The organism is Actinomadura oligospora ATCC 43269 (genome assembly GCF_000518265.1).
In the GTDB taxonomy this organism is placed as follows: domain Bacteria; phylum Actinomycetota; class Actinomycetes; order Streptosporangiales; family Streptosporangiaceae; genus Spirillospora; species Spirillospora oligospora.
In genome coordinates, this window is record NZ_JADG01000004.1 from 115344 (window position 1) to 171700 (window position 56357).

The window sequence follows — 56357 nt, forward strand, 5'->3', positions numbered from 1 at the left end:
ACGACGGATGGCGTCTTCATGGTCATTCGGCCCCTCAGGTGTCGAGATGGTTTCTCAGGGCGTCCAGCGGACCGTCCCAGTTGCGGGCGAGCGCGGCCAGGTACTGCTGCGCCACCTGCATGGGCGCGGAACGCAGCCGGTACCGGACGCGCCTGCGCTCGCCCGGCTCGGCCGTCACCAGGCCCGCGTCGGTGAGCAGGCCGAGGTGTTTCGCGACGGCCTGCCGGGTGATGGGCAGCCGTCCGGCCAGGTCGGTCGCCGTCGCCGGGCCGCCCGCCGCCAGCTCCGCCAGGATCGCGCGGCGCGTCGGATCGGCCAGGGCCGCGAAGACCAGCTCGGCGACCGCCTCCGCGTCCTGGCGTCCACCGCCCGCTCCGGCCGTGTCGTCAGGCCGCATCGAGGTACTTGGCGATGTTGTCGAACTGCTCCTTCCAGCCGTCGACGTTGCCGCCGAACGCCTTGGCGTGCTCGCCCGCCGGGAGCTGCGCGAAGCCGGTCTCGACCACGGTCAGCCGCGTCCCGGCGACGGACGGCTCGAGGGTGAACTCGACGTAGGTGCGGCGCGGGTCGTCGTCCGGCAGGCCGTAGACCTGCCAGGTGAACCCGAACACCGACGGCTCCTCGACGCGCTCGATCCGCATGCGCTGCGCCATGCCACCGCCGAACTCCAGCCACGCCGCGCCGCCCGGCTCCAGCTCGATGCCCGCCGACTCGGCGAACCACGCGGCCAGCCCCTCGGCGGTGGTCAGCGCGGTCCACACCCTGGCGGGCGGGTGCGACAGGTCGACGGTCCGCTCGATCCGATCGGGAAATCCCATGATGGCCTCCTTGTTGCAACCTGTTGGTTGCAATCCTATGGCAACCGATCGGTTGCGTCAACGATGTCGTCCGCGGCTGCTAGCGTCCGGCGCGTCCGCCAAGATCACCCCGTTCCGGAGGCTCCCCCATGCGTGACGGTGCTCCCCTGCAGTTCCCCGACCTCGACCGTCTGAGGGCCTTCGACGAGACCCAGGGCGACTACTACGTCAACGGATTCGAGCTGGAGCGGGGCCTGTCCTACCGGGAGGCCGAGCTCCAGGACCGGATCGTCTCGTTCGCCCAGGCCAACGGCAGCGGCTCGCTGTTCGGGATCTGGCTCCGCGACGACCGCGACGACCTCGGCACGCTCCCGGTCGTCGCGTACGGCGACGAGGGCGGGATCCACATCGTGGCCCGCGACTTCCGCGAGTTCCTGCGCCTGCTGGCGTCCCTCCCCGCCGACTGCGAACCCGACATCGACTGGGCCTGCTTCGGCCTCCGCGAGTGCTGGGACGAGGACGACGAGGACGACGAGGACGACGAGGACCTCGTGATCGACCAGACGGCCTTCCTCACCTGGCTCGACAAGGAGTTCGGCATCACCCCCGCCGACGACTGGGAGGAGATCGTGGACGCCGCCCAGGCCGAACACGACGCCGAGTGGGCGGCCTGGATCCACCCGCTCATCCCGGACGCCGTCTACTCCCCGAACCACGACCTGAACCGGCTCGACCGGTTCCGCACCGGCCTCTACAAGGGCTTCGCCAACGGCTTCTGGCTGCACCGGGAGTTCAATGAGCGCGTCCGGCGGAACATGCCCCGGCTCAGGAACCCGGCGCGCACCGACACCATGGCCGTCTTCGGCACGAACGACAGCGACACCTTCTTCGCCCTGGACGCGGACGGACGCGTCCTCGCACTGGGCAAGGACACCGGCGTCCACCCCGTCGCCCGCGACCTGCGCACGTTCCTCCGGCTGCTCGCGGGCCTCACCGACACCGAGATCTGGTGCGACGAGACCCAGGTCGGCCTGCGCCCCTGCGAACCCGCCCCGGCCCGCGCCCAGTACGTCGAGTGGCTCGGGAACACCCTCGGCCTCCACCCCGCCGAGGACCCGGCGGCACTCCTCGCCGAAGCCCGCTCCTAACCCCACAAATCCCCTGTTAACCTGCCCGAATGGAGATCACGACGCTGGCCGAACGGCCGGAGCTGACCCAGGCGCTGCCGGAACTCAGCGGGGAGTGGCCGGGGTTCACCGGACACGACCCGGTCACGCAGACCCGCTGGGCGGACGTCCCCCGCGTGTTCCCCGAGTTCGTGATCGTCGCGACCGAGGACGACGAGCTGGTCGCCCGCGGTTTCAGCGTCCCGTTCCAGTCCCGCGGCCCGCTCCCCGGCACCGGCTGGGACCAGGTCATGATCTGGGCGTTCCGGGACCACGCCGCCGGGGTGAGGACCGACACGGTCAGCGCCATCGAGATCACCATCCGCGGCGACCACCGCGGCGCGGGCCTGTCGGGCACCCTGCTCGCCGCGATGCGCGTCAACGCCAAGGCGCGCGGGTTCGGCGAGCTGGTCGCCCCCGTCCGCCCGAACGCCAAGCACCTCGAACCGAAGACCCCCATGGCCGAGTACGCCCACCGCACCCGCGAGGACGGCCTCCCCCACGACCCCTGGCTCCGCGTCCACGTCCGCGCCGGAGGCGTCATCGACTCGATCGCCCCCGCCTCCATGACGATCGCGGGCTCCCTCGCCCAGTGGCGCGACTGGACCGGCCTCCCCTTCGACACCCCCGGCCCCGTCGAGGTCCCAGGCGCCCTCACCCCGGTCACCTGCTCCCTCGAACACGACAACGCCGTCTACGTGGAACCCAACGTCTGGATCCGCCACACCCTCTGAGAACGAGTCCCGTCAGGCGTCCCGGCGGTCGATGGCCAGGGTGGCCAGGCCGAAGAGGACGACCAGGTAGGCCAGGCATTCGAGCGCGGCCGCCGTGGGGCTCGGCAGGGAGGCGGAGGCGCCTCGCGTGCTGGTCAGGCCCTTGAGGATCTGGACCGGAGTCCAGCGTCCGGCGGCGTCGGCGGCGTCGCCGAGGGCCCCGGTGACCAGGTTGGCGCCGACGTAGAGTCCGAGCACGGCGGCCGTGGCGGCCGTCGCGCGCCGCAGGAGCGTGCCGACCGCCAGCCCGATGAGCGCGGTCACGGCCAGGAACGCCCCCGCGCCGAGGACGGCGCGCAGCGCGCCCGGGTCACCGAGACCGACGGCGAGGTGCTTCCCCGACAGGATCCGCTGCGCGGTGAGGAAGGTCGCGAGCGAGAGCACGAGCCCCGCCAGCAGCGCCGCGATGCCGACCACGGCCGCTTTGGCCGCGAGCACGGTGCGACGGCGCGGCACGGCGAGGAAGGTCGTGCCGATCAGCCCGCTGCCGTACTCGGACGTCACGCTCAGCGTCCCGAGCACCCCGACGGCCAGCACGACGACCAGGAAGCCGCCGCTGAAGCAGTAGCCCGCCGGGTCGTAGCGGGCCAGCCTGCCGGCGCTCATCGCCGACCGGTCGGGGTCGCTCGCGAACGGCAGCACCGCGAGCGCGAACGACGCCGCGCACGCCAGTGGGAGCGTGACCCGCATCGAGTCGACCGACCTGAGCTTCAACCACTCCGAAGCCATCGCCCCGCGCATCATCGCTCCACGCATCATCGCCCCACGGATCATCGCCGTCCTCCTTCGCTCGCCCGGTACTCCACCGCGTGTTCGGTCGCCTCGAAGTACGCCTGTTCGAGCGTCGCGCCGCGGACCGCGAGCTCGTGGACCGCCACGTCCGCCTCGGCGGCGAGGTCGCCGATCCGCCGCGGGGCCAGGCCGCGCACCGCCAGCGCGCCGTCCGCCTCGGACGACACGTCCCCCCCGGCCCGGGCCAGGACCGAGGCCAGCCGGGCGGGGTCGGCCGCGCGGACGAGGACGTCGGTGCGGGACGCCCGGCGCACGAACTCGGCCATGCCGGTGTCGGCGATCAGCCGTCCCCGGCCGATGACGACCAGGTGGTCGGCGGTCTGCTCCATCTCGGCCATCAGGTGGCTGCTGAGGAGCACGGCCCTGCCCTCGGCCGCCATGCCCCGCACCAGGGTCCGGATCCACTGGATCCCCTCCGGGTCCAGGCCGTTGATCGGCTCGTCCAGGACGAGGACCGGCGGGTCGCCGAGCAGGGCGGCGGCGATGCCGAGCCGCTGGCGCATGCCCAGGGAGAAGCCGCCCACGCGGCGGCGGGAGACCGTCGTGAGTCCGGTCAGTTCCAGGACGGCGTCGACCCGGGCGCTGGAGATCCCGGCGGCGAGCGCGATGGCCCGCAGGTGGTCTCGCGCGGTGCGGCCCGCATGGACCGCGCCGGGGTCCAGGAGCGCGCCCACTTCGTGTAGCGGATGCCGGAGCGCGGCGTAGGGGCGCCCGCCGACCAGGGCGTGGCCGCCGGTCGGCCGGGTGAGGCCGAGAATCATGCGCAGGGTGGTGGATTTGCCGGAACCGTTCGGGCCGAGGAATCCGGTCACCCGGCCGGGTCTGATCACCACCGACAACCGGTCCACCGCGGTCGTCGGCCCGTAGCGTTTGGTGAGCTCGTGGGTTTCGATCACGCGGTCCAGGCTGCCGCCGCCCGCGCGCCCGCGCGTCTGGCCGTGGAGGTGTCCCGTCGCGGCCGAGTCCGCCCCCGGATGTATGACCGTGGTAGGACGCGCCGGACGCCGCCTCGCCCTAGCTTGGGGGGATGTATGACGAACGGCCGCCCCACCGGCTCGCCCCCGGCGGTCCGCGTCCACCGTTGGGCAGGCGGCTGCGCCCTTGGCACTGGGTTGCCATCGACTGCGCCGTCGCCGTCGTGCTCGGCGCGATCGCGATCAGGGCGATGCCCCATCTGTTCCGGGTCCCCGATCCGCATCACCTCGGGTTCCCGCGGCCGTCGCGGGCCGCGTTCGTCCTCGCCGTCCTCGCCGAGGTGACGGCCTGCGCCGGGCTCGCGCTGCGCCGTTCGCGTCCGTCCGTGGGGGCCGCCGCGCTCTGGTCCGGCTGGGTGCTGCTGCTGACGGCGGCCGGACGGTACTCGCTCGCCACCCCCGCCGCGACGGCCATGGTCGTGGTCGCCGTCCTGCTCGTCTACCAGATCTGCGCCGCGCGGCCGTTCCGGTGGGCCGCCGCCGCATGCGGGCTCACGGTCGGCTCGGCGCTGCTGACGGCTCCGCTCGGCTCGTCCGAACTCCAGCAGGGCGCGGTGATCTGCGTGTTCGCCGTGTCGGCGGCGGCGGTGACGGGGCGGCTCGTCCACCGCAACAGGTCGTACGCCGCCGAGCTTCGCGGCCACGAGGCCGCGTTGCTGCGCGGCGAGCTCGCGCAGCAGCGGCTGCGCGTCGCCCGGGAGGTGCACGACGTGATCGCGCACAGCATGAGCGTCGTGGGGGTCCAGGCGGGATACGGCCGGTTCGTGTTCGACCAGGACCCGGGGCTGGCCGCCGAGGCGCTGGAGAACATCCAGCGCGTCAGCCACGACTCGCTCCGGGAACTGCGCGGCCTGCTGGCGGTCCTGCGCACGACCGCCGAGGACGGCGTGGCGGCCCCCGCGCCGGGACTCGCCGACCTCGAGCCGCTGGTCGCACGGGTGGGTCAGGCGGGCGTCCGGGTCGACCTCACGGTCACCGGCGACACGGGCGACCTGCCGCCCGGCGTGGCCCTGGCCGTGTACCGCATCGTCCAGGAAGCGCTGACCAACGTCGTGAAGCACGCGGGATCGGCGACCGCGAACGCCGCCGTCACCCGCACCGCCGAGGGACTGACGATCGAGGTCCGCGACGACGGCCCGGGTCCCTCCGCCCACGACGGCGGAGGCCACGGCCTCGCCGGGATCGCCGAGCGCGCCGCCCTGTACGGAGGCCGCGTCACGGCGGGGCCCGCCGAGGGCGGCGGCTTCCTGGTCCAGGCCGTCCTGCCGTTCGCCGGGGACGCGGCGTGACCGTCCGGGTCGTGGTCGCCGACGACCAGACCCTGGTGCGTGCCGGATTCGCCGGAATCATCCGCGCCGCCGACGGGTTCACCGTCGTGGCCGAGGCCGCCGACGGCCGCGAGGCCGTGGAGGCCGCCCGCCTCCACCGGCCGGACGTGGTGCTCATGGACATCCGCATGCCCGTCATGGACGGCATCGCGGCCACCCGGGAGGTCACCTCCACCACGACGGCGAAGGTCCTGGTCCTCACCACCTTCGACGTCGACGCCTACGTCTACGAGGCGCTGCGCGCGGGGGCCGGTGGCTTCGTCCTCAAGGACGTCTCGCCGGCCGACCTGCTGGCCGGGATCCGGGCCGTCGTCCGCGGGGACGCGCTCCTCGCCCCGACCGTCACCCGCCGCCTCATCGACGCCTTCACCGCCCGCCCGCCCGTGCCGTCCCCGGACCGCCTGGGCATCACCGGCAGGGAGCTCGACGTCCTCACCCTCATCGCCGCGGGCCACACCAACTCCGAGATCGCGGCGCGCCTGCACATCACCGAGGGCACCACCAAGACCCACGTCAGCCGCCTGCTCGCCAAACTCCAGGCCCGCGACCGGGTCCACCTCGTCCTCATCGCCCACCGCCACGGCATCGCCCCGCCGCCATGACGACCCAGCCGCGACCGCGCCGACCACCAGGGCACCCTCGGCCTTCCGGGCCACGGAAAGGGCCAAACCCGGCCGGGCTCAGTCTCTCGTCTCCCGCCCCCGCGGCTTGACCAGACCCGAGTCGTACGCGGCGACGGCCGCCTGCAGACGGTCACGGACGCCGAGTTTGAGCAGCAGGCTCTGGACGTGGCTCTTCACGGTGGTCTCGGCGACGTGGAGCGACTGCGTGATCTCGGCGTTGGAGAGCCCGCGGGCCAGCAGCAGGAGCACGTCGATCTCCCGCGCGGAGAGCAGCTTCCGCAGGTCCTGACCGTCGGCCTGGTCGGGGCCGTCCGCCATGCGCTCCAGAAGCCGGCGGGTCACGGACGGCGCGAGGATCGCCTCGCCGGCGGCGATCACCCTGACGGCCTCGACGAGCTGGTCCGCGGTGGAGTCCTTCAGCAGGAATCCCGAGGCCCCCGCGCGCAGCGCCTGGGCCACGTAGTCGTCCAGGTGGAAGGTGGTCAGGACCAGGACGCGGCACGGCGCGGGACTCCGGGCGAGCAGGGCGCGGGTCGCGGCGACGCCGTCGAGGCGGGGCATGCGGATGTCCATCAGCACGACGTCGGGGCGCAGTCGGCGGGCCGCCTCCACGGCCTCCGCGCCGTCGGCCGCCTCGCCGACGACGTCGAAGCCGGGCTCGGTCTCGAGCGTCGCGCGCAGGCCGGCCCGGATCAGGGTCTGGTCGTCGGCGATCAGGATCCTGATGGTCACGGCGCCTCCCCGGCCACCCGCAGGGTGGCGTGGACCTCGAATCCGCCGTCCCGGCCGCGCCCCGCGCGCAGGGTGCCGTCGTACATCGCGGCGCGCTCGCGCATTCCGACGAGCCCGTGGGCGCCGGCGGACGGCTCGTTCCGCGGGCCGAGGCCGTCGTCGACGACGTGGAGGTGGAGCATCGGCCCGGCCCGGGTGATCGTGACCGACGCCGTGGCGGGACGGCCCGCGTGCTTGAGGGTGTTGGTGAGCGCCTCCTGGACGATGCGGTAGGCGGCCAGCCCGACGCCCGCGGGCAGCGTCGAGGGCTCCGCGTCCAGGCGGACCGGCACTCCGGCGGACTCGACCTTCGCGATCAGCTCGGCCAGGGACGCCAGGCCCGGTCGCGGCTCCAGCGGCTCGCCGTCCTCGGGGCGCAGCACGGCCAGGACGCGGCGCATCTCGGCCAGCGCCTCGCGGCTGACGGCGGAGATGGTCGCGAGGTGGTCCGGGACGACCTCGGGCCGGGTGCGGGCGCAGCGGCCCGCCGCCTCGGCCTGCACGGTGATGAGGCTGATCGAGTGTCCGATGACGTCGTGGAGCTCGCGGGCGATGCGCAGGCGCTCGTCGGCGATGGCGCGTTCGGCGCGCTCGCCCTCCTCGCGTTCCAGGCGGCGCGCCCGCTCCTCCAGCTGGGCGATGTAGGCGCGCCGGGTGCGGACGGCATAGCCGCAGACCCACGCCGAGACGACGCACAGGCCGAGGGAGAGGACGGCCCACAGGGCGCCCTCGGACGGGCGGACGCGGGTACCGGGTGAGAGGTTCGCGGCCATGAGCGCGACGGCGGCCACCAGCGAGGCGAGGAGGCCTCGACGGTCGGCTCCGTCCGCCACCGCAGTGCGAGCGAACGGAACAGCGGGAAACCGGCCCGCGCCTGGCCTCGCCGGGGCGCCGGAGCCGTGGACGGCCAGGTCGGCGGGGCCGTGGACGGCCAGGGCATAGGCCGCGGCCAGGGGCCCCGCGACGGCGGCCGGTGCCGGGAACCCTGTCGCGATCATGACCACGCCGAGGGCGGTGGTCCCCGCCAGAACGGCCAGTGGCGCTCGCCTGCGCGCCAGGATCAGCGCGGCCTGCGCCGGTGCCAGCAGCCACACCGAGTAGCCGGGCAGCCAGGACACCAGCCGGTTCGTCGTCCCGCAGACGACGACCGCCGAGCCCGCCGAGGCGAACAGCGCGTCGGCGGCTCTCTGCCTCCACCCCGGTCGCCTCATGTCGATCAGCATGCCCGACGTCACCCGTCCCGCGTCCGCAGCAGCGCCATCCCGGCGGCGGCCGTGACGACGACGTAGAGGGCGAGCACGCACCCGGCGGACACGGGCCGCAGCAGGAAGCCGACGTGCGAGTGCCACAGCGAGAAGCCGAGGTTGGACGGCAGGTACGGGACCGTGTGCCGCCATACGAAGCCCTTCGGGAGGTTGTTGACCAGCACGGGCAGGATCGTGAACAGGCACAGGAGGGCCGAGATGGCGACGGCGGTGCTGCGCGCCAGCGCGCCGAGGAACAGGCCGAGCAGCCCGGTCAGGGTCAGGTAGAGGGCGCCGCCGAGGACCGCGCCCGCCGCGCCGGAGTCGGCCGGGGACGCGTGGGGCGTCGCCCCGGACAAGCGGCTCTGACCGAGCAGGAACGCGGCCGAGACCGTGACCAGAGCCAGGCCGAAGCCCAGGAGGCCGACCAGGAGCGCCTTCGCCGCCAGCACCAGCGGGCGCTGCGGCGTCGCCACGAAGGTGCCCCGGATCTGCCCGGTGCCGTACTCAGTCGTCACCACGAGCGCGCCGAGCGCGCCGAAGAACAGGGGAGTGATCTGGAGGAACCCGAGCCCGGTGTCGACCGGACGGAAGTGGGCCTGCGCCTGGGCGCCCAGGGTGTGCCAGCGCGCCTGGAAGCCCGAGCAGACCAGGAACGCGAGCCCGACGCTGAACGCGAACCCGCTCAGGGCGGTCGCCCGCAGCGACCGCAGCGACCGCAGTTTGATCCACTCGCTCGCCAGCACCGCCCGTCCCCGGGACAGCGGCGTCACCGGCGCGTGCCGCGGTACCGGCGGACGCCGCGCTCGTGCCGCGGGCACCGGTGTGCCGGAGGTATCGGTGGGCATCACACGTCCCTCTTCCGGGTCAGCGTCAGGACGGCACCGGCCGACACGACGACGTCCAGGGCGAACAGCGAGAAGCCCTGCCAGGGGCCGAGGCTGTGCGGCGAGGGCGGCATCACGTGCCACACCTGGGAGCCGGCCTCGCCGGGCAGGTAGGGGAGGATCCCGTCCGCGAGGCCGCTCGGCAGCAGTCCCACCATCAGCGGCAGGACCAGCAGGACGCCGAACAGCGCCGCCAGCCCGAGCGGGGTGGAACGCGACAGCGCCCCCAGGGCCGTTCCGAACAACGCGATCAGGGTGAGGTACAGGCCACCGCCCAGGACGGCGCGCAGCACCCCCGGGTCCTCCAGCTCCGCATGGGGCACCGGCCCGGTGAGGAGGTGCTGCCCGAGAGCGAAGGCCCCGAACGACGAGGCCGTGGTCACGGCCCAGACGACCGCGCCGAGCACCAGTCCCTTGACGACGAGGACCTGGGCACGCTGCGGTGTCGCCGCGAGCGTCGTCCGGATCAGGCCGGTGCCGTACTCACCCGTCACCGCCAGCACCCCGAGCGCGCCGACGAACAGCTGCGCCGGCTCGATGCCGCGCAGGCTGGTGGAGGCGGGGTCGAAGGCCGCCCGCTCGGACGCGGACATCGAGGCCCAACCGGACCGGTATCCCGAGCAGAGGACGAGCGCCCCCAGCACGATGACCACGGCCGTGGCCCCGAGCACCGCCGGCGCGGACCGCACCGACCAGAGCTTGACCCATTCGCTGCGGGCCGTGGCGCGCAGCCGCGCCCGCGGGCCGTGCCGCCGCCCCTCGGCCGCCGTCCGGACCAGGTGCGCGTTCATGCGGGCACCGGGGCCCGGTAGACGACGCTGCCCTCGGTGAGCCGGAAGTACGCCTCCTCCAACGACGAGGTCACATCCCGCAGCTGGTGCAGCACGTGGCCCCGCGCGGCGGCGAGCTCGCCGATCGCCGCCGACTCGACTCCCACGACCAGCAGCGTCCCGTCCGGTCTCAGGGTGACCTCGCCGCCCAGCGTCCGCAGCTCGCCCGCGAGCCGGTGGTGGTCGACGGCCCGGACCTCGACCCGGTCCGTGGCGTCGCGGGCGATCAGCTCGTCCAGCGGCATGTCGGCCAGCAGCCGTCCCTCGCCGATCACCAGCAGGTGGTCGGCGGTCAGGGCCGTCTCGCTCATCAGGTGGCTGCTGACCAGCACGGTGCGCCCCTCGGCGGCGAGCGAACGCATCAGGGTCCTGATCCACAGGATGCCGTCCGGATCCAGGCCGTTGACCGGCTCGTCGAACAGCAGGATCCCGGGGTCGCCGAGCAACGCGCCCGCGATGCCCAGCCGCTGCGACATGCCGAGGGAGAACCCGCCGACCCGCTTGCGCGCCACGGCGGCGAGGCCGACCTGCTCCAGCACCACGTCGACGCGATCCCGGGGGATGCCGTTGGCGGCGGCCAGGCTGTGCAGATGGTTGTAGGCCGAGCGCCCCGGATGCACCGCGCGGGCGTCCAGCAACGCGCCGATCTCGTGGAGCGGCCACACCATCCCCCGGTATCGGCGGCCGTTGACGGTCACCGACCCGGAGGACGGCAGGTCCAGTCCGAGGATCATCCGCATCGTCGTCGACTTGCCCGCTCCGTTGGGTCCGAGGAACCCGGTGACCCGGCCGGGCTCGACGCGGAAGTCCAGTCCCGAGACGGCCGTCTGGCGGCCGTACCTCTTGGTCAGTCCCCGCGCCTCGATCACTGACGCCTCGCTTCGTCCGCGCGTGTTCTCATGCGAACGAAGCTATGGACGCGCCCGGTGAACCGGCCTCCGCCGCAGGAAGGAAAGCCCGACCGCGGCGCGCTCGCGCCTCCTCCTCAAGGAGGAAGGGGCCTCACGCGGGCAGGCCGTCGGCGGCCAGCGATCGAGGGCTTGGCCGATCCAGGTGTCGGACCGGGCCAGGGGGGGCGAGCTGAGACGAACGGTCCGCCGCAGGTGACTGCGGCGGACCGTTCTTGGACGCTCAGAGGCGGGTGGCTATGGCCTTGGCGTAGGTTTCGGCGGCTTCGGGGGTGGCGTCCAGGAAGAGGGAGGGCTCGGTGAGTTCGAGTTCCATCAGGACCGGGGTGCCGTCGGGGCCGGTGACCATGTCCACGCGGGCGTAGAGGAGGTCGGGGGCGCCGGGGACGGCGGCCAGGGCCTGGTCGGCGAGAGCGAGCTGGGCTTCGGTGGGGACGGCCGGGGTGATGGCGCCTCGGCCGTCCTCGCCGGTGACCAGGCCCTCGATGCCCGCGCCCGCGCGAAGGATGGGGGACTTGCGCGCGGCGTGGCTGAACTCGCCGCCGCAGTACAGCAGGGCGGTCTCGCCCTCGGTGTCCACGGCGGAGAGGAAGGGCTGGACCATGGCCGGGCTGCCGCGGAGGGCCTCGAGATGGGCGCGGGCCTGGTCGTCCTCGACGCCGCGCTTCCAGCGGGCGGTGTCGCGGGAACCACAGGAGACGGCGGGCTTGACGACGAACTCGTCCCAGTCGGGCAGGTCGGCCGGGTCCCAGAGGGTCGGGACGGTCGGGACGCCCGCCTCGGCGAGGTCACGCAGGTAGCGCTTGTCGGTGTTCCAGCGCAGGACGTGCGCCGGGTTCGCGACGCGGGGCAGGGCGTCCGCCCAGGCCAGGAACTCGGCCAGGCGGTCGACGTAGTCCCAGGTGGAGCGGATCACGGTGAGGTCGTAGGCGGACCAGTCGACCGACGGGTCGTCCCAGACGACCGAGTCGGCGGTGACGCCGAGGGGGGCGAGCGACGAGCGGAGCAGCTCGGCCTCGTAGCCGCCGTCGGGGATCGCGGCGAACGTGGCTAGGGCTACCTTCAACGGACGGGGTGTCCTTCCTGGCGCAGGGCGGCCTTCACGGCGGGGATCGTGAGCTCGCCGAAGTGGAAGACCGACGCGGCGAGGACCGCGTCGGCCCCGGCGGCGACGGCCGGGGCGAAGTCGCCCACGGCGCCCGCGCCGCCGGACGCGATGACCGGCACCGACACCTCGGCCCGGACGGCCCGGAGCATCTCCAGGTCGTAGCCGGTCTTGGTGCCGTCGGCGTCCATCGAGTTCAGAAGGATCTCACCCACGCCGAGGTCCTCGGCACGGCGGGACCACTCGACGGCGTCGATGCCGGTGCCGCGGCGTCCGCCGTGGGTGGTGACCTCGAAGCCGGACGCGGTGCCCTCGGCGCGCCGGGCGTCGACCGACAGGACGACGCACTGCGAGCCGAAGCGGTGCGCGGCCTCGCGCAGGAACTCGGGACGGGCGATCGCTGCGGTGTTGATCGACACCTTGTCGGCCCCGGCGCGCAGCAGCCTGTCGACGTCCTCGACGGTCCGGACGCCGCCGCCGACGGTGAGCGGGATGAACACCTGCTCGGCGGTGCGGCGCACCACGTCGTAGGTGGTGGAACGGTCCCCCGACGAGGCGGTGATGTCGAGGAAGGTCAGCTCGTCGGCGCCCTCGGCGTCGTAGCGTGCGGCCAGCTCGACCGGGTCCCCGGCGTCACGCAGGTTCTGGAAGTTGACGCCCTTGACCACACGTCCGGCGTCGACGTCCAGGCAGGGGATCACGCGTACGGCGACGGTCATGAGGCACCCCGGTAGGCGTCGATCTCGATCTCGACCAGCTGGCGCGGGTCGATGAGGCCCGCGACGACGAGCATGCTCGTGGCGGGACGGACCTCGCGGAAGAACTCGGCGTGGGCGCGGCCCACATCGCCCGAGAAGGCGGCGTCGGTGACGTACAGCCGGGTGCGGACGACGTGCTCGCGGCCGAGGCCGAGGCGTTCGAGCGACCACAGCGCGATCTCGATCGCCGTGCGGGTCTGCTGGTACGGGTCGCCGACGTGGACGACCTCGCCGTCGACGGTCGCGGTGCAGCCGGACACGAACGCGTGGTCCCCGGCGAGGACGGCCCGGGAGTAGCCGATCTTGTCCTCCCAGGGACCGCCCGAGGTGATGCGCTCGATCAACGCACGGCCTCCAGCGCCTCTTCGAGCGTGAACGCGCCCGCGTACAGCGCCTTCCCGACGATCGCGCCCTCGAGTCCGCCCCGACCAACCGCCCCCGACCGACCTCCCGGACCACCCTCGACCAGGCCGGACAGCGCGCGCAGGTCGTCCAGGGACGAGACGCCGCCCGACGCGATGACCGGCTTGTCGGTCCGCGTGCAGACCTCGCGGAGCAGGTCGGTGTTCGGGCCGCGCAGCGTGCCGTCCTTGGTGACGTCGGTGACGACGTAGCGGGGGCAGCCGTCGGCCTCCAGGCGCGCGAGGACGTCCCAGAGGTCGCCGCCCTCGCGGGTCCAGCCGCGCGCGGCGAGCGTGGTCCCGCGGACGTCCAGGCCGACCGCGATCTTGTCGCCGTGCTCGGCGATGATCTTGCGGCACCAGGCCGGGTCCTCCAGGGCGGCGGTGCCGATGTTGACCCGCGTGCAGCCGGTCGCGAGGGCCGCCGCCAGGGACGCGTCGTCGCGGATGCCGCCGGACAGCTCGACCTTCACGTCGAGCCGTCCGGTGACCTCGGCGAGCAGCTCGCGGTTGGAGCCGCGGCCGAACGCGGCGTCGAGGTCGACCAGATGGATCCACTCGGCGCCCGCCTCCTGCCAGGCGAGGGCGGCCTCCAGCGGCGCGCCGTAGGAGGTCTCGGTGCCCGCCTCGCCCTGCACCAGGCGCACGGCCTGGCCGTCGGCGACGTCAACGGCGGGAAGCAGCGTGAGTGACATGGGGTCCTAACCAGAAGAAGGGAACGAACGTCAGTCGACCGTGGCGAGCCAGTTCTCCAGGAGCCGGGCTCCCGCGTCGCCGGACTTCTCCGGATGGAACTGGGTGGCGCACAGCGGGCCGTTCTCAACGGCGGCGACGAAGCGGTCGCCGTGCTCGGCCCAGGTGACCAGCGGCGGCTTGATGTTGCCCATGGGGTCGGCCTGCAGCTCCCAGGTCCTCACGCCGTAGGAGTGCACGAAGTAGAAGCGCGTGTCCGCGTCGAGCCCGGCGAACAGCCGCGAGCCGGACGGGGCGTCCACGGTGTTCCAGCCCATGTGCGGCAGGACGGGCGCCGACAGCCGCTCGACCGTGCCGGGCCACTCGTCGCAGCCGTCGGTCGTGACGCCGTGCTCGACGCCCTTCGCGAACAGGATCTGCATGCCGACGCAGATGCCGAGCACCGGACGGCCGCCCGCGAGCCGCCGTCCGATGATCCGCTCGCCCCTGATCTTCAGCAGTCCCGCCATGCACGCCTCGAACGCGCCGACGCCGGGGACGACCAGGCCGTCCGCGGCGAGGGCGGCGTCGAAGTCGGAGGTCACGGTGACGTCCACGCCGTGCCGGGCGATCGCGCGCTCGGCCGAGCGCAGGTTCCCCGACCCGTAGTCGAGGACGACGATCGACTTGGCCATGCCTACAGGGCTCCCTTGGTGGACGGGATGCCGTGCACCTTCGGGTCGAACGCGACCGCGTCGCGCAGCGCCCGCGCGAGCGCCTTGAACTGCGCCTCGACGATGTGGTGGGCGTTGCGGCCGTAGGGGACGTGGACGTGCAGGCAGACGCCCGCGTTGGAGACGAACGACTCCAGGATGTGCCGGGTCATCGTCGTGTCGTACTCCGGCCCGATCATCGGGGCCATGCCCTCGGGCTCGCTGTGCACCAGGTACGGACGGCCCGCGATGTCCACGGTGACCTGGGCGAGCGCCTCGTCCAGCGGGACCGAGGCGTTGGCGAACCGGCGGATGCCCGCCTTGTCGCCGAGCGCCTCGCGGAACGCCTGCCCGAGCGCGATCGCGGTGTCCTCGATCGTGTGGTGGCTGTCGATGTACAGGTCGCCGGTGGTCTTGACGGTCAGGTCGAACGAGCCGTGCTTGCCGAGCTGGGCGAGCATGTGGTCGTAGAAGCCGACGCCGGTCGCGACGTCGACGACCCCCGTCCCGTCGAGGTCGATCTCGACGAGGACCTCGGTCTCCTTGGTCCCCCGCGAGACCCTGCCCGTGCGGCTCACTTGCTCTCCTTGGTCGCGGTCCTGAGTGCGTTCTTGAAGGCGTCCATCTCGGCCGGGGTGCCGACGCTGACCCGCAGCCACTCGGGCGGTCCGACCTCCCGGATCAGGACGCCGAGGTCGAGCATCCCCTGCCACACGCGGCGGCGGTCGGGGAACGTCCCGAACAGGACGAAGTTGGCGTCGGAGTCGGCGACGCGGAAGCCCTCCGCGCGCAGCCACTCCACGATCTCGTCGCGCTCGCGGCGCAGCGCGTCCACCGAGCCGAGCAGATCATCCGCGTGGGCGAGCGCGGTGCGCGCGACGGCCTGCGTGACGGCCGACAGGTGGTACGGCAGCCGGACGAGCAGCAGCGCGTCGATGACGGCCGGGTCGGCGGCGAGGTAGCCGAGGCGCGTCCCGGCCATCGCGAACGCCTTGGACATCGTCCGGGTGACGATCAGCCGCGGGTGGCCGTCCAGCAGGGTCAGCGCGGACGGCGTGCCCTCGCGGCGGAACTCGGCGTACGCCTCGTCCACCACGACCATGCCGGGGGCCGCCTCGAGGACGGCCTCGATCGCGGCGAGCGGCAGCGCGGTGCCGGTCGGGTTGTTCGGCGAGGTCAGGAACACCACGTCCGGCCGGTGCTCGCGGACGGCCCGGACGGCGGCCTCGTGCTCGAGCCCGAAGTCCTCGTCGCGGAAGGCGTTGACCCAGCGGGTGCCGGTGACCCCGGTGATGATCGGGTGCATCGAGTAGGACGGCTCGAACCCCAGCGCCGTCCGGCCGTGCCCGCCGAACGCCTGGAGGATCTGCTGGATGATCTCGTTGGAGCCGTTCGCCGCCCAGACCTGGCGTCCGGTCAGGCCCACCCCGGGCGTGTCGGAGTTCAGGAACGCGGCCAGGCCGTCGCGCAGGGCGACGGCGTCGCGGTCCGGGTAGCGGTTCAGGGAGCCCGCGACGTCCATGACGGCGTCGCCGAGCGCCTTCACGAGCGGCTCGGACGGCGGGTAGGGGTTCTCGTTGGTGTTCAGCGCGACCGGGACGTCCAGCTGGGGTGCCCCGTAGGGCTCCCGGCCCCGCAGGTCGTCGCGGATCGGGAGGTCGGAGAGGGAAGTCAAGAAGGGATCTCCCAGTCGAAGCGGGCCTTCATCGCGGCCCCGTGGGCGGGCAGGTCCTCGGCCTCGGCGAGCGTCACCACACGCGCGGTGGCGTCCGCGAGGGCGGTCCGGTCGTACTCCACGACATGGACGCCGCGCAGGAACGACTGGACCGACAGGCCGGACGAATGGCAGGCGCACCCACCGGTCGGCAGGACATGGTTGGAGCCCGCCAGGTAGTCCCCCAGCGACACGGGCGCGAACGCCCCTACGAAGATCGCGCCGGCGTTCCGGACCCGGGCGGCGACGGCGCCCGCGTCCGCGGTCTGGATCTCCAGGTGCTCGGCGGCGTACGCGTCGACGACCTTCAGGCCCGCCTCCACGTCGTCCACCAGGACGATCCCGGACTGGCGGCCCGCGAGGGCCTCGGTGATCCGCTCGGCGTGCCTGGTGCGGCCCACCTGGACGGCCAGCTCGGCCTCCACGGCGTCCGCGAGCTCGACCGAGTCGGTGACCAGGACGGCCGCGGCGAGCACGTCGTGCTCGGCCTGGCTGATCAGGTCGGCGGCGACGTGCACCGGGTCGGCGGTGCGGTCGGCGAGCACGGCGATCTCGGTCGGGCCGGCCTCGGAGTCGATCCCGATCACGCCCTTGAGCAGCCGCTTGGCCGCCGCGACCCAGATGTTGCCGGGCCCGGTGACCAGGTCGGCGCGGGGGCACTCCTCGGTGCCGTAGGCGAACATCGCGATCGCCTGGGCGCCGCCCGCCGCGTACACCTCGTCCACGCCGAGCAGCGCGCACGCCGCCAGGATCGTCGGGTGCGGCAGCCCGCCGAAGTCACGCTGCGCGGGCGAGGTGACCGCCAGCGAGCCGACCCCGGCCGCCTGCGCCGGGACGACGTTCATCACGACGCTGGACGGGTAGACGGCGCGTCCGCCCGGCACGTACAGGCCGACGCGTCCGACCGGGATCCACTTCTCGGTCACGGTGCCGCCGGGCACGACCTTCGTGGTCACGTCGGTGCGGCGCTGGTCGCGGTGGACCTTGCGGGTGCGGCGGATCGCCTCTTCCAGCGCGTCCCGCACGGCAGGGTCGAGCTCGTCGAGCGCCTTCTCGATCTCCTCGACCGGGACGCGGGTGGACTCCAGCGCGACGCCGTCGAACCGCTCGGTGTACCCACGCACGGCCGCGGCCCCATGATGGCGCACGTCCTCGCAGATGGGCCGCACCTTCTCAAGGGCGGCCTCGACGTCGAGTTCGGCGCGGGGCAGCACGGAGCGCAGGTCGCCGGGAAGCGAACCGCGCAGGTCGATACGGGAGATCACCAGTTCAGTCTACGGAGTGCGTCCAAACGACGAAGCACCGTCTCGCCTGCCGAGACGCGCGTCACGACGACTCGGGGGGCGTATGTGACGCACGCGACGTTCGTGAACCGTGGGCGGCAGGTGCGGCGTCGGCAGGGAGCGAGAACTGTCTCTCGCCGGACAGGCGCTCCGCGTGGAGGGCGGCGGCGGTCACGCGACCGCCGCGCCGGAATCGGATCACGGTGCCGAACGCGTTCGCAGCGCCGCACGTGATCATTCGCGGCCCCCGTGATCACCGTGCCGGGCGTGATCACGGCGCCGGACACGATCGCCGTGCCGGACACGGTCGCCGTGCCGGACACGGTCGCCGTGCCGGACACGATCACCGCGCCTCACGTAATCAGCGCGCCTCACGTAATCAGCGCGGCTCGCGTGATCACCGCGTCTCACGTGATCAACATGTCGGACGCGGTCGCGGTGGTCCGCTGACGCCCCGGTTCCCGCCCTCCCAGTGCGGGAGCCGGGGCGTAGCGCGTTCCAAAGGCGATTTCCGATCGTGGGCGCGTTCCGTTACGCCCGCCCTTCCCGGACGGTCACGCCCATCCGTCCCCGACGGTCATATCCGCCTTGCCTGATTGGTCAGGCGGAGAGCGTTCCGTCCAGGACGGTGACGGCTCCCCCGGTGAGGACGACCCGGTCGCCGCGCAGCTCGGTCCGGACGTACCCGCCACGCTCGGACGCCTGGTAGCCGGTCAGGTCGGAGCGTCCGAGGCGGGCGGCCCAGAACGGCGAGAGGGCGCAGTGCGCCGAGCCGGTCACCGGGTCCTCGCCGTCGCCGCGCAGCGTGCGGGCGCCGAAGAACCGCGACACGAAGTCGTGGTCCGCGCCCGGCTCGGCCGCCGCCGTGATGATCACGCCGCGCGCGTCGATCTCTCCGAGCCGGGCGTTGTCGGGCGTCAGGGTCCGGACGGTCTTGGCGTCGGCGACCTCGGCGAGGACGTCGTTGATCGACGTCCGGCCCGTCCAGGCCACCGGGACGCCGAGCGCGGCGGACAGGCCGTCCGGCTCGACGATCTCCTCGGGCGGGCAGGCCGGGAAGTCCATCGCCAGGCCGCCGCCGGGCGCGGGCGTCACGGTCAGGACGCCGCTGTGCAGCGTCCGGAACCGCAGCGGCCGGTCCGGCGCGGCCGTCCCCGTGCTGAACAGGGCGTGCGACGCGGCCAGCGTCGCGTGCCCGCACAGGGTCACCTCGACCAGCGGGGTGAACCAGCGCAGCTCGAAGTCGGCGTCCGGATCGGCGTCCGGGCCCGTGAGCGGCCGGACGAACGCGGTCTCGGAGTGCTTCAGCTCCGCCGCGACCCGCTGCATCCAGCCCGGGTCGGCGGGACCGTCCATCAGGCAGACCCCGGCGGGATTCCCGGCGAACGGGCGTTCGGTGAAGGCATCGACGACCAGCGCTCTCATGCCCTCGACGCTAACCGCGCGGCCGTCCCCGCAAAACAGCCAATCCACGGCAGTGGACTGCTCGGACGGTCCGTCAGGCGCGGCCGGTCAGGCGGAGGAGCTGCGCCAGGCGCGCGCGGATCGGGCCCCGCGCCGCCCGCCCGGTCACGTCCCCGGCGTCCGGATCGCCCGCGGCGGGGCGGACGACGTGATGGACGTCATGGCCGTGGGCGGTCCCGTCGCAGAAGTGGGCGTCCCAGCGGCGCGGGCAGGCGACGATCCAGCCGATCACGAAGCCCACGGACAGGCTCGCCACCCCCGTCATCATCATGTTGAGCCACATTCGTCGGTCGTTCTCCAGGTTTGTCCGGAGAGCGAACCCCCCGGGAGTAAGGCGACGCTAGTGGCACCCCTGGCCCCTGACCGGCGGCTTTACCGGAACCGGCCCGGTCCGCCCGCAAACCCGTGCCCCGTTCCGGCCACGCTGGAGTGCCTCGCACGCGGCTGCCCTCGCCGGGACCGGCGACGTAGGCTGGCGAAGAGGGCATCTGTCGCGCCCGGGCCCGGCGGGCACGAGTGGGGAGGACGCGATGACCGACCGGATCGCGCTGTTCCCACTGAGCGCCGTCCTCTTCCCCGGAGTCGTCCTGCCGCTCCACCTGTTCGAGGAGCGCTACCGGACCCTGCTGGCCGACCTGATGGACGGCCCGGAGCCCCGCCGGTTCGGGGTGGTGGCGCTGGAACACGGCCGCGAGACCGCCGGTTTCGGCGAGCCGGGCGTCCCCGGCGCCCCGGGGCCCCCGGAGGGCGGCCCGGACGGTTCCGACGCCCCGGACGGCATCGGTCCCCCGGCCGCGCCGCTGCGGCTGGCGGAGATCGGCTGCGTCGCCGAGCTGCACGAGGTCGTCCCGCTGCCCGAGGGGCGGTTCGACGTGGTCACGGTCGGCGGACGCCGGTTCCGGCTGAAGGAGCTGGACCGTTCCCGTCCCTACCTGTGCGGGGACGTGGAGTTCCTGCCGGAGGAGCCGGGGGCGGCGGGCGACGACCTGGTCCGGCGCGTCCGGCGGCTGTTCCACCTGTACCGGCACCGGCTCGCGGCGGCCGGCGCGGACGCGGCCGACCCGGCGGAGCTGCCGGACGACCCGGTCGCGCTGTCCTACCTGGTCGCGGCGGCGACCGTCCTCGACCCGGCGGACAAGCAGCGGCTGCTCGCCGCCGAGGACGCCGCGCACCGGCTGCGCGCCGAGCGCGACCTGCTGCTCCGCGAGACCCGGCTGCTGGACGCGCTGCCGACCGTCCCCGCCGGGCAGTTCCTGGACGCCTCCGTCCATCCCAACTGACCGTCCCACCCCAACCGACCGTCCGCTCCGGCACCGGCCGTTCCCCGCGCCTTGATCGTCTTTTGGGGCAGACTGGGCGGCATGGCGAAGGGGAAGAAGCAGCAGGGCGGCACCGGCACCCCGGCGACGGTGGCCGCGAGCAAGGCGGGGATCGAGTTCGAGCTGCACCCCTACGAGGTGGACCCGGACGCCGAGTCCTACGGCGAGGCCGCGGCCGAGGCCCTCGGCATCGCGCCCGACCGGATCTTCAAGACGCTCCTCGCCGAGGTGGACGGGAGGCTGACCGTCGGGGTCGTCCCGGTGTCGTCCACGCTGGACCTGAAGGCCCTCGCCTCCGCCGCCGGGGGCAAGAAGGCCCAGATGGCCGACCCGCACGACGCCGAGCGCGCCACCGGGTACGTCGTCGGCGGGATCAGCCCGCTCGGGCAGCGGAAGCGGCTGCCGACCGTGATCGACGCGTCGGTGTCAGCCCTCGCGACCGTCTACGTCTCGGCGGGACGGCGCGGACTCCAGATCGAGCTCGCCCCCGCCGACCTCGTGCGCCTGACCGGAGCCCGGCTCGCCGCCATCGCCCGCCGCTAGCCCACCGTCGCCGTCCCTGTCGCCGTCGCCGTCCCTGTCACTGTCGCCGTCCCTGTCGCTGTCCGTGTCCGGCCGTCCGCCGGCGTCCGGTTCGCCGGAGGCTCCGGCGGGGAGGCGCTTGACGATCACTTCGAGCACCGCGTACGCGGCGACCGCGGCCAGCGGCCAGAAGATCAGGATGCCCTTGGCGCGGACGTCGGCCGGGCCGTCGACCTGCGCGCCGTCCGCGCCGGTGCGCAGGACGTGCTGGTAGTGCGAGAGCCCGAATCGGTGCCCGACCCACCACGCGAGCAGGGACGCGGCCGTCCCGCCGATCGCGAGGCCGACCAGCAGCGGGACGTCGTTGCCGCGTCCGCCGAACCGGTAGGCGACCAGGCCGCACAGCAGCCCGGCCAGAATGCCGATCAGGGCGAACCGGGCGTCGGCGCCGATCGGCGCCTGGCTCTCGCCGTCGGCGAAGAAGGCCTCGCCGCGTACCACCACGAAGCCGACCGTGGGCGCCACCGCGTGCCACACCAGCCCGGCGACCGGGCCGAGCACCGCGACCAGCACGGTGGTGACCACCGAGGCCCGCACCGCCCTCAGGGCCCGCGCCTCTCCCAGGGACCGTCCCCGCACCTCGTACGCTCCTCACGGGCCGCGGACCGCGCCCGTAGCCGTCCGTCGCCGATCAACAGCGAAAGCCTAACCCCCTCCCCGGGCGGCCCAGGACCGCGCCCCCGCCGCCCCGCGCCCCACCCCGCCGCATATCAGGACATGTCGGAAACGGCTCAGGAACCGGCGCGCTCTTTCGCCGGATTCCCCCCTCCAGACCGCCGGTTTCTTGAGATAATGTTGCCCGACATGTCCGGATTCAGTCCCGCGTTCGAGCGCCTCGGCGCCGCCCTCTCCGCGGTCGTCCTGCAGCAGCAGGAGACGCTCGCGGAGTTCCTGCCGCGCGAGGACTGGAGCGCCGACCTGACCGCGCGCACCTACACCAGCGGCGGCGTCACCGTGCGCGTCGGGCTGCTCGGCAGCTACGCCACGCGCGAGCGCACCTGGTTGTGGGGCTGGGCCAACCCCCAGTTCGGCGAGGACCACCCCGCCGTCCGCCCCACCCTGCCGATCCGGGCCCTCGGCGAGCGCCTCGGCATCCCCGAGTTCACCACCCCCGAGGTCGACCTGTCCTGGTACGAGGGCCCCGCCGGGCACGGCGGCGAGCTGGTCGCCATGGCGGCGGGCGGCGTCCTCGGCGGAGGCGGCTACATCGGCGCCGGTTACGACGGCGGCTCGGCCTACCTGCACGTGGACGACCCCCAGGCCCCGCCCGCCGGGTGGGACCCGGTGCCCGTCCCCCGGCTGCTCACCAACGCGGCCGGGCTGTTCGCGCGCGACCCGCGCCTCACCCTCGCCCGGTTGCTCAGCCACCACCGGGTGCCCTACCGGGAGCGGGACGGCGTCACCGAGGTCGCGCTCCCCGGCGGCGGCACGGCCCGCGCCGTGTTCGACGACCGCGGACGCTTCGCCCGCTGGGAGGCCGACCTGGCCCCCGCGTCCCTGCCGGACGACCGGGGCGTCCCCGGCGTCCCGGGCGTCCCCGCCGTCCACTGAACCGCGTCACCCGGGGCCGCGACGCAGGGCATGATCACGCTCGGCTAGGTTTCGGGCATGCGATTCGGCATCCAACTCAACCCCGTCGCGAGCGGGCTGGACGACATCCGCGCGCTCGCCCGGCAGGCCGACGCGGCCGGCCTCGACCTGCTCGGCGTCCAGGACCACCCCTACGCCGCCGATCTCGCCGACACCTTCGCGCTGATCGCCACCGTCCTCGCCGAGACCGAGCGGATCCGCGTCTTCCCGGACGTGGCGTCCCTGCCGATGCGCGGGCCCGCCATGGTCGGCAAGCAGGCCGCGACCCTCGACCTGCTCAGCGGCGGACGGTTCGAGCTCGCCCTCGGCGCGGGCGCGTTCTGGCCCGCCATCGAGGCGATGGGCGGGCCGGTCCGCACCACCCGCGAGGCCCTGGCCGCGCTCACCGAGGCCATCGAGATCATCCGCGCGATGTGGCGGCCCGGCGAGACCGTCCGGGTCGAGGGCGAGCACTACACGGTCAAGGGCGTCCACGCCGGGCCCGCGCCCGCGCATCCGGTCGGCATCTGGCTCGGCAGCGTCGGCCCCCGCGCCCTCGCCCTCACCGGACGCGTCGCCGACGGCTGGGCCGCGCCCATCCCGCACTACCTCAACTACGAGAAGTGGCCCGAGGCGCAGCGGATCATCACCGACGCCGCGGTCGAGGCGGGCCGCGACCCGGCGTCCATCACCCGGATCTCGCAGCTGGTCGGGCACATCACCGACACCCCGACCGGACCGCCCGAGCTCACCGGCGAGACGCCCATCCACGCCGACGCCGCGACCTGGGCCCGCGTCCTCGCGGACCTCGCGACCGACGGCGGCTTCGACACCTTCGTCTACTGGCCGGAGCAGGCCGAAGAGCACCAGCTCCGCCTGTGGACCGACGAGGTCATCCCCGCGACCAGGGAACTCCTCGCCTGACCACCGAAAAGCCAGGGGGCCGGGACGGCGATCCGTCCCGGCCCCCTGGCGTGAGCGCGTCAGTACGTCAGCGCGTCAGCTCAGATCAGTGCGTCAGCTCAGGCAGGACGGCCCGAGCAGCTGCTTCAGGTCGCCCATCAGCGCCGGGGACGTCGCGACGCGCAGCCTGTCGTCCAGCCGGACGACCGTCGTGCGCGGACCGTTCTGGATGTGCAGGTGCACCTCGGAGTTGCCCGGGTGCGTCGTCAGGACCTCCTTGAGGCGGCTCACGACCGGCGGGATGCAGCGGCCGAGCGGCAGCGTCACCGACAGCGGCCCCACCGAGTCGGTCACGGTCAGGTCCGGCTGCGTGACCTCCATCGCGATGATCTTCGCGACGTCCTCGCGCCGGTCCAGCCGCCCCTTGACGACCAGGATCGCGTCCTCGGCCAGCAGCGTCGAGCACAGCTGGTAGGACGACGGGAAGCACATCACCTCGATCGCGCCGCCCAGGTCCTCCAGCTGGAACATCGCCCAGGAGTTGCCCGTCTTGGTGACCTTGCGCTGCAGGCCGCTGAGCAGTCCCGCGACGACCACGACCTGGCCGTCCGGGCGCTCGCCCTCGTTCAGCGACGCGATCGAGCAGTCGGCCTCGCGCTCCAGCACGTGCTCGATGCCGAGCAGCGGGTGGTCCGACACGTACAGGCCGAGCATCTCCCGCTCGAACGACAGGAGCGTGGTCTTGTCCCACTCCTCGTCCTCGGGGATCGCGACCGCGAACGCGTCCTCGCCCGACTCGTCCTCGAGGGCGCCGAACAGCGAGTCCTGCCCGATCGCCTCCTTGCGCTTGATGTCGATGACCGAGTCGATCGCCTGCTCGTGCACCATCAGCAGCGCCTTGCGCTGGTGCCCGAGGTCGGCGAACCCGCCCGCCTTGATCAGCGACTCGACGACCCGCTTGTTGCATGCCTGCGCGGGCACCTTGTTCAGGAAGTCGTTGAAGTCGGCGTAGGCGCCCTTCTCGGCACGCGCCGAGATGATGCCCTCGACGACGTTCACGCCGACGTTGCGGACCGCGCTCAGCCCGAACCGGATCTCCTTCTCCCCGATCGGGGTGAAGTCGGCCTCGGAGGTGTTCACGTCCGGCGGCAGCACCTTGATGCCCATGCGGCGGCACTCGTTCAGGTACAGCGCGCTCTTGTCCTTGTCGTCGCCGACCGAGGTCAGCAGCGCCGCCATGTACTCCGCCGCGTGGTTGGCCTTGAGGTAGGCCGTCCAGTAGGACACCAGGCCGTACGCCGCCGAGTGCGCCTTGTTGAACGCGTAGTCGGAGAACGGGACCAGGATGTCCCAGAGCGTCTTCACGGCCTCCTTGGAGAAGCCGTTGTCGATCATCCCCTGCTGGAAGCCCTCGAACTGGGCGTCCAGCTCGGCCTTCTTCTTCTTGCCCATGACGCGGCGGAGCAGGTCCGCCTTGCCGAGCGTGTAGCCCGCGACCTTCTGCGCGATCGACATGACCTGCTCCTGGTACACGATCAGGCCGTAGGTCGTGCCCAGGATGTCCTCGAGCGCCTCCGCCAGCTCGGGGTGGATCGGGGTGATCTCCTGCTGGCCGTTCTTGCGCAGCGCGTAGTTGGTGTGCGAGTTCGCGCCCATCGGGCCCGGACGGTACAGCGCGCCGACGGCGGAGATGTCCTCGAACTCGGTCGGCTTCATCAGCCGCAGCAGCGACCGCATGCCGCCGCCGTCCAGCTGGAACACGCCCAGGGTGTCGCCGCGTCCGAGCAGCTCGTAGGTCGGCTTGTCGGTCAGCGGGATCTTCAGCAGGTCGAGGTCGATGCCCTTGTTCTTCTTGATGTTGTCGACCGCGTCCTGGATGATCGTCAGGTTCCGCAGGCCGAGGAAGTCCATCTTCAGCAGGCCGAGCGTCTCGCAGGTCGGGTAGTCGAACTGCGTGATGATCGCGCCGTCGGCGTCGCGGCGCATCACCGGGACGTGGTCGATGATCGTCTCACCGCTCATGATCACGCCCGCGGCGTGCACGCCGGTCTGCCGGATCAGCCCCTCCAGACCCTGCGCCAGGTCGATGACCTGCTTGACGTCGGTCTCCTCCTCGTACAGCTTCCGCAGCTCGCCCGCCTCGCCGTAGCGCGGGTGCTTGTCGTCGAAGATGCCCGAGAGCGGGATGTCCTTGCCCATGACGGCGGGCGGGAACGCCTTGGAGATGCGGTCGCCGAGCGCGTACGGGAAGCCCAGGACGCGGCCCGCGTCCTTCACGGCGGCCTTCGCCTTGATGGTGCCGAAGGTGGCGATGTAGGCGACCTTGTCGGCGCCCCACTTCTCGGTGGTGTACCGGATGGCCTCGGCCCGCCGGTCTTCAGGGAAGTCGATGTCGATGTCGGGCATCGACGCGCGCTCGGGGTTCAGGAACCGCTCGAAGATCAGGCCGTGCGGGATCGGGTCGAGGTCGGTGATGCCCATCGCGTAGGCGACCAGCGACCCCGCCGCGCTGCCTCGGCCCGGCCCGACCAGGATGCCGTTGCGCTTGGACCACATGATGAAGTCGGCGACGACCAGGAAGTACGACGGGTACCCCTTGCCGATGATGACGCCCATCTCGTACTCGGCCTGCTCGGCGTAGCCCTCGGGCAGGCCGTCCGGGAACCGCTCCTCGAGGCCCTTCCAGACCTCCTTGCGGAACCAGGTGTCCTCGGTCTCCCCCTCCGGCACCGGGAACTTGGGGCTCAGGTCCCGGAACTCGAACATGCCCGCGGGGTCGACCTTCTCCGCGATGAGCAGCGTGTTGCGGCAGCCCTCCAGCCACGCGTCGGAGGTGTCGATCGAGCGCATCTCGTCCGCGGACTTGATGTAGTAGCCGCTCCCGTCGAACCGGAACCGGTCCGGGTCGGCGAGTTGCTTGCCCACCTGGACGCACAGGAGCGCGTCGTGCGCGGTCGCCTCGGACTCGTGGGTGTAGTGCGAGTCGTTGGTGACGACCGGCCTGATGTTCAGCCGCTTGCCGATCTCCAGCAGCCCCTCGCGGACGCGCCGCTCGATGTCGAGGCCGTGGTCCATCAGCTCCAGGAAGTAGTTCTCCTTGCCGAAGATGTCCTGGAAGTTGGCCGCCGCCTTCAGCGCCTCGTCGAACTGCCCGAGCCGCAGCCGCGTCTGGATCTTGCCCGACGGGCACCCCGTCGTGGCCATCAGCCCCTCGGAGTGCTCGGCGAGCAGCTCCTCGTCCATCCGCGCGTACTTGAAGACGAACCCCTCCATGTACGCGCGCGAGCTCAGCTTGAACAGGTTGTGCAGCCCCTGCTTGTTCCGCGCCCAGAGGGTCTTGTGGTTGATCAGGCCGCCACCGGACACGTCGTCCCGCTTCTGGGACGGGTCGCCCCAGGTGACCTTCTTCTTGTGGAACCGGGACTCGGGCGCGCAGTAGGCCTCGATGCCGAGGATCGGGGTGACCCCGACGCTGGTCGCCTGCTTCCAGAAGTCGTAGGCGCCGTGCATGTTGCCGTGGTCGGTCATCGCGATCGCGGGCATCTTCTGCCGGTCGACCTCGGCGAACATCTGCTTCAGACGCGCGGCGCCGTCCAGCATGGAGTACTCCGTATGGACATGCAGATGAACGAACGAGTCAGCCACGGCTGGTGCGCCTCCTGAGTTGTCGCATGCGACCGCGCGCGTGCGCTGCGGCACGCGTCGGCTCGAACCTGGCCCGGGGAAGATCGTCGCCTCAGGTGTCCCCTGAGACAACGTGGCCACAAGAGCCTAACCCCGCCCGCTCACCGCCGGAGCCTCGACACGCAGAGGTCCGGCTTGCCCGGAGTCGACCGATCGGCACGGGCCGCCGGAGACCGGTTCGGACGGGTTCGGAGGGGTCTGGTCAACTCGGATCGGCGCCCTGCGGTGGGGGCTCCTCGTCGCCGTCGACGACCTTGGAGACCGTTCTCGGAGGGCCGTCGGGAGGGCCGGGAGGGCCTTCGGGGGCCTCGGCCGGGGTCAGGCCCTCGGTGCCCCTCAGGGCAGGCCAGGCGCGGTAGATGACCGCGACGATGGGGACGGCCACGGCGGCGCCGGGCAGGCCGCCGAGGACACCGCCCGCGGTGATCGACAGGATGACCGCCAGGGGGTGGAGGCGGACCCAGCGGCCGACGACCATCGGCTGCAGCAGATGGGACTCCAGCTGGTGCTCGACCAGCAGGATGCCGAGGAAGATCAGCGCCGCGACGCCGCCCTTCGCGCCGAAGGTGACCGCGACGGCCAGGCCGCCGCCGACGAAGATGCCGACGATCGGGATGAAACTGCCCAGGAAGATCACGACGGCGAGCGGGGCCACCAGCGGGACGCCCATGACGGCCAGGACGATCGCGAGGACGACGGCGTGGATCGCGGCGACCAGGACCGTCCCATGGACGTACTGGGACAGCGTCTCCCAGGCGGCGCGTCCCGCGCGGTCGACGCGCTCGCGGTAGCGGCCGAGGCCGCTGATCGTCCAGCCCCAGATGTTCGGGCCGTCCTTGAGCAGGAAGAACGTGACGAACAGCAGGAAGACCATCGCCGCGAGGGCCTCGATCGTGGCGGTGCCCCAGTCGAGGGCGGTGCTGGCGAGCATGCCGCGCCGCGCCTCGACCCACTTGGTGCCCTCGTCGACCGCGTCGTTCAGCCGGGAGTGCTGGACGTGCAGCGGGCCGTTCTCCAGCCAGTGCTGGACGGACTTGGCGGTGTCCTGGACCTCCGAGACCAGCTTCGGGAACTCCTCGTTCGCCTGGATGCCGACGTAGGTGCCGATCCCGCCGAGGACGGCCAGGGCGAACAGCAGGGTCAGCCAGGTCGCCACGAGGGGCCCGAGGCCGAAGCGCTGCAGCCGGACGGTCAGCGGGCGCAGCAGGGCCGTCAGGAACAGCGCGATCGCGCAGGGCAGGAAGACGATCTTGAGGGTGCCGACGATCCAGGTGAGCCCGTAGACGACGATGCCGATCGCGATGAGCCGCCAGGCCCACGCCGCCGCCGAGCTGAGCAGCGGCGGCACGAACTGCGTCCCGCGTTCGCTCGTCGTCTGGTCGTTGGCCACTGCGCGCCCCGTCCGTGCGATGGTCCCGAAAGCCGTCAGGGCCAGGGTAGGCGTCTTCGGTGCGGGGCGGGGCGTCCGCACAGGCGGGCGACGGGGCGTCTCGGCTACTGAGACGCCCGTCCTGGAGATTGGCACGGGCGCGCGGCGTCCTCTAGCATCGGCGCCGTGACACGTCGTTATCGCAGGTTTACGCAGCCGGCTCCGGGTGAGCCGGTCGGCGCGATCTGAGCGACGACCACCGGAGCCGGCGGAAGGCGGAGCCCCTTGGGCTTCGCCTTCTCGCATGTGAGAGCACGCGGCCCCGGTGACGACGTCCAGGGGCCGCCCTGGACGAGAGGGACCCCGGATGGCCAAGGACCCGAGGAACGGCGACCGGACGACGACCGGCGAGCCGCGGTTCCGCCCGCCCGCCCCGTCGGAGGTCACCGACCTGCCCGCGGCGCGCGCCGCGATCGACACGATCGACGCCGCGCTCGCGGACCTGCTGGCGCGCCGGACGGAGATGGCGGGCGTGGTCCAGCGGCTCAAGCCGGTCGGCGGGTTCGCCGGGCGCGACCCCGAGCGCGAGCGGCAGATCGTCGCGGCGATGGCCGAACGCGCTCCCGCGCTCGGCCCGGAGCGCCTCTCCCGGATCATGAACGTGGTGATCGAGGCCGGGCTGGAGGTCGCCGAGGAGGCGCGCCGGGCGGCGCCCGAACGCTAGAAGACCGCGTCCTGGGCGGGGCCCTCCTCCGGGAGGGCCTCGGCGGGCAGGACGGCGGCGACGCGGCGGCGGTTGATCGCCCACCAGCCGGTGTAGAGGGCCAGCACGAGGAACGGGATCGCGACGACCGCCCACTTCTGGTCACGGTCGAAGAGCATCAGCGGCACGACGGCCCCGAGCAGGGCGAGGGTCGCCCAGTTGGTGTAGGGCGACCCCGGCATGCGGTAGCCGGGGCGCTCCACCTCGCCGCGCTCGGCCGCGCGGCGGAACCGGACCTGCGCGTACAGCAGCGTCGCCCAGGTCGTCAGGACGCCGAGGGACGCGATGGACGTGGCGATCTCGAACGCCTTGTGCGGCAGGAACAGGTTCAGGACGACCCCGGCGACGTACACGACGGAGGTGAGCATGATCCCGCCGTACGGGACGTGCCGGGCGCTCATCCGCCCGGTGAACGCGGGGGCCTCGCCGCGCCGCGCCAGCGACTTGAGGATCCGTCCGGTCGAGTACAGGCCGGAGTTGCACGACGAGAGGGCCGCGGTGAGGACGACGAGGTTCATGACGCCGCCCACCCCGGGGACGCCGAGGAGGGCGAACACGGTCACGAACGGGCTCTGGTCGCGCGGGTACATCGTCCACGGCAGGACCAGGACCAGCAGGAACACGGCGCCGACGTAGAACAGCGCGATCCTCCAGACCACGCCGTTGATGGCGCGCGGCATGACCTCGCGGGGATTGCGCGCCTCACCGGCGGAGATCCCGACCATCTCGATCGCGGCGTAGGCGAAGATCACGCCCTGCAGGCTGAGCAGGACGGCCCACATCCCCTGTGGGAGGAACCCGCCGAAATCGAACAGGTTGGGGAATTCGGCGTGGTGGGACGGTCCGATCCCGGTATGCGTGACGACCAGGGCGACCCCCACGACCAGGAACACCAGGATCGCGGCGACCTTCAGCATCGCGAACCAGAACTCCAGCTCGCCGAACAGCCGCACCGACACCAGGTTCACGGCCAGCAGCACCGCGAGCGCGATCAGCGCCGACAGCCACTGCGGGAACCCCGGGGCCCAGAAGTGGACGTAGATCCCGACGCCGGTGATCTCCGCGACGCCGGTCGCGGCCCAGCTCAGCCAGTACATCCAGCCGCTGGCATACCCGGCCCACTCGCCGATGAAGTCGCGCGCGTAGGCGACGAAGCTGCCGGTCGTCGGCCGGTGCAGGACGAGTTCGCCGAGGGCCCGCATCACGAAGAACGCGGCCACCCCGGCGAGCGCGTACGCCAGCACCAGCCCGGGGCCGGTGCTGTGCAGCCGCTGGGCGGTGCCGAGGAACAGCCCGACGCCGATCGCGCCGCCCATCGCGATCATCTGGACGTGCCGCGGTTGCAGCGACTGGTGGTAGCCCTCGTCCTCGTCCCCGCGCGGGATGCCGACCGGCGGACGGCCCGCGCGGGCCGCCGACAGCACCACGGCCGCCTCCTCGCGGGCGGCCTCGGCGAGCTCCCGGGCCATGTCCCGGGCCGCGTCGGCGGCCCGGTTGACGCTCCGCGCGGCCCGGTCGTCGTGTCCGTCCCCGCCCCGGGCGCCCTGCCGGCCTGTGTCGCCGCCGCCCCGGAGGCCTGTGTCGTCGCCGCTCTGGCGGCCTGTGCCGTCGCCGCCCCGTCGGCCTGTGTCGTCGTCCACGCGCTCCCCCGTCGTCCGTCCAGCAAGATCACCGGACTTGGAGGCAGTGGTACCCGCCCGGCGCGACGCGGACGGTCAAGCGACGATCAAGACTCGGCGGCGACGATCTCCAGGGCGCGGGCGAGGTCGTCGGGGTAGGGGCTCTCGAACTCGACCCACTCGCCGTGCGTGGGGTGCTCGAACCCCAGCCGGACCGCGTGCAGCCACTGCCGCTTCATCCCCAGCCGGGCGGCGAGCGTCGGGTCGGCCCCGTAGGCCATGTCCCCGATGATCGGGTGCCGGATCGCCGACATGTGCACGCGGATCTGGTGCGTGCGGCCGGTCTCCAGGTCGACGTCCAGCAGCGTCGCGGCGCGGAACGCCTCGACGGTGTCGTAGTGCGTCACCGACGGCTTGCCGCCCGCGACGACCGCGAACCGGCCGTCGTGCGAGGGGTGCCGGTCGATCGGGGCGTCCACGGTCCCGCGGAACGGGTCGGGGTGCCCCTGGACGAGCGCCTGGTACCGCTTGTCGATGCGGCGCTCCTTGAACGCCCGCTTGAGCCGCGAGTACGCCAGCTCGCTCTTGGCGACGACCATCGCGCCCGTGGTGTTGGCGTCCAGCCGGTGCACGATGCCCTGCCGCTCGGACGCGCCGGACGTGGCGATCGTGTGCCCCGCCCCCAGCAGCCCGCCGAGGACGGTCTGGCCCGTCCAGCCCACGGTCGGGTGCGCGGCGACGCCGATCGGCTTGTTCACCACGACGATGTCGTCGTCCTCGTAGAGGATGCCCATGCCCGGCACCGGCTCGGCCACCGGGACGGGCGCGGACGGCGGCGGCGGGAGCGTGACCTCCAGCCAGGATCCGCCGGTCACCCGGTCGGACTTGGCGACCTCCTTGCCGTCGAGGAGCACGTCCCCGGCGGCGATGATGTCGGCGGCGCGTCCGCGCGAGAGCCCGAACAGCCGGGCCAGGGCGGCGTCGACGCGCTCGCCCTCCAGGCCGTCCGGGACGGGGAGGCTGCGCACGTCGCTCACGCCACGTCCTCCTTGCCGTCGGTCTTCTTCTCAGCGGCGGTCTTCTCGTCGCCGTCACCGTCGGTGTCGTCGGCGTCCTTCTCGTCCTCGTCGCTGACGCGCGTGCCGTCCAGCTGGAGACCGCGGGCGGCCAGCACCACGGCCAGCACGCCGCCACAGCAGATCGCCGAGTCGGCCAGGTTGAACACCGGCCAGTGCGGCACCTCGATCCAGTCGACCACGTGCCCCTTGAACAGGCCGGGCGCGCGGAACACCCGGTCGACCAGGTTCCCGAGCGCGCCGCCGAGCATCAGCCCGAGGCACACCGCCCAGGGCAGGCTGCGCAGGTTCCGCGCCGTCCGGACGATCGCGACCACCACGCCGAGCGCGATCGCCGTGAACACGATGGTGTAGCCGGTCCCGATCGAGAACGCGGCCCCGCTGTTGCGCGTCTGCCGCAGCGTCAGCAGGCCGCCGAGCAGCCGCACGGTGTCCACGTCGGTCAGCTTCGCCACCACGAGGATCTTGGACACGACGTCCACGGCCAGCGCCGCCGCGGCGACCGCGACCAGGATGCCGATCCGGCGCGGCCGTCGCTGCCCGTCGTCCTCAGGAGGGGTGGGGCCGTCGCCCCGCTCGTCGCTCAGGGGGGCTCCTCGTGTCTCCGGCGATCCGGCCGGTGTACTGGCAGCGGTCATTCGGAAATCCTCTCAGGATTCTCTCCCGACCGGTCGGGAGAGGCGGCTCCTGGGGACCAGGACGCACACGGGACGGGCACCTCCGGCACCGAACGTGACCGTCCGCTCACGGAAGGTCCGTGGCGGCCGGCGTGCTCCGTGCCGGAATCGCCCGTGAGGCGGGCGCTCGAGTACCGCTTCCACCCGGCCGCCGGGCGGGCCTCACGGCTCGCGCGGACGTCCGGGTGCGTGCGCAGGGTATACAACCGAACGCCGACAGCCCGAACCGAAGCCGGCGCCCGCGCCGAAACAGGAGGCCCCCGGGCACGAGCCCGGGGACCTCCTCCCGCCGTGAGGCGGGCCGCTCAGCGGCGTTCCTCGCGCTGCTTGCAGGTCACGCACAGGGTCGCGCGGGGGTAGGCCTTCAGCCGGGCCTTGCCGATCGGCGTCCCGCACGACTCGCAGACCCCGTAGGTTCCGGCGTCCATGCGCTGGATGGCCCGCTCGTTCTGGGCGATCAGGTCGCGGGAGTGGTAGGTCAGGGAGAGCTCGTGCTCCCGCTCGTAGGTCTTGGCCCCGGCGTCGGCCTGGTCGTCGCCCGCCCCCTCGCCGCTCTCGTCGGCGATGTGCGAGGACAGCTCGACGATCTCCTCCTCCAGGACGGCGATGTTCTCCTGGAGGACGGCCCGGACCTCGGCGACCTCGGCCTCGGTCCACCGGTCCTCGTCCTTGCGGACGGGCAGCTCCGCGGCCTTGACCTTCACCCTGGCGGGCGCCTTGACCTTGACCTTCGCCGCCTTCGCCGGGGCCTTGGCCGGGGCCTTCACGGGGGCCTTGGAAGCCGCCTTCACCCGCGTCCTGGCCGTGCTCTTGGCCGCGCCCTTGGCCTTGACAGCAGGCTTGGCGGCAGGCTTGGGCGCAGGCTTCGCGGCGGGCTGGGCAGGGGTCTTGGCGGCCCTGGACGTGGTCCGGGACGCGGATTTGGAAGCGGGCTTGGCGGGAGTCTTCGCCGGGGGCTTGGCCTTGCCGGACGCGCTCCTCGGCGTGCGCTTGGCCGCCGCGCGCTTGGTGGTGCCCCTGGCGGCCGTCCGGGTGGGGTGGGCTCCGGCCGCGCCGGCGGCCTTCGCGGCGGTCTTCTCGACGGACGGTGCGGGCAGCATAGGTCCCCATTCCCCCTGGCTGCGGCGGTCCGGACGGGTCGTCCGGGGCCGAGTACAGCCCGCAATATGCCCGGTGCCCCCGAGCGGAGAAACCCCCGATTCGGCAGGCATGCCCAAGCTTTGCCACCGTGACGCACCTCACATTCAACGCCGGCTCGGCCCCGGGGGATCCGCGGACGGACCCGCGCACGGGGCCACGCGATATCGGGAAGAGTTCGGACGCCCCGTGCGTTACCCTCGATTCCAGCAGTCTTGTCGGCAGGCGTAGAAGGGGACACCTGCCGCCGCAGGCAGTCAGGAGCGACCCGGGGACGGTGCGAGCCCGGGGACGAGCGCGGCGGTCTGATCACCCCGGAGCCGCCGGAGGAACGGCCGCGTCCATCCGGACGGGCCCAGTAGAACCGGCAGCCGAGCGGCTCAACGAAGCGGACCGCGCCCTCGCGCGCGGTCAAGGAGGGTGGTACCGCGGGGCCTCGTGCCTCGTCCCTCCGGAAACGTCGTCCTACACGTCGATCCGGAGGTCCGCCGACCGTGAGCCGTCAGTTCCGGCCCCTGCCCGCGCAGGTCGATCTTCCCGCCCTGGAGCGGGACATGCTGCGCCGCTGGCAGGAGAACAAGATCTTCGAGCGGTCCCTGGAGCGCACCGCCGGCGGCCCCCGCTGGGTGTTCTACGAGGGCCCGCCCACCGCCAACGGCATGCCGGGCGTCCACCACGTGGAGGCCCGTGTCTTCAAGGACGTCTTCCCGCGCTTCCGGACGATGAAGGGCTACCACGTCCCGCGCAAGGCCGGCTGGGACTGCCACGGCCTGCCCGTCGAGGTCGCCGTCGAGAAGGAGCTCGGCCTCACCGGCAAGAAGGACATCGAGGAGTACGGCGTCGCGGCGTTCAACGACCGCTGCCGCGAGTCGGTCCTGCGCCACGTGGACGCCTTCGAGGAGATGACCGAGCGGATGGGCTACTGGGTCGACATGTCCCAGGCCTACCGCACGATGGACCCGTCCTACGTCGAGGCCGTCTGGTGGTCGCTGAAGCAGGTCTTCGACAAGGACCTGCTGTTCCGCGACTTCCGGATCACCCCGTACTGCCCGCGCTGCGGCACCGGCCTGTCCGACCACGAGCTGGGCCAGCCCGGCGGGTACGAGACGATCTCCAGCCCCTCGGTGTTCGTGCGGATGCCGGTCACCTCCGGCCCGCTCGCCGAGCTGGACGCCAAGCTCCTCATCTGGACGACCACCCCGTGGACGCTGGTGTCGAACACCGCCGTCGCCGTCCACCCGGACGTCACCTACGTCGCCGCCCGCCCGGCGGAGTCCGACGAGGTCCTGGTCGTGGCCGAGCCGCTGCTCGCGCAGGTGCTGGGCGAGGGCGCGGAGGTCCTGGCGTCCTTCCAGGGACGTGAGCTGGAGCGCACCCCGTACAAGCGGCCGTTCGACCTGGTCGAGATCCCGGACGCGCACTACGTGGTGCTCGGCGACTACGTCACCGTCGAGGACGGCACCGGACTCGTCCACCAGGCCCCCGCGTTCGGCGCGGACGACATGACCGTCTGCAAGAACTACGGCATGCCGATCGTCAACCCGATCGGCCCGGACGGCCGGTTCCTCGCCGACGTCCCCATGGTCGGCGGGACGTTCTTCAAGGACGCCGACGAGCGGCTCACCGAGGACCTGCGGATCCGCGGCCTGCTGTTCAAGGGCACCCACTTCGACCACAGCTACCCGCACTGCTGGCGCTGCCACACCGCGCTGCTCTACTACGCGCTCCCCGCCTGGTACATCCGCACCACCGCGGTCAAGGAGCGGCTGCTCGAGGAGAACGCGAAGACCAACTGGTTCCCCGAGAACGTCAAGGAGGGCCGGTACGGCGAGTGGCTGCGCAACAACGTCGACTGGTCGCTGTCCCGCAGCCGCTACTGGGGCACGCCGCTCCCGCTGTGGGTCTGCGAGGACGACGAGGACCACATCACCTGCGTCGGCTCCCTCAAGGAGCTCGGTGAGCTGGCCGGACGCGACCTGACCACGCTCGAGCCGCACCGCCCGTACGTGGACGACGTGACGTTCGCCTGCCCGTCCTGCGGCGGCACGGCCAAGCGCGTCCCGGACGTCATCGACGCCTGGTACGACTCGGGCTCCATGCCGTTCGCGCAGTTCGGCGCCCCGCACAAGAACCAGGACGTGTTCGCGCAGTCCTACCCCGCGCAGTTCATCTGCGAGGCGCAGGACCAGACCCGCGGCTGGTTCTACTCGCTGATGGCCGTCGGCACGCTCGTGTTCGACCAGTCGTCCTACGAGAACGTCCTGTGCCTCGGCCTGATCCTCGCCGAGGACGGCCGCAAGATGAGCAAGCACCTCGGCAACGTGCTCCAGCCGATCCCGCTGATGGACGACCACGGCGCGGACGCCCTGCGCTGGTTCATGGCGGCGGGCGGCCTGCCCTGGGCGTCCCGCCGCGTCGGCCACAACGCGCTGGAGGAGATCGTCCGCAAGGTGCTCCTCACCTACTGGAACACCGCGTCGTTCTTCGTCCTGTACGCCAACGCCGCCGGTGAGGGCGAGGGCAAGCGCGCCTGGACGCCGGACCGCGCCGCCGAGGCGCCCGCCCCGGCGGACCGTCCGCTGCTGGACCGGTGGGCGCTCGCCGAGCTGCACCGTACGGTCAAGGAGGTGGACGACGCGCTCGAGCAGTTCGACACCGCGCGCGCCGGACGCCGCCTCGCCGAGTTCGTCGACGACCTGTCCAACTGGTACGTCCGGCGGTCCCGGCGGCGCTTCTGGGCGGGACCGGAGACGGCCGAGGGCGCCTCGGCGTTCGCGACCCTCTACGAGTGCCTGGAGACCCTGACCCGCCTCATGGCCCCGCTCACGCCGTTCCTCACCGACCACGTGTGGGACGTCATCCGGCCCGAGGACGCCCCCGAGTCGGTGCACCTCACCGACTGGCCGACCGTCCGGGAGGACCTGCTCGACCCGGCCCTCACCGGGCACATGGCGCTCGTCCGGCGCCTGGTCGAGCTCGGCCGCGCGGCGCGCGTCGCGTCCGGCGTCCGGACCCGGCAGCCGCTCGGCCGCGCCCTCGCCGGGGCGTCCGGCTGGGCGGGCCTGCCGGACGAGCTGCGCGCGCAGATCGCCGACGAGCTGAACGTCCAGTCCGTCCAGGACCTGGCGTCCATCGGCGGCGACCTGGTCGACTACGAGGTCAAGCCGAACTTCCGCTCGCTCGGCGGCCGGTTCAAGAAGGACGCGCCGAAGGTCGCCAAGGCCGTCACGTCGGCCGACGCCGCCACGCTGGTCGGCGCGCTGCGCGGGCCGTCCGGCGCCGCCTCGGTGGACGCCGAGGGCGTCGGGACGGTCGAGCTGACCGCGGACGACGTCATCGTCACCGAGCGGCCGAAGTCCGGCTGGGCGGTCGAGTCCGGACAGGGCGAGACCGTCGCGCTCGACCTGACGATCACGCCGGAGCTGCGCCGCGCCGGGCTCGTCCGCGAGGTCGTCCGGCTCGTCCAGGACACCCGCAAGGCCATCGGCCTGGACGTCACCGACCGCATCGCCCTGTGGTGGGACGCCCCCGGCGGCGACATCGCCGAGGCGCTGCGCGAGCACACCGGCGTCCTGGCGGGCGAGGTGCTCGCGACCACGGTGACCGAGGGACGGCCCGACGAGGACCTCCCGGCGTTCAACGACGCCGAGCTCGGCCTCACCTACCGCCTGCGCCGCGCCTGACCGCCCCGACGTGGCGGTGCGGCCTCCCGCGCCGCCACGTCACCGCCGACGCCCCGATGCCGGGCGTCCCGCTCCCGGGACGCCCGGCATCGGCGTTACCGGACGGTTGCCGGGATGGGCTTAGACACGACGTATCGCGTTTGCCATGATGGCGGGGTGAACCATCCCGACTCCCCACCTCCCGCCGAGCCGGAGCGGACCCCGGACGCGGCGGAGAAGGCCCCGGACCGGGATCCCGCCGGGGATCCCGCCCCGCGCCCGGCCCCGGACGTCCAGCCAGGTCCGGGCGGCATGCGCGCCTCGGACGCCGACCGCGACAAGGTCGCCGACCGGCTCCGCGAGGCGCTCGCCGACGGCCGGATCACCGCGGAGGAGCACGCCGAGCGGATCGACGTCGTCTACAAGGCCAAGACCTACGCCGACCTCGAACCGGTGCTCGCCGACCTGCCCGGCGGAACCGGCGCGTCCGCCACGTCCGCCGCGTCCCCGGTCGGCGCGTCCGCGCAGCCCCCGGCCGCGCCGCCGCGCACCGAGCCCGGCACCGCCGTCGCGATCCTCTCCGAGGTCAAGCGCGGCGGACGCTGGCTGGTCGAGGCCGAGACCAACGCCAACGTCGTGCTCGGCAAGATCACGCTGGACCTGCGCCAGGCCGTCCTGTCCCAGCGCGAGGTGACGATCAACTGCGCCTGCGTCCTCGGCGAGGTCGAGATCATCGTCCCGCCCGGGGTGCGCGTCGCCAACTCCGCCTCCGCCGTCCTCGGCCAGACCGAGGTCCCCTTCGACGACCCCGAGGCCCCGGACGCGCCGACCGTGCGCATCACCGGCTTCGCCCTGCTCGGCCAGATCGAGGTGCGCCGCCGCGCCGTCGGCGAGGCCACCCTCTCCGAGCGCATCAAGCAGATCACCGAGGACCACGTGCACTCCCGCGTCCTCGGCCGCGAGGAGCGGCGCCACGCCGTCCGTGAGGCCCACGAGGAGCACCGCCGCCTCCGCGACGAACGCCGCGACCACCTCCGCGCCCTCCGCGACGAACGCCGTCACGGCCGCCACTGACCCGAGGCGGGACGGCCGCCCTCATCGGGGGGCGGCCGTTCCGCGCCACCACACGCCAGGACGGCCGCCGGCGAGGCACCAGGCTCGTGCAGGCCTCGGAAGTTGGGGGCGTATGACCAGGGGCGCTGTCAGGTTCCGGAGTCGACCACACGAGGTACCGAGGTCGCCTGCACCTCGGCGTAGGAGGGGGCGCTGAGGTCCGTCCGCCTGCCGTCGCGGATGTCGGTCGCCGCGGTGACGGCCGCCGCCAGGGCCCTGCGGTAGAGCAGCGAGCCGAGGCTGATCCTGCGCACGCCCAACGCGGCCAGCTCGGTGAGGCTCGGGCCCTCCTGCTTGAACAGGATGTTCAGCGGCACGACCAGGGTCGCCGTCAGCGCGGCGATCGCGTCCGGATCCGACAGTCCCGGCACGAACACCCCGTCCGCTCCGGCCTGTTCGTAGACGGCGAGGCGCGCCGCGGTCTCGTCCTGCTGACGAGCGAGCCAGTGGGTGTCGGTGCGGGCGTTCACGAACAATGAGGGCACGGCGGCCTTAATGGCGGCGATCTTCGCGGCGTGCAGCTCGGCGGAGTGGAGGGCGCCGTCCGGGCGTCCGTCCTCGAGGTTGATCCCGGCGGCCCCCGCATCGTGCAGCCTTCGGGCCAGCTCGGCCACCTCCTCGGGATCGTCGCTGAAGCCGCCTTCGGCGTCGACGGTGAACAGGAAGGCGCCCTGCCCGAGTCGGCGGGCCAGCGCCACGGTCGCCTCCGCGGTGGCGGCCGCCCCGTCCGGCAGGCCGAGGGCCGCGGCCACGCCCAGGCTGGTGGTGCCGATCGCGCTGAAGCCCTCTGCCGCCAGCGCCGCCGCTGAGGCGTGGTCCCAGGCGTTGGGAAGCAGCAGCGGGACGGCCTGGTGGTGCAGGTCGGCGAACGCGGTCGGCGTGCGCTGGAGAAGGCCCTCGGCCAGCGCGAGAGCGTGCGCCTTGCCGGGGCAGACCCGGGGCGGTGCACCGAAGGTGAGCGGCACGGGAGACGTGCTTTGTGCAGCCGCCAGGTCCATGACCACCACATCGCCCTCGGCGACGTCCCGTCCGGCGACGCGGGTGGCGCGGGCGGCGACGCGGCGCATGCTCCGCACCGGTGAAGTCTCCGCGAGCACGCGCGCCAGCGGCGCGTCGCCACCGGCCGCTGCCTCGACCAGCGCGGCGGTCGCCTCGCACGCCTGCACCAGCAGCCCGATGCGGTTGGCGGCGTCCTCCAGGGCGGCCTGGTCCGCGTTCTCCGGCGCCAGCAGCGCCACCAACTGCGCCACGGCCTCATCCGCCGCCGGATCCGCGCCCCCGAAGTAGACCCCGGCCACAAGGGTCACCGCCTCCGCGACCGCTTCGGGCTCCGGCATCCCCAGAGCCTCGGCGAGGGCGCGCACCACCCGTACCCGGGCCTCCCCCTCAGCACCGACCGTCACCGCCCGCCGCAGCGCGGACGGCTCCAGGCGGGTGAGTTCGGCCTCCACGAACGCCCTGCGGCGGCGATGCGCCTCACCGGAACTGAACCGGGCCACGGTGTCCCGCAGCCAGGCGACACTCGCCCCACTGGGACCCTCATCCGCCGCTGGCAGCTCCGGGACCAGCGCCGGGTCCGCAAGCGCCGCCCGCACGTCCGCATAACGCTCGAATTCGTGCACCGTGTGCGTCATGGACCAGACGCTAGGCGCGGAACGATTCGACACCGATCGAACCATCCCTGCAGCGCCATGACGGCGCAGACCGCCGCCCTGCGTGACGGACGCGCCCGCACGGCGACACGGCCCCGAACATCAGAACGGCCGCCCGTACGCGGGCGGCCGTTCCGGTCGTCTCGGGTTGAAAGGGATGCGGGTCAGTCGCGGGCGTGCTCGCGGTCGGGCTGGCACACCAGGCACGGCGTGCAGCCGCGCTCCTTGGCCTCGCTGCGCGGCAGGGACTCCAGGTCCTCGGCGTCGTCGCCGATGTCCTCGATCAGCGCGCAGTCGGGACGGTGGTACCGCTTGGTGCCGCTGAGGATGCGCACCTGCGGCTCCTCCTCGGCGGCGGCCTCGTCCTCGGACGACTCGGCGTCCTCGGTCTTGACCTCGGCCTTGTCCGCAGCCTCGTCGGCCTCGGGCTCCGGCTTCGCGTCCGCCGCGTCAGTCGCGACCTCGTCGGCCTCGTCCTCGGCGACCTCGGCCTTGCCGGACGGCTCGTCCTCGTCGGCGGACTCGCGCGGACGGGGCGGAGCGGCGGCCACCGCGACGGCCTCCTCCTCCGCCTCCCCGGGCTCGTCCTTCTCGGCCTCGGGCTCCTCGACCGGAGCCGCAGCCGCCTTCTCGGCGATCGTGGCGACCGGAGCGTCCTTCGCCTCCGGCTCGGACGTCACCTCCGTGCTGGCGGCCTCTGAGGGCTTCTCGGCGACTTCGTCCCGCTTCGTCTCGGTCTCGGGCTTCGTCGTCGGGAGGGGGATGTCCATCAGCGTGGGCCCGGCCGGCGGAGCCTCGTTCTCGGGCTCGGACGCCGGCTCGGCCACCGGGATGTCGGGAAGCGTGACATCGCCGCGACCGGACGGGGCGGGCGGGGCGCTCGCGGCCGGAGTCGGCCACGCGGACGGCACCGACGGGGAGTCGGCCACGGGAGGCGCGGCGGGCGCGGGCGGAGCGGGCGGCGCGGCAGGGGACGCGGCGGACGCCACGGGACCGCGGGGAGCGGAACCGGACGGCGCGTCACCCTGCTTGCCACCGGGCGCCCCGGCAGCGGGCCCTCCTGCGGTGGACGGAGCCCCGACGGAGACCGAGGCCCGCGCGGCGAGCGCGGTGTCGGGGAGGCAGGCGGTGCAGGGGCTGAAGCCCTCTTCGCGGGCCTCCGCGTAGGTCAGCTCCTCGGTGTCACGACCGGCGAGCTGGCGGCAGGTGTCCAGGTGGTAGCGCTTGCGGCCGCGCACGACGAAGACGATCGCGTCGTCCGGAACGTCCGCGTGCTGCGGCGGGATCGCGACCTCGTCGTCCGGGTCGCCTTCGCCGGCGTGCTGCGCGGCGCCGTGCGCCGCGGCCTGGCCGGCGGTCTTGCCCTTCTTGGCCTTCTTGCCCTTGCGATCGCGGCGGGGGGAGGCCGCGCCACCCCCGAAGATCTCCTTGCGGCGCAGGAACACCCCGACGAGCAGGCAGAGCGCCGACACCAGGCTGACCGCGATGGACGTGTAGATCACCGCGATGGCGTCCACTCCGAACACCTGCGCGCTGTCGCCGTTGCCCGCGACGATTCCCGCCACCAGCAGGGCGATCGCCACCACCACGAGTACGCCACTCAGGATGATCACAGGGTCTCTCTCTTCCCTACGGGCCGCGCCCCGGACCGCGGTAAGGCCCGGAGGACACCGCCGATGTGCCCGGATACGCCGACGCCGCCGGGATGGCCCACGGCCATCCGCGGCGCGGCGATCGACAAGACACTATCGCCTGCGGGACAGGCGTCAGCGCCTCTCGTGCGGCGGGTTGTCGCCGGTGTGGAAGGCCCCGGTCGCCGAGTGCTGCACCTGCTGGGTGTGCTGGGGGGCGTCGGGGGTGCCGAAGGGGGAGGTCCCGGTCGGGGAGGGGGCGCCGGAGGGCGCGCCGTTGCGCTGGTCGGAGGCGGGGGCGGCGATGGGCTGCGGACCGGTCTGCGCGGGGCCGACCGCGGGGTTCGGGAAGGCGCCCGCCTCGGCGGACCCGGCCTCCAGGTCGCGCAGCTGGCCCTCCAGGTACACCTTCAGGCGGCTGCGGTACTCGCGCTCGAACGCCCGCAGGTTGTCGACCTCGCGCTCGAGCTCCTCGCGCTGCTGCACGAGGGAGCCCATGACCTGGCGGTGCCGCTCCTGGGCGTCCCGGTCCAGGGCCTCGGCGCGGGAGCGGGCCTCGGAGACGATCTGGTCGGCCTGGCGGCGCGCCTTGCCGAGGATCTCCTCGGCCTCGCGGCGGGCGCGGCCGAGCGTCTCGTCGGCCTCCCGGCGAGCGTCGGCGATGGCCTGGTCCGCGGTCTGCTGCGCGAGCGCCAGCACGCGGGCCGCGGTGTCCATGTTGTCCTCGCCGGACGGCTGGCCCATGCCGAGGCCGCCGCCGAGCTGGCCGCCCAGCTGCTGGCCCATGCCGAGCTGCGCCGGCTCCGGCTCGGGCTGCTGCTGGATCGGCTCCGGCCGCGGCGGCTCGGGGATCTTGGTGACGTCCGGCTTGGGTTCGACGATGGGCGCGGCCATGGCGGGAACCTTGCCGCGCAGGCACTCGGCCAGCTTCGCGCGGAGCTCCTCGTTCTCCTGGATGAGGCGGTCGAGTTCCGCCTCGACCTCGTCGAGGAACGCGTCCACCTCCTCCTCGTCGTAACCCGGCCTGAGCCTGGTGGTACTGAACTGCTTGTTCCGCACGTCGGCGGGTGTCAGCGGCATGTTCGTCTCCTTGGCGCGCTTGGAGTCTGTCCGGTAAGGACGGTATCTGATCAGAGCATCTGCACGAAGATGATCAAGACCCAGACCACAAGGAAGAGGAATGTGAAGCTGAGGTCCAGTGCCACGTTACCCAGCCGTACGGGTGGGATGAAACGCCGGAGGAATTTCAGTGGCGGGTCGGTGACGGTGTAGACGGTCTCGGCTATGACCAGGACCACCCCCGTCGGCCGCCACTCCCGGGCGAACGACCGCAGGACTTCGAGGACCAACCTCCCTATGAGGAACAGGAGGAACAGGTACAGGACGTATTGCAGGATCAGTCCAACGATATGCACGGACGCTCTCTCGGTCTCGGCTGCTCAGCTCTGGTTGAAGAACCCTCGTTCCGCCATCCGGGCCTTGTCCTCCGCCGTCACCTCCACGTTGGCGGGTGACAGGAGGAACACCTTGTTCGTAACACGCTCGATGCTGCCGTGCAGGCCGAACACCAGACCTGCCGCGAAGTCGACCAGGCGCTTGGCGTCACTGTCGACCATCTCGGTCAGGTTCATGATGACCGGCGTGCCCTCACGGAAGTGCTCCCCGATGGTCCTGGCTTCGTTGTAGGTCCTCGGGTGCAGCGTAGTGATGCGCGCAAGATCGGCGGCGGCGGAGGACTCGTAGAGCGCCACGGACCGCCGGTCCGGGGCCGCCGGGACGAGATCGCGTTCACGGTCCGCCACGTCGTCGGCTCGGGTAGGCTGAACGCCCGCCTCGTCCTCGCGGTGGCCCCCGCGCCGACCCGGGATCTGGTCGGTCTCGTCGTCGTAGACCTCGTACTCGTCATAGTCGTCGTACTTGTCGTACTTGCTGAACTTCTCGTCGTAGCGGTCGTCCTCCACAAGGCCGAGGTAGACCGCCATCTTGCGCATCGCGCTGGCCATACGCCCCTCCGTCGTCCTGTGGCCGCGGCACCGGCGCCCCCTGCCGGGCCTGGCGCCGCCGTCGGACTCTTCCGCCTGCCTGTAGAAACCGCCGTCCTGACGGCCACCACTGGGGGGACATTACCTGACGATTGCGCTCCGGCCGCCGAGCAACGCCGTACCGACACGCACGTGTGTCGCGCCACACGCGACGGCGGCTTCCAGGTCGCCGCTCATCCCCGCCGACATGATCGTGGCACCCGGGTGTGACAGTCGCACCTCATTTGCGAGGCGCGCGAGCCGCTCGAACGCGGGCCGCGGTTCCTCGCCGAGGGGGGCGACGGCCATCACGCCGCCCAGCTCGAGGCCCTCGGCGGCGGCGATCTGGTCGGCCAGGGCGGGCACGTCCGCCTGGGCCGCGCCCCCGCGCCCCTCCTTCTCGTCCAGGCCGACCTGCACCAGGCAGCGCAGCGTGCGGCCCTCCGCGACGGCGGCCTGGGACAGCGCCCGGACGAGCCGGGCCCGGTCCACGGACTGGACGACGCCCGCGTAGGACGCCACCGACTTGACCTTGTTGGTCTGGAGCTGGCCGACGAAGTGCCAGGTCAGGGCCAGGTCGGCGCATTCGGCCGCCTTGGGGGCGGCCTCCTGGTCGCGGTTCTCGGCGACCTGGGCGAGGCCGAGTCCGGCCAGCAGCCGCACATCGGACGCCGGGAAGGTCTTGGTCACCGCGACGAGCGTCACGTCCTCGGTGTCCCGGCCCGCGGCGGCGCAGGCGGCGGCGATCCGCTCCCGCACCTCCGCGAGGTTGGCCGCCAGTTCCTCCCGGCGGCCCGTGGACTCGCTAGAGGTGTTCGGGGTCATCGGTCAGGTCGTCCTTCAGCCATACGAATCCGGCGAACCGGCCGGTCTGGCCGTCCCGCCGGTAAGAGAAGAGGTCGGGGGTCTCGATGGTGCAGCGGGGGTCGACGCTGACGCCGGTCACGCCGCGTCCGGCGAGCTGCTCGACGATTCCGGCGCGGATGTCGAGGCCGGGGGTCCCGGCGCCGGTCGTCGCGTACGCCGCGGGCACCCGGGCGGCGACCTCGGCGCGCATGGCCTCGGGCACCTCGTAGCAGGAGCCGCAGGCGGCGGGCCCGATCGCGCCGGTGATCCGCGCGGGCTCGGCGCCGTGCTCGCGCATCCGGTCGACCAGCGCGGGGACGACCCCGGCGAGGGTGCCGGGACGTCCGGAGTGCGCGGCGCCGACGACGCCCGCGACCGGGTCGGCCAGCAGCACCGGGGCGCAGTCGGCGACCAGGACGGCCAGGACGAGGCCGGGGACCGTGGTCACGACGCCGTCGACGGCGTCGTCGCCCAGGTCGTCGGGGGACTTGACGAACGCGACGTCGGCGCCGTGCACCTGCCGCATCCAGACGGTGCGTCCGGCGTCGACGCCGAGGACGGCGGCGGCGTGCTCGCGGTTGGCGCGCACGGCGGCCGGGTCGTCGCCGACCGCTCCGCCGAGGTTCAGACCCGCGAACGGCGCGGGGCTCACGCCGCCGGCGCGGTCGGTGAACGCCGCGCCGACACCGGCGCCGAGGGGGATTTCGTTGATCACTGAGGGGGTGGTCACTTCAGGAAGTCGGGCACGTCGAGGTCGTCCTCGTCCTCCTCGAACACGACCCGCCGGTTGCGGGACGGCGCCGGGGCGTTGCCGGACTCGCCGGCGTGCACCCGGGAGGGGGCGGGCTCGGGACGCGGCGCGGGGGTGCGTCCGCCCTGGTCGGCGGCGGACTCGCCACGTCGCTCGTCCCGGTCGGCGGGCCCGGGCGCGCCGGACCCGGCCGGGCCGGGCGCGGCCTGGACCGGGGCGGGCCGCTCCGGCACCGGCGTGGGGGCCGGTGCCGCGGCGGCCTGCGCGACCGTCGTGTGCGTCGGGGCGTGCGCGGGCGGCTGGTGCTGCGGGCCGGACGGCTGGTGCCGCTCGGGCCGGTCGAGCTGCGGCGCGCCCGGACCCTGCTGACCCGGCTGGGCGAGCCCGGTCGCGGGCTCGGGGTTGCGGCCGACACGGCTCGGGATCGGGTTGGCGGGCGGCTGCGGTGCGGGCGCGGGCGCCTGCTGGCCGGACGGGTTGGGGGTGTTCTGCCGGGCCGGAGGAACCCGCCGCGCGTCAGCCTCCGGAGCCGGCCTGGTAGGGCGGCCCTCGTCGAACCCCGCGGCGATCACGGTGACCCGGACCTCGTCGCCGAGCGCGTCGTCGATGACCGCGCCGAAGATGATGTTGGCGTCCGGCGCGGCGGCGTTGGACACCAGCTGCGCCGCCTCGTTGATCTCGAACAGGCCGAGGTCGGAGCCGCCGGAGATGGACAGCAGCACGCCGTGCGCGCCGTCGATGCTGGCCTCCAGCAGCGGGCTGGAGATCGCCATCTCGGCCGCGGCCACGCTGCGGTCGTCGCCGCGCGCCGAGCCGATGCCCATGAGCGCCGAGCCCGCGCCGGACATGACCGACTTGACGTCGGCGAAGTCCAGGTTGATCAGGCCTGGCGTGGTGATCAGGTCGGTGATGCCCTGAACACCGGAGAGGAGCACCTGGTCCGCGGCCTTGAACGCGTCCAGAACGCTGACCTGCCGGTCGCTGATCGACAGCAGCCGGTCGTTGGGGATGACGATGAGGGTGTCGACCTCGTCCCGGAGTGTCTCTATTCCGGCTTCCGCCTGCATCGCGCGGCGCTTGCCCTCGAACGAGAACGGCCGGGTGACCACGCCGATGGTGAGCGCGCCGAGGGAACGGGCGATGTTCGCCACGACGGGCGCGCCGCCGGTGCCGGTGCCGCCTCCCTCGCCCGCGGTGACGAAGACCATGTCGGCGCCCTTGAGCACCTCCTCGATCTCCTCGCGGTGGTCCTCGGCGGCCTTGCGGCCGACGTCGGGGTTGGCCCCCGCGCCGAGGCCCCGGGTGAGCTCGCGGCCCACGTCGAGCTTGACGTCGGCGTCACTCATCAGCAGCGCCTGGGCGTCCGTGTTGATCGCGATGAACTCGACGCCCTTGAGTCCCTCCTCGATCATCCGGTTGACGGCGTTGACGCCGCCGCCGCCGATGCCGACGACCTTGATGACCGCGAGGTAGTTCTGCGGTGCTGCCACGACGAGGGGCCTTTCCGCTCGCTTATCTAATCGAGTCGGGGGTGAGGCCGGACCGGGCTCCGAACCCGGTTCAACCCTCACCCTCAACTTGAGGCTTACAGTTATGTCAACCTGATGACTGATACGGACAGTAGGGCGGGCCAACGGCCAGGGTCAACTAACCTCCCGCCAACCGCCCCGGCGTGTCGCGTGCGCGGACTTGGCGAGACTTGCCCTGGTTGGTACGGCCCGCCTCCGGACCGCGCCCCCGGGCCCGGCCTCCGGGCCCGTCGCCCGGTCCGCGCCCGGGTCCGGTCCAAGCTTCCCCCATCGGGACGCCCGAAGCGCTCCGACACACGGGAACCGTGCGTTCCGGCGGCACGACCAGGCGTGACCGCGGACGCGGCCCGCGGACGGCGGACGAGCGTCCGGCACCGGCCCGCGGAGCCCCCGGTCCCCTGCCGCATCCCCCGGCCGGACGGCCTGATCGGCGGACGCCCGAAGTGATCATCACCACGCCGCTAGTGCGTCGTGACCACTTCGGGCGAGCTGACGTCGACCGTGTTCGCGGACCGTCCGGCGGGCGAGCGGCGCAGCGCCTCGATCAGGCGCAGCTTCTCCGCCGTCCGCTCGTCCGAGCCCCAGACGACCGTCAGGCCGTCCGCGAGGTGCAGCGTCACCGCCTCCGGCGAGCTCGCCGTCACCTCGGCCAGCTTCCGCCGCAACGCGGCCGGGAGCCGCTCGATCACGTGCAGCGCCGCCAGGCTGGACGGGTCGGACGGCCCCGGCGCGGCCACCGACAGCAGCGGCAGCCCGGCCGGACGCGCCGTCCCGTCGGTGACCGTGACCCCGGACGCGTCGAGCAGGTAGTACCGGCCGTCCCGGTCGACCATGGCGCGCGGCGTGCGCTCGGTCACGACGATCCGGACCGTCCCGGGCCACTGGCGCTCGACCTTCGCCGACGCCACCTCCCGCAGCCGCCGGACGCGGGCGCGGACCGCGCCGGTGTCGAGCCGGGCCATGGGCGAGCCGAGCGAGATCCCGGCCGCGCCCTCGATCCGGTCGCGCGGCGCGTAGTGGTTCCCGGCCACCTCCACATGTCGGACGACCAGCAGCTTCGAGCCGAGCAGCACCCATCCGGCCGCGCCGAGCACGCCCACGACCAGCAGGGTGACGAACGCGACCTTCCACCGGTTCGGGCGGCGCCGCGCGGGCGGACGCCGGACCGGCTGACGGCCCGAGGCGCGCGCCGACGCGGACGGCCCGGAATCCGGCCGTCCGCCCTCGTCGCGTGCGTCCCCTCGCGTGTGTCCTCCGCCGTGCACCGTGTGCCGCCTCGTCCCAGCCTCGGTCATGCCCTCCAGGATGACCGCCGGCCGCCCGGAAGCCACGCCTCCACGCCGCGCCGCTGCTCCCCCGGGCCGCCCGGCTCCCCAGGACCGCCCGCCCGTCGCCGTGGCCCGGTCAGGCGTCCGCCAGGCGCTCCAGGATCACCGGGCCGAGCCTGGTCACGTCGCCCGCGCCCAGCGTGATCACGAGGTCGCCCGGCCGGGCGAGCCCGGCCACGACGTCCGGGACCTCGTCGAACACCGGCGCGTACACCGTCTCGGTGCCGTCCGGCACGCGGTCGGCGATCAGCCGTCCGGTCACGCCGGGCTCCGGGTCCTCGCGCGCGCCGTAGACGTCCAGGACGACCGCGACGTCGGCCAGGCCCAGGGCCTCGCCGAACTCGGCGGCGAAGAACCGGGTGCGGCTGTACAGGTGCGGCTGGAAGACCGCGACGATGCGTCCCTCGCCGTCCCGGCCGTCCAGGTAGTCGCGGGTCGCCGACAGGTCGGCGACCAGCTCGGTCGGGTGGTGGGCGTAGCTGTCGAAGACCTCGGCGCCCGCCGCCTCGCCCTTGCGCTCCAGGCGCCGCATCGCGCCGCCGAAGCCGCTCAGCCCCTCGCGGACGGTCTTCAGGTCGAGGCCGAGCGCGTGCGCGACCGCGACGACGGCTGCGGCGTTGAGGGAGTTGTGCCGCCCGGGGACGGTGAGGACGACCTCGCCGAGTCCGTCCGCCTCGCCCTCGATCGTGAACCGCGACCCGAGGCCCCGCGGGGTGAAGCCGGTCACGCGCAGGTCGGCATCGTCGGCCTCGCCGTAGGTCAGGACGCGCAGCCCGCGCGCCCGCGCGAGGTCGGCGAGCTCGCGCGCGACCGGGTCGTCGGCCCCGGCGACGAACGCGCCGCCGTCCCCGACCCGTCCGACGAACTTCGCGAACAGCTCCTTGACCTGCTCGAACCCGCCGTAGTTGTCCAGGTGGTCGGCCTCGACGTTGGTCACGACCGCGATGTGCGGCGTGTACATGAGGAACGAGCCGTCGCTCTCATCGGCCTCGGCGACGAAGACCTCGCCGGTGCCCTCGTCCGCGCCGAGCCCGGTCGTGACCAGCTGCCCGCCGATGCAGTAGGACGGGTCGGCCCCGGCGTGCTGCAGGGCGACCGTCATCATCGACGTCGTGGTGGTCTTGCCGTGCGTCCCGGCGACGGCGACCGCGCGGCGGTCGGCCATCAGCGAGGCGAGCGCCGCGGACCGGTGCAGGACGCGCAGGCCCCGCGCGCGGGCGGCGGCGAGCTCGGGGTTGCCCTCCCGGATCGCCGACGAGATCACGACGGTCTCGGCGTCCCCCAGATGGGACGCGTCGTGCCCGACGAAGACCTTCGCGCCGAGCCCGGCGAGCTGGCCGAGCAGCTCGGAGTCCTTGGCGTCGCTGCCGGAGACGGTGATGCCGCGCTTCAGCATGATCCGGGCGATGCCCGACATGCCCGCGCCGCCGATCGCGATGAAGTGGACCCGGCCCAGCTCACCGGCCGGGACCACCGCGGACGGGTCGACCAGGCTCATTGGCCCTGCCCCTGCTGGTGCGCGGCGCGGACGACGTCGTAGACCATGCGGGCGAGCGCCACGTCGGCGTCCCGGCGGCCCATCCGGCCCGCGGCCTCGGACATGTTCGCCACCCGGGCCGGGTCGCGCAGGATCGGGATCAGGTGCCCGGCGATCCACTCGGGGCTGAGCTCGGCGTCGTCGATCAGCAGGCCGCCGCCGTTCTGGACGATCGGCTCGGCGTTCAGCCGCTGCTCGCCGTTGCCGATCGGCAGCGGCACGTAGACCGCGGGCAGCGCCACGGCCGACAGCTCGGCGCAGGTCATCGCGCCCGCGCGGCACATCGCCATGTCGGCGGCGGCGTAGGCGAGGTCCATCCGGTCGCAGTAGGGGATGGTCACGTACTGCGGGGCGCCGGCCGGGCCCGGGTCGGGCACCTCGGTGTTCTTCGGGCCGACGATGTGCAGCACCTGGATCCCGGCCGCGCGGAACGCGGGCGCGGCGGCGACCGCGTTGCGGTTCAGCGACCGGGCCCCCTGGGACCCGCCGAAGATCAGCAGGGTGGGCAGCTCGGGCAGCAGGCCGAAGTAGGAGCGGGCCTTGTCGCCCATCGCCATCCGGTCCAGGTTGGCGATGTCGCGGCGCAGCGGGATCCCGACGAACTTGGCGTTCGGCAGCGGCGAGTCGTGGTGGGAGACCGCGACGTGGTCGGTGAACCGCGAGCCGAGCTTGTTGGCCAGACCCGGCTTGGGGTTCGCCTCGTGCACGATGATCGGCACCTTGCGCTTGCGCGCGGCCAGGTAGCCGGGGGTGGCGACGTACCCGCCGAAGCCGACCAGCACGTCCGCGCGCATCTGGTCCAGGACGCCGGCGGCGGCGTTGATCGCGCCGCGCAGCCGTCCGGGGACCGACAGCAGCTGCGGGGTCAGCGTGCGGGGCAGCGGCACCGGGGGGATCAAGGCGAGCTCGTAGCCGCGCTGCGGGACCAGCCGGGTCTCCAGGCCGCGCTCAGTGCCGAGGCAGACGATCCCGGTGTTCGGGTCGTGGCGGCGCAGCGCGTCGGCGAGGGCCAGGGCGGGCTCGATGTGTCCGGCGGTGCCGCCGCCGGCCAGGACAACCCTCATGCTCGTTGACAACTCCTCAGCGTGTCCTCAGCGGGTTCGGTGCGCGGGTGCGGACGTCGTGCGGGCGGGACGACCCCCGCCCGCCCGGTCGCTCCGTCCGGGCGGGGGCGGGACCGTCCGGCGCTCGTCCGGGTCATGACCCCCGCGGTCCGAGTCCCAGCCAGCTTAGAGCCCGGGACAGCGGTCCGGGGCCGCGTGCGGCGAGCGCCTGCCTCGCGCCGGGCTCCCGCTTGGCGAACGCCAGCAGCATCCCGAGCGCGATCAGCGTGGGGATGAGGGCCGATCCGCCGTAGGAGACCAGCGGCAACGGGATGCCTGTGATGGGAAGCACACCGATGACCGCGCCGATGTTCACGATGGCCTGGACCACCAGCCAGGCCGTCGAGCCGGCCGCGGCGAGCCGGGTGAACGGGTCCTTGACGCGGCGCGCGATGCGCAGCCCGGCGTAGGCGAGCAGCCCGAACAGGCCGAGCACCACCAGCGTCCCGACCAGCCCGAACTCCTCGCCGATGATCGCGAAGATGAAGTCGGTCTCGGCGTGCGGCAGGAAGTCCCACTTGGCCCGTCCCTCCCCCAGCCCGGTGCCGGTCAGGCCGCCGGACGAGAGCGCGTACAGGCCCTGGGTGCCCTGGTAGTTGAAGGTGAGCTGGTTGCCGGACTGGTCCAGGAACCCGGTGAGGCGCTGCATCCGGTACGGCTCGACCACGATGAGGATCGACACCAGCAGGGCGACGAGCCCGGCGATGCCGACGAACAGCCGTCCGGGCGCGCCGACCACCCACAGCAGCGCCAGGAAGATCGTCAGGAGCACCAGCGTGGTGCCGAGGTCGTTGCCGAGCATGACCAGCAACACCAGCAGGCCCGCGCCGGGCAGCAGCGGCATCAGCAGCGGACGCCACTCGGTGAGCTGGCCGAGCTTCTCCTTGCGGGCCAGCAGGTCGGCGCCCCACAGGACCAGGCCGAGCTTGGCGGGCTCGGACGGCTGGATCTGGATCGGCCCGAGGCTGATCCAGCGGGTCGCGCCGCCCGCCGCGCGGCCGAGGCCCGGCACCAGCACCAGGGCGAGCGCCGCGACCGACAGCAGCAGCATCGGGAACGCCAGCGCCCGGAACCCCTTCAGCGGCAGCCGGGACGCCGCCCACATCCCGGGCAGGCCGATCGCCATCCACATGGCCTGCTTCTGCACCAGCGTGTACGCCGAGCCGGTCTCCTGGAGCTGCTTGACGCTGGACGCCGACAGGACCATGGTCAGGCCCAGCGCCAGCAGCATCACCGAGCAGCCGAGCACCAGGTAGTACGAGGTGAGCGGACGGTCCAGCAGCCCGACCGCGGCGGCGACCTGCTCGCGCGGCCGGGGCCGCGCCGGACGGTCGCCGCCGGTCTTCGCCTGGTCCCGCTCCGCCGCGGGGGCCGCGCTCATGCCCGCGCGACGAGCCGCCGGACCGCTTCGGCGAACGCGTCGCCGCGCGCGCCGTAACTGGTGAACATGTCGAAGGAGGCCCCGGCCGGGGCGAGCAGCACGGTGTCTCCGGGGCGCGCGAGGGCGGCGGCGCGGGTCACGACTCGGTCCATCGCCCCAGTGTCGGTGTCCGGAACGTCCACCACGGGGACATCCGGCGCGTGTCGCGCGAGCGCTTCGGCGATCCGCCCCCGGTCCCGTCCGATCAGCACCACGGCGCGGAGCCGGTCCGCGCAGGACGCGACCAGGTCGTCCACGTCGGCGCCCTTGAGCAGGCCCCCGGCGATCCACACCGCCGACCGGCAGGACGCCAGCGAGGACGCGGCGGCGTGCGGGTTGGTGGCCTTGGAGTCGTCCACGTAGTCGACGCCGTCCACGTTCGCGACGTGCGCGATGCGGTGCGGGTCGGGCACGAAGGCCCGCAGGCCCTCCCGGACGGCCTCGGGCGGCACGCCGAAGGCGCGGGCCAGGGCCGCCGCCGCGAGGGCGTTGGCGACGTTGTGCGGCGCGAACGGCTTGACGTCGCCCAGCTCGGCGAGCTCGGCGGCGGTCGTGCGCGGGTCGTCCACGAACGCCCGGTCGACGAGCAGCTCCTCGACGACGCCGAGCTGCCCGGGCGCCGGGACGTCGAGGGTGAACCCCCTGGCGTCCTCGGGCCCGAGCCGGGTCGACACCGGGTCGTCGGCGTTCACCACCGCGACCGAGCCCGGCGTGTAGATCTTGCCCTTGTCCTCGGCGTACGCCTCGAACGTGCCGTGCCAGTCGATGTGGTCGGGGGCGACGTTCAGCACCGCCGACGCCAGCGGCCGGACGCTGGACGACCAGTGCAGCTGGTAGCTCGACAGCTCCACGGCCAGCACGTCGTGCTTCTCCAGCACCGCCTCGACGATCGGCGTGCCGACGTTCCCCACCGCGACCGCGTCGTGCCCGGCCGCGGTGAGGATGCACGTCAGCATCCGGACGCAGGTGGTCTTGCCGTTGGTGCCGGTGAGGGCGAGCCAGGGGGCTGCGTCCGCCGGACGCAGCCGCCAGGCGAGCTCGACCTCGCCGTAGATCTCGATCCCGGCGGACGCGGCGGCGGCCAGCAGCGGCACGTCGGGCTTCCAGCCGGGCGAGGTGACGACGAGGTCGGTCCCCCCGGGCAGGGTGTCGCCGTCCCCGAGCCGCACGGTCACGCCGTGCCGCTCGAGGTCGGCCCCCTGCTCGCGGGACGCCTCGTCGTCGCGGGCGTCCACGATCGTCACGCGCGCGCCGCGTTCGGCCAGCACGCGCGCCGCGGCCCGCCCGGAGACCCCGAGCCCCGCGACGACGACGTGCCGTCCCTCGTAGGACTCGGTCACTTCTTCGGCATCCATTCCAGGTAGAACAGGCCGAGCCCGATCGCGGTGAACAGCGCCGACATCAGCCAGAACCGCACGACGATCGTCGTCTCCGCCCACCCCGACAGCTCGAAGTGGTGCTGGAGGGGCGCCATCTTGAACACCCGTTTCTTGGTCATCTTGAACCCGCCGACCTGGATGATCACCGACAGCGTGATCATCACGATCAGGCCGGACAGGACGCCCAGCAGGAACTGGGTGCGGGTCAGGATCGCCAGGCCCACCAGGACGCCGCCGAGGGCGAGCGAGCCGGTGTCGCCCATGAACACCTTCGCCGGGGGCGCGTTCCACCACAGGAAGCCGAACACGCCGCCGAGCACCGCCGCCGCGACGACCGCGAGGTCGAGCGGGTCGCGGACGTTGTAGCAGTTCGGCGCGAGGGCGAACTCGCAGGAGTTGCGCAGCTGCCAGTTGCCGATCAGCACGTACGCGGCCAGCACCATGGCGCACGGGCCGGCGGCGAGGCCGTCCAGTCCGTCGGTGAGGTTCACGCCGTTGGACGTCGCCGCGATCAGCAGCAGCGCCCAGATCACGAACGGGATCGCGCCGATCGCCGGCCCGAAGTCGCGCAGGAACGACAGGTGCGCGTCGGCGGGCGTGATGTCCAGGTGGTTCGGGAAGTTCAGCGACCCGACCGCGAAGACGACGCCGACCAGGATGATGCCGATCATCTTGGCGCCGGAGCGCAGGCCGAGGCTGCGCTGCTTGAAGACCTTGATGTAGTCGTCCACGAAGCCGACCGCGCCGAGCCCGGTCATCAGGAACAGCACCAGGCCGCCCGAGACCGTCGGGCTGGTGCCCGTCAGCAGGTGCGCCGCGCCGTACCCGACGAGCGACCCGAGGACGAACACCGTGCCGCCCATCGTGGGCGTGCCGCGCTTCTTCAGGTGGGCCTCCGGGCCCTCCTGCCGGATCATCTGGCCGTAGCCGAGCCGGTTGACGATCCGGATCCACACCGGCGTGCCGACCATGCCGAACAGCAGGGCCACCCCGGCGGCGATGATGATGTTGGTCATGCCCGGGCACCCCCCGAGAGCAGCGCCTCGGCGACCCGTTCCAGGCCCGTCACACGAGAGCCCTTCACCAGTACGACGTCCTGCGGCCGAAGCCGCTCACCGAGCGCGGTAACCGCCGCGCCGACGTCATCCACCTGTACCAACTCTCCCGTCCATGCCGCCACCTGGGCGGCCCCTTCGGCCACCGCGGCCGCGGCGTCCCCGACGACCACGAGGCCGGCGACGCCGCTGCGCGCGACATGCTGCCCGATCTTGACGTGTTCCGCGACCGAGGTGTCGCCGAGTTCGGCCATCTCGCCCAGGACCGCGAAGGCCCGGCGGCCCCGCGCGAGGTGCGTGAGCACCTCCAGCGCGGCCCGGGTCGACTCCGGATTGGCGTTGTAGGCGTCGTTGATCACCGTCACGCCGTCGGCGCGCTCGGTGACCTCCATCCGCCACCGGCTGCGCGGCCCGGCGGCCGTCAGCGCCTCCGCGACGTCCTCGACCGGCATCCCGGCGGCGCGGGCCACCGCGGCGGCGGCCAGCGCGTTCGGGACCATGTGCGCGCCCGCCAGGCGCAGCGCCACCGGCGCCTTGCCCTCGGGCGTGACCAGGGTGAACCTGGGGCGTCCGGCGTCGTCGAGCGACTCGTCCTCGGCCCGGACGGTCGCGCCCGCGTCCCGGCCGAAGGTGACCACCAGGGCCCCGGTGCGGGACGCCATCGCCGCCACGAGCGGATCGTCGGCGTTCAGGACGGCCGTGCCGTCCGCGGGCAGCGCCTCGACGAGCTCGCCCTTCGCCCGGGCGACGGCCGCCTGGCTGCCGAACTCGCCGAGGTGCGCCGACCCGACGTTCAGCACGGCGCCGATCCGCGGACGGGCGATCCCGCACAGGTAGGCGATGTGGCCGACGCCGCGGGCGCCCATCTCCAGCACCAGGTGCCGGGTGCCGGAGTCGGCGCGCAGCGCGGTCAGCGGCAGCCCGATCTCGTTGTTGAACGACCCGACCGGCGCGATCGTCGGCCCGGACCGCTCGACCACCTGGGCGATCAGGTCCTTGGTGGAGGTCTTGCCCGCCGACCCGGTGACCCCGGTCACCACGGCGTCCGGCAGCTCGGCCAGCACGCCGCGCGCGAGCAGCCCGAGCGCCTCCTGGACGTCCGGCACCACCACGGCCGGCCCGTCCACCGGACGGGCCGCCAGGACGGCGCTCGCGCCCCCGGCCAGCGCCGCCGGGGCGAAGTCGTGCCCGTCGGCCCGCTCGCCCGGCAGCGCCACGAACAGCGCGCCGGGGCCGGCCTCCCGGGAGTCGATCACCACGGGCCCCCGCACCACCGGCTCCGGCCCGTCCGGCGGAAGGCCGGTCACGACGCCGCCTGTGAGCCCGGCGATCCTCGACAGCGGAAGTGGGATCACGCCTGCGTCCCGTCCCCTCTCACGTCCTGCCCGTTCGACGCGCCGGTCCCCGCCGGGGTTCGCCCGGCGGCGTC

The 56357-nt window shown here is 73.2% G+C and carries 56 protein-coding genes (2 of these 56 cut by a window edge); 13 read left to right on the forward strand and 43 right to left on the reverse strand.

The features are described from left to right. The 3 genes in view from P696_RS0105045 to P696_RS0105055 are tightly spaced (at most 14 nt apart) and all read right to left on the reverse strand, a layout consistent with a single transcriptional unit that may run on beyond the window. Nucleotides 1–20, reverse strand: partial view of a DUF899 domain-containing protein gene (locus P696_RS0105045; RefSeq protein ID WP_026411464.1) — the start only. It extends 646 nt beyond the left edge of the window; the window shows 20 of its 666 coding nt (coding positions 1–20); it begins with the start codon at nucleotides 18–20; its stop codon lies beyond the left edge, outside the window. A gap of 14 nt (nucleotides 21–34) precedes the next feature. Beyond that, complete coding sequence (locus P696_RS0105050) at nucleotides 35–397, reverse strand: ArsR/SmtB family transcription factor (RefSeq protein ID WP_051466876.1); 363 nt, start codon at nucleotides 395–397, stop codon at nucleotides 35–37. Then, on the reverse strand, nucleotides 387–818 hold the full coding sequence (locus tag P696_RS0105055) for an SRPBCC domain-containing protein (RefSeq protein ID WP_026411466.1): 432 nt from the start codon (nucleotides 816–818) through the stop codon (nucleotides 387–389). The genes P696_RS0105050 and P696_RS0105055 overlap by 11 nt, the downstream gene beginning before the upstream one ends. Before the next feature lie 128 nt (nucleotides 819–946). On the opposite strand from P696_RS0105055, the gene P696_RS57305 reads away from it, so the two are divergent. Together P696_RS57305 and P696_RS0105065 are read left to right on the forward strand one after the other, a co-directional pair. Further along, nucleotides 947–1945 (forward strand): hypothetical protein, encoded by a 999-nt coding sequence (locus tag P696_RS57305; protein ID WP_051466877.1) that lies wholly within the window; start codon nucleotides 947–949, stop codon nucleotides 1943–1945. A gap of 29 nt (nucleotides 1946–1974) precedes the next feature. After that, a complete protein-coding gene (locus P696_RS0105065; RefSeq protein WP_026411467.1) occupies nucleotides 1975–2697 on the forward strand; it encodes a GNAT family N-acetyltransferase in 723 nt (240 codons plus the stop codon). Nucleotides 2698–2709: 12 nt separating this feature from the next. Here the strand turns inward: P696_RS0105065 and P696_RS0105070 are convergent, their stop codons facing one another. Continuing rightward, complete coding sequence (locus tag P696_RS0105070; protein ID WP_051466880.1) at nucleotides 2710–3510, reverse strand: ABC transporter permease; 801 nt, start codon at nucleotides 3508–3510, stop codon at nucleotides 2710–2712. Beyond that, entirely contained in the window at nucleotides 3507–4424 is a 918-nt protein-coding gene (locus P696_RS0105075) for an ABC transporter ATP-binding protein (RefSeq protein WP_034483299.1), read from the reverse strand. The genes P696_RS0105070 and P696_RS0105075 overlap by 4 nt, the downstream gene beginning before the upstream one ends. A gap of 131 nt (nucleotides 4425–4555) precedes the next feature. Here P696_RS0105075 and P696_RS0105080 point away from each other — a divergent pair, with 131 nt between their 5' ends. Both P696_RS0105080 and P696_RS0105085 read left to right on the forward strand, forming a co-directional pair. Continuing rightward, entirely contained in the window at nucleotides 4556–5791 is a 1236-nt protein-coding gene (locus P696_RS0105080; protein WP_051466882.1) for a sensor histidine kinase, read from the forward strand. Then, nucleotides 5788–6432: a response regulator gene (locus P696_RS0105085; protein WP_026411471.1), complete on the forward strand. Its 645-nt coding sequence runs from the start codon at nucleotides 5788–5790 to the stop codon at nucleotides 6430–6432. The genes P696_RS0105080 and P696_RS0105085 overlap by 4 nt, the downstream gene beginning before the upstream one ends. A gap of 78 nt (nucleotides 6433–6510) precedes the next feature. Here the strand turns inward: P696_RS0105085 and P696_RS0105090 are convergent, their stop codons facing one another. The 13 genes from P696_RS0105090 to hisD form a co-directional block, all read right to left on the reverse strand. Then, entirely contained in the window at nucleotides 6511–7185 is a 675-nt protein-coding gene (locus P696_RS0105090; RefSeq protein WP_026411472.1) for a response regulator transcription factor, read from the reverse strand. Further along, a complete protein-coding gene (locus tag P696_RS43395; protein ID WP_157429525.1) occupies nucleotides 7182–8435 on the reverse strand; it encodes a sensor histidine kinase in 1254 nt (417 codons plus the stop codon). Before P696_RS43395 ends, P696_RS0105090 begins: the two co-directional genes overlap by 4 nt. A gap of 20 nt (nucleotides 8436–8455) precedes the next feature. Next, the gene (locus P696_RS43400) at nucleotides 8456–9316 is read right to left on the reverse strand and encodes an ABC transporter permease (RefSeq protein WP_157429526.1); all 861 of its coding nucleotides are present in this window, start codon (nucleotides 9314–9316) and stop codon (nucleotides 8456–8458) included. After that, nucleotides 9316–10146 (reverse strand): ABC-2 transporter permease, encoded by an 831-nt coding sequence (locus P696_RS43405; protein WP_034483302.1) that lies wholly within the window; start codon nucleotides 10144–10146, stop codon nucleotides 9316–9318. The genes P696_RS43400 and P696_RS43405 overlap by 1 nt, the downstream gene beginning before the upstream one ends. Then, nucleotides 10143–11054: an ABC transporter ATP-binding protein gene (locus tag P696_RS0105110; RefSeq protein WP_026411473.1), complete on the reverse strand. Its 912-nt coding sequence runs from the start codon at nucleotides 11052–11054 to the stop codon at nucleotides 10143–10145. Before P696_RS0105110 ends, P696_RS43405 begins: the two co-directional genes overlap by 4 nt. Before the next feature lie 262 nt (nucleotides 11055–11316). Then, complete coding sequence (locus P696_RS0105115; RefSeq protein WP_026411474.1) at nucleotides 11317–12159, reverse strand: ATP-grasp domain-containing protein; 843 nt, start codon at nucleotides 12157–12159, stop codon at nucleotides 11317–11319. Then, nucleotides 12156–12917, reverse strand: a complete 762-nt coding sequence (hisF, locus tag P696_RS0105120) for an imidazole glycerol phosphate synthase subunit HisF (protein ID WP_026411475.1) — start codon at nucleotides 12915–12917, stop codon at nucleotides 12156–12158. Before hisF ends, P696_RS0105115 begins: the two co-directional genes overlap by 4 nt. Then, nucleotides 12914–13300, reverse strand: coding sequence for a RidA family protein (locus P696_RS0105125; RefSeq protein ID WP_026411476.1), 387 nt, complete (start codon nucleotides 13298–13300; stop codon nucleotides 12914–12916). Before P696_RS0105125 ends, hisF begins: the two co-directional genes overlap by 4 nt. After that, the gene (gene priA, locus P696_RS0105130; RefSeq protein WP_026411477.1) at nucleotides 13297–14052 is read right to left on the reverse strand and encodes a bifunctional 1-(5-phosphoribosyl)-5-((5-phosphoribosylamino)methylideneamino)imidazole-4-carboxamide isomerase/phosphoribosylanthranilate isomerase PriA; all 756 of its coding nucleotides are present in this window, start codon (nucleotides 14050–14052) and stop codon (nucleotides 13297–13299) included. Before priA ends, P696_RS0105125 begins: the two co-directional genes overlap by 4 nt. A gap of 30 nt (nucleotides 14053–14082) precedes the next feature. Then, a complete protein-coding gene (hisH, locus tag P696_RS0105135; protein WP_026411478.1) occupies nucleotides 14083–14724 on the reverse strand; it encodes an imidazole glycerol phosphate synthase subunit HisH in 642 nt (213 codons plus the stop codon). 2 nt (nucleotides 14725–14726) lie between these two features. After that, on the reverse strand, nucleotides 14727–15320 hold the full coding sequence (hisB, locus tag P696_RS0105140) for an imidazoleglycerol-phosphate dehydratase HisB (protein ID WP_026411479.1): 594 nt from the start codon (nucleotides 15318–15320) through the stop codon (nucleotides 14727–14729). After that, the gene (locus P696_RS0105145) at nucleotides 15317–16417 is read right to left on the reverse strand and encodes a histidinol-phosphate transaminase (RefSeq protein WP_026411480.1); all 1101 of its coding nucleotides are present in this window, start codon (nucleotides 16415–16417) and stop codon (nucleotides 15317–15319) included. The genes hisB and P696_RS0105145 overlap by 4 nt, the downstream gene beginning before the upstream one ends. After that, complete coding sequence (gene hisD, locus P696_RS0105150; RefSeq protein ID WP_026411481.1) at nucleotides 16414–17721, reverse strand: histidinol dehydrogenase; 1308 nt, start codon at nucleotides 17719–17721, stop codon at nucleotides 16414–16416. The genes P696_RS0105145 and hisD overlap by 4 nt, the downstream gene beginning before the upstream one ends. A gap of 267 nt (nucleotides 17722–17988) precedes the next feature. Between hisD and P696_RS0105155 the strand changes: the two genes are divergently transcribed. Beyond that, on the forward strand, nucleotides 17989–18189 hold the full coding sequence (locus tag P696_RS0105155; protein WP_026411482.1) for a hypothetical protein: 201 nt from the start codon (nucleotides 17989–17991) through the stop codon (nucleotides 18187–18189). Nucleotides 18190–18339: 150 nt separating this feature from the next. Here P696_RS0105155 and P696_RS0105160 read toward each other — a convergent pair whose 3' ends face one another. Next, nucleotides 18340–19164, reverse strand: coding sequence for a PhzF family phenazine biosynthesis protein (locus P696_RS0105160; protein WP_026411483.1), 825 nt, complete (start codon nucleotides 19162–19164; stop codon nucleotides 18340–18342). Between the two features lie 73 nt (nucleotides 19165–19237). Beyond that, on the reverse strand, nucleotides 19238–19474 hold the full coding sequence (locus tag P696_RS0105165; protein ID WP_157429527.1) for a hypothetical protein: 237 nt from the start codon (nucleotides 19472–19474) through the stop codon (nucleotides 19238–19240). A gap of 259 nt (nucleotides 19475–19733) precedes the next feature. On the opposite strand from P696_RS0105165, the gene P696_RS0105170 reads away from it, so the two are divergent. Both P696_RS0105170 and ybaK read left to right on the forward strand, forming a co-directional pair. Next, nucleotides 19734–20483, forward strand: coding sequence for an LON peptidase substrate-binding domain-containing protein (locus P696_RS0105170; protein WP_026411485.1), 750 nt, complete (start codon nucleotides 19734–19736; stop codon nucleotides 20481–20483). 81 nt (nucleotides 20484–20564) lie between these two features. Beyond that, nucleotides 20565–21065 (forward strand): Cys-tRNA(Pro) deacylase, encoded by a 501-nt coding sequence (gene ybaK, locus P696_RS53995; RefSeq protein WP_026411486.1) that lies wholly within the window; start codon nucleotides 20565–20567, stop codon nucleotides 21063–21065. Here ybaK and P696_RS53595 read toward each other — a convergent pair. Beyond that, a complete protein-coding gene (locus P696_RS53595; protein WP_245627509.1) occupies nucleotides 20949–21683 on the reverse strand; it encodes a hypothetical protein in 735 nt (244 codons plus the stop codon). The genes ybaK and P696_RS53595 overlap by 117 nt on opposite strands. A gap of 225 nt (nucleotides 21684–21908) precedes the next feature. On the opposite strand from P696_RS53595, the gene P696_RS43410 reads away from it, so the two are divergent. Next, a complete protein-coding gene (locus P696_RS43410; protein ID WP_051466885.1) occupies nucleotides 21909–22655 on the forward strand; it encodes a DUF6882 domain-containing protein in 747 nt (248 codons plus the stop codon). Nucleotides 22656–22712: 57 nt separating this feature from the next. After that, nucleotides 22713–23597, forward strand: coding sequence for an LLM class flavin-dependent oxidoreductase (locus P696_RS0105190; protein WP_026411488.1), 885 nt, complete (start codon nucleotides 22713–22715; stop codon nucleotides 23595–23597). A gap of 93 nt (nucleotides 23598–23690) precedes the next feature. On the opposite strand, the gene dnaE is transcribed toward P696_RS0105190, so the two are convergent. Next, complete coding sequence (gene dnaE, locus P696_RS0105195; protein ID WP_026411489.1) at nucleotides 23691–27221, reverse strand: DNA polymerase III subunit alpha; 3531 nt, start codon at nucleotides 27219–27221, stop codon at nucleotides 23691–23693. 241 nt (nucleotides 27222–27462) lie between these two features. Then, nucleotides 27463–28650 carry an AI-2E family transporter gene (locus P696_RS43415; protein ID WP_245627510.1) on the reverse strand — a complete coding sequence of 396 codons (1188 nt, stop codon included), beginning with the start codon at nucleotides 28648–28650 and terminating at the stop codon, nucleotides 27463–27465. Nucleotides 28651–28996: 346 nt separating this feature from the next. On the opposite strand from P696_RS43415, the gene P696_RS43420 reads away from it, so the two are divergent. Continuing rightward, a complete protein-coding gene (locus P696_RS43420) occupies nucleotides 28997–29353 on the forward strand; it encodes a chorismate mutase (RefSeq protein WP_084336840.1) in 357 nt (118 codons plus the stop codon). On the opposite strand, the gene P696_RS0105210 is transcribed toward P696_RS43420, so the two are convergent. The 3 genes from P696_RS0105210 to lspA form a co-directional block, all read right to left on the reverse strand. Further along, nucleotides 29350–31032 carry an amino acid permease gene (locus P696_RS0105210; protein ID WP_245627511.1) on the reverse strand — a complete coding sequence of 561 codons (1683 nt, stop codon included), beginning with the start codon at nucleotides 31030–31032 and terminating at the stop codon, nucleotides 29350–29352. The genes P696_RS43420 and P696_RS0105210 overlap by 4 nt on opposite strands. A gap of 86 nt (nucleotides 31033–31118) precedes the next feature. Then, nucleotides 31119–32048, reverse strand: a complete 930-nt coding sequence (locus P696_RS0105215; RefSeq protein WP_026411491.1) for an RluA family pseudouridine synthase — start codon at nucleotides 32046–32048, stop codon at nucleotides 31119–31121. Continuing rightward, nucleotides 32045–32725, reverse strand: a complete 681-nt coding sequence (gene lspA, locus P696_RS43425) for a signal peptidase II (RefSeq protein ID WP_084336842.1) — start codon at nucleotides 32723–32725, stop codon at nucleotides 32045–32047. Before lspA ends, P696_RS0105215 begins: the two co-directional genes overlap by 4 nt. A gap of 153 nt (nucleotides 32726–32878) precedes the next feature. Here lspA and P696_RS59205 point away from each other — a divergent pair, with 153 nt between their 5' ends. Next, nucleotides 32879–33124 carry a helix-turn-helix domain-containing protein gene (locus P696_RS59205; RefSeq protein ID WP_170026323.1) on the forward strand — a complete coding sequence of 82 codons (246 nt, stop codon included), beginning with the start codon at nucleotides 32879–32881 and terminating at the stop codon, nucleotides 33122–33124. Here the strand turns inward: P696_RS59205 and P696_RS57905 are convergent. After that, nucleotides 33070–33468 carry a TraR/DksA family transcriptional regulator gene (locus tag P696_RS57905; RefSeq protein WP_034483604.1) on the reverse strand — a complete coding sequence of 133 codons (399 nt, stop codon included), beginning with the start codon at nucleotides 33466–33468 and terminating at the stop codon, nucleotides 33070–33072. The genes P696_RS59205 and P696_RS57905 overlap by 55 nt on opposite strands. A 927-nt stretch (nucleotides 33469–34395) precedes the next feature. Here P696_RS57905 and ileS point away from each other — a divergent pair. Further along, complete coding sequence (gene ileS, locus P696_RS0105230; protein ID WP_026411493.1) at nucleotides 34396–37584, forward strand: isoleucine--tRNA ligase; 3189 nt, start codon at nucleotides 34396–34398, stop codon at nucleotides 37582–37584. 156 nt (nucleotides 37585–37740) lie between these two features. Next, entirely contained in the window at nucleotides 37741–38637 is an 897-nt protein-coding gene (locus P696_RS43435) for a DUF1707 SHOCT-like domain-containing protein (protein WP_245627512.1), read from the forward strand. 128 nt (nucleotides 38638–38765) lie between these two features. Here P696_RS43435 and P696_RS0105240 read toward each other — a convergent pair whose 3' ends face one another. The 16 genes from P696_RS0105240 to P696_RS43445 form a co-directional block, all read right to left on the reverse strand. Beyond that, entirely contained in the window at nucleotides 38766–40310 is a 1545-nt protein-coding gene (locus tag P696_RS0105240) for an isocitrate lyase/phosphoenolpyruvate mutase family protein (protein ID WP_026411494.1), read from the reverse strand. Nucleotides 40311–40492: 182 nt separating this feature from the next. Beyond that, nucleotides 40493–41941 (reverse strand): hypothetical protein, encoded by a 1449-nt coding sequence (locus P696_RS0105245; protein ID WP_026411495.1) that lies wholly within the window; start codon nucleotides 41939–41941, stop codon nucleotides 40493–40495. Between the two features lie 153 nt (nucleotides 41942–42094). Further along, nucleotides 42095–43039, reverse strand: a complete 945-nt coding sequence (locus tag P696_RS0105250; RefSeq protein ID WP_026411496.1) for a DivIVA domain-containing protein — start codon at nucleotides 43037–43039, stop codon at nucleotides 42095–42097. A 50-nt stretch (nucleotides 43040–43089) separates the two neighbouring features. Next, entirely contained in the window at nucleotides 43090–43374 is a 285-nt protein-coding gene (locus P696_RS0105255; protein ID WP_026411497.1) for a YggT family protein, read from the reverse strand. A gap of 24 nt (nucleotides 43375–43398) precedes the next feature. Further along, nucleotides 43399–43962 (reverse strand): cell division protein SepF, encoded by a 564-nt coding sequence (locus tag P696_RS0105260; RefSeq protein WP_026411498.1) that lies wholly within the window; start codon nucleotides 43960–43962, stop codon nucleotides 43399–43401. A gap of 120 nt (nucleotides 43963–44082) precedes the next feature. After that, nucleotides 44083–44805, reverse strand: coding sequence for a YggS family pyridoxal phosphate-dependent enzyme (locus tag P696_RS0105265; RefSeq protein ID WP_026411499.1), 723 nt, complete (start codon nucleotides 44803–44805; stop codon nucleotides 44083–44085). After that, nucleotides 44786–45541, reverse strand: a complete 756-nt coding sequence (pgeF, locus tag P696_RS0105270) for a peptidoglycan editing factor PgeF (protein ID WP_051467097.1) — start codon at nucleotides 45539–45541, stop codon at nucleotides 44786–44788. Before pgeF ends, P696_RS0105265 begins: the two co-directional genes overlap by 20 nt. Before the next feature lie 11 nt (nucleotides 45542–45552). Beyond that, a complete protein-coding gene (gene ftsZ, locus P696_RS0105275) occupies nucleotides 45553–47067 on the reverse strand; it encodes a cell division protein FtsZ (protein WP_026411501.1) in 1515 nt (504 codons plus the stop codon). A gap of 500 nt (nucleotides 47068–47567) precedes the next feature. After that, a complete protein-coding gene (locus tag P696_RS43440; RefSeq protein ID WP_084337048.1) occupies nucleotides 47568–48401 on the reverse strand; it encodes a cell division protein FtsQ/DivIB in 834 nt (277 codons plus the stop codon). Between the two features lie 109 nt (nucleotides 48402–48510). Then, the gene (murC, locus tag P696_RS0105290; protein ID WP_026411502.1) at nucleotides 48511–49932 is read right to left on the reverse strand and encodes a UDP-N-acetylmuramate--L-alanine ligase; all 1422 of its coding nucleotides are present in this window, start codon (nucleotides 49930–49932) and stop codon (nucleotides 48511–48513) included. Then, a complete protein-coding gene (gene murG / locus P696_RS0105295) occupies nucleotides 49929–51035 on the reverse strand; it encodes an undecaprenyldiphospho-muramoylpentapeptide beta-N-acetylglucosaminyltransferase (protein WP_026411503.1) in 1107 nt (368 codons plus the stop codon). Before murG ends, murC begins: the two co-directional genes overlap by 4 nt. Before the next feature lie 133 nt (nucleotides 51036–51168). Further along, nucleotides 51169–52455, reverse strand: a complete 1287-nt coding sequence (gene ftsW, locus P696_RS0105300) for a putative lipid II flippase FtsW (RefSeq protein ID WP_026411504.1) — start codon at nucleotides 52453–52455, stop codon at nucleotides 51169–51171. Further along, the gene (gene murD, locus P696_RS0105305) at nucleotides 52452–53849 is read right to left on the reverse strand and encodes a UDP-N-acetylmuramoyl-L-alanine--D-glutamate ligase (RefSeq protein WP_026411505.1); all 1398 of its coding nucleotides are present in this window, start codon (nucleotides 53847–53849) and stop codon (nucleotides 52452–52454) included. The genes ftsW and murD overlap by 4 nt, the downstream gene beginning before the upstream one ends. Then, nucleotides 53831–54889: a phospho-N-acetylmuramoyl-pentapeptide-transferase gene (gene mraY, locus P696_RS0105310; protein WP_026411506.1), complete on the reverse strand. Its 1059-nt coding sequence runs from the start codon at nucleotides 54887–54889 to the stop codon at nucleotides 53831–53833. The genes murD and mraY overlap by 19 nt, the downstream gene beginning before the upstream one ends. Next, complete coding sequence (locus P696_RS0105315; RefSeq protein WP_026411507.1) at nucleotides 54886–56283, reverse strand: UDP-N-acetylmuramoyl-tripeptide--D-alanyl-D-alanine ligase; 1398 nt, start codon at nucleotides 56281–56283, stop codon at nucleotides 54886–54888. Before P696_RS0105315 ends, mraY begins: the two co-directional genes overlap by 4 nt. Beyond that, on the reverse strand, nucleotides 56280–56357 hold the end of the coding sequence (locus P696_RS43445; protein ID WP_084336844.1) for a UDP-N-acetylmuramoyl-L-alanyl-D-glutamate--2,6-diaminopimelate ligase. 1530 nt of this gene lie beyond the right edge of the window; the window shows 78 of its 1608 coding nt (coding positions 1531–1608); its start codon lies off the right edge, out of view; its stop codon occupies nucleotides 56280–56282. Before P696_RS43445 ends, P696_RS0105315 begins: the two co-directional genes overlap by 4 nt.

What these genes read in the sequence shown, in the direction of transcription:
- P696_RS0105050 (WP_051466876.1), bottom strand. Translation starts at nt 397, where the DNA reads ATGCGGCCTGACGACACGGCCGGAGCGGGCGGTGGACGCCAGGACGCG.
- P696_RS0105055 (WP_026411466.1), bottom strand. Translation starts at nt 818, where the DNA reads ATGGGATTTCCCGATCGGATCGAGCGGACCGTCGACCTGTCGCACCCG.
- P696_RS57305 (WP_051466877.1), top strand. Translation starts at nt 947, where the DNA reads ATGCGTGACGGTGCTCCCCTGCAGTTCCCCGACCTCGACCGTCTGAGG.
- P696_RS0105065 (WP_026411467.1), top strand. Translation starts at nt 1,975, where the DNA reads ATGGAGATCACGACGCTGGCCGAACGGCCGGAGCTGACCCAGGCGCTG.
- P696_RS0105070 (WP_051466880.1), bottom strand. Translation starts at nt 3,510, where the DNA reads ATGATCCGTGGGGCGATGATGCGTGGAGCGATGATGCGCGGGGCGATG.
- P696_RS0105080 (WP_051466882.1), top strand. Translation starts at nt 4,556, where the DNA reads ATGTATGACGAACGGCCGCCCCACCGGCTCGCCCCCGGCGGTCCGCGT.
- P696_RS43395 (WP_157429525.1), bottom strand. Translation starts at nt 8,435, where the DNA reads ATGAGGCGACCGGGGTGGAGGCAGAGAGCCGCCGACGCGCTGTTCGCC.
- P696_RS43400 (WP_157429526.1), bottom strand. Translation starts at nt 9,316, where the DNA reads ATGCCCACCGATACCTCCGGCACACCGGTGCCCGCGGCACGAGCGCGG.
- P696_RS43405 (WP_034483302.1), bottom strand. Translation starts at nt 10,146, where the DNA reads ATGAACGCGCACCTGGTCCGGACGGCGGCCGAGGGGCGGCGGCACGGC.
- hisF (WP_026411475.1), bottom strand. Translation starts at nt 12,917, where the DNA reads ATGACCGTCGCCGTACGCGTGATCCCCTGCCTGGACGTCGACGCCGGA.
- priA (WP_026411477.1), bottom strand. Translation starts at nt 14,052, where the DNA reads ATGTCACTCACGCTGCTTCCCGCCGTTGACGTCGCCGACGGCCAGGCC.
- hisH (WP_026411478.1), bottom strand. Translation starts at nt 14,724, where the DNA reads ATGGCCAAGTCGATCGTCGTCCTCGACTACGGGTCGGGGAACCTGCGC.
- P696_RS0105160 (WP_026411483.1), bottom strand. Translation starts at nt 19,164, where the DNA reads ATGAGAGCGCTGGTCGTCGATGCCTTCACCGAACGCCCGTTCGCCGGG.
- P696_RS0105165 (WP_157429527.1), bottom strand. Translation starts at nt 19,474, where the DNA reads ATGATGATGACGGGGGTGGCGAGCCTGTCCGTGGGCTTCGTGATCGGC.
- P696_RS0105170 (WP_026411485.1), top strand. Translation starts at nt 19,734, where the DNA reads ATGACCGACCGGATCGCGCTGTTCCCACTGAGCGCCGTCCTCTTCCCC.
- ybaK (WP_026411486.1), top strand. Translation starts at nt 20,565, where the DNA reads ATGGCGAAGGGGAAGAAGCAGCAGGGCGGCACCGGCACCCCGGCGACG.
- P696_RS43410 (WP_051466885.1), top strand. Translation starts at nt 21,909, where the DNA reads ATGTCCGGATTCAGTCCCGCGTTCGAGCGCCTCGGCGCCGCCCTCTCC.
- P696_RS0105190 (WP_026411488.1), top strand. Translation starts at nt 22,713, where the DNA reads ATGCGATTCGGCATCCAACTCAACCCCGTCGCGAGCGGGCTGGACGAC.
- P696_RS43420 (WP_084336840.1), top strand. Translation starts at nt 28,997, where the DNA reads ATGGCCAAGGACCCGAGGAACGGCGACCGGACGACGACCGGCGAGCCG.
- lspA (WP_084336842.1), bottom strand. Translation starts at nt 32,725, where the DNA reads ATGACCGCTGCCAGTACACCGGCCGGATCGCCGGAGACACGAGGAGCC.
- P696_RS0105240 (WP_026411494.1), bottom strand. Translation starts at nt 40,310, where the DNA reads ATGACGCACACGGTGCACGAATTCGAGCGTTATGCGGACGTGCGGGCG.
- P696_RS0105250 (WP_026411496.1), bottom strand. Translation starts at nt 43,039, where the DNA reads ATGCCGCTGACACCCGCCGACGTGCGGAACAAGCAGTTCAGTACCACC.
- P696_RS0105260 (WP_026411498.1), bottom strand. Translation starts at nt 43,962, where the DNA reads ATGGCCAGCGCGATGCGCAAGATGGCGGTCTACCTCGGCCTTGTGGAG.
- P696_RS0105265 (WP_026411499.1), bottom strand. Translation starts at nt 44,805, where the DNA reads ATGACCCCGAACACCTCTAGCGAGTCCACGGGCCGCCGGGAGGAACTG.
- P696_RS43440 (WP_084337048.1), bottom strand. Translation starts at nt 48,401, where the DNA reads ATGACCGAGGCTGGGACGAGGCGGCACACGGTGCACGGCGGAGGACAC.
- murC (WP_026411502.1), bottom strand. Translation starts at nt 49,932, where the DNA reads ATGAGCCTGGTCGACCCGTCCGCGGTGGTCCCGGCCGGTGAGCTGGGC.
- murG (WP_026411503.1), bottom strand. Translation starts at nt 51,035, where the DNA reads ATGAGGGTTGTCCTGGCCGGCGGCGGCACCGCCGGACACATCGAGCCC.
- ftsW (WP_026411504.1), bottom strand. Translation starts at nt 52,455, where the DNA reads ATGAGCGCGGCCCCCGCGGCGGAGCGGGACCAGGCGAAGACCGGCGGC.
- murD (WP_026411505.1), bottom strand. Translation starts at nt 53,849, where the DNA reads ATGGATGCCGAAGAAGTGACCGAGTCCTACGAGGGACGGCACGTCGTC.
- mraY (WP_026411506.1), bottom strand. Translation starts at nt 54,889, where the DNA reads ATGACCAACATCATCATCGCCGCCGGGGTGGCCCTGCTGTTCGGCATG.